Consider the following 57671-nt stretch of genomic DNA (forward strand, 5'->3'; position numbering starts at 1 on the left):
GATAGCTGATAGCTGATAGCAAAAGTATAACGGTTTATCCCATTTACAATCAAGCAGTTAAATAGGCTTGATTGACCTTAGTTAATACTCGCGCGTTGTAGGTGGATATCGGCGTTGTTGAGCACGTAATACGGCAGAGTTTTATTGCTGCTGGCGATAACGCGTTTACTGTTGATATCAATAATACGGGCGTTTACTTCTACGCCGTTGCTGCGATAAATTAGTGTGCCTGATAACACATGGCTGGCAATGTGTTTATCAGCCAGTTGCTCTATATCACGAGAAAACACAAAATCACCGCGGGCGGTCATAGCTATGTGGTCGGTAGTTTTAAAATCGACAATGCCATAACCAAATTTTTGCAGTTGATGAATAAAGCTCTCTGATAACTGGTTGCCTAATTGGCTGCTGTTATTAAGGCTGGCATCTAAATCAACAAATGAGGTAACGGCAATTGATACATCTAGCTCAGTTTGCATGGTATCTACAAGATCTAGCGCCATTTGCTCAACATAATTAACTAAGGTTTTATGGTGTTTATTTGGCGTAAACTGGGCACCATTATCTATCGGTTCAGGATTGCTTGCTTGAGCCTGTTGCAGCATGTGAGTAAGGTCGTACTGGCTGGTGGTGCTTTGCACTGGCTCAACGGCTGTGCTGTCATTAACCGTACTGCATGCACTGAGAGTACTGAAAAGTACCCCTGTCGTTGCGATTAAAAATGCGCGATGTGTTAGCTTACTCATCATTAGCCTCACTTACTCACTTGTTTTAGCATGACGCCATCTGTGCGGTAGCTACTGTCGAGTGCATCCACCACTGATTGAGGAATAAACCCTTGCGCAGAGCCTACTACGGCTTTACTTGCTAAACCAATTATACGGGCATTAACCAACACACCACCTTGGTGGTTTACCATAGTGCCAGCCAGTACGTAGTTAAAGTTTTGATCTTGGCTAAGCTCTAAATAGTCGCGGCTAAAAACAAAATCACCCGTTGGCGTGACACGCATAAAGTCAGTGGTTTTAAAATCAATCACGGGCACACCAAAGCTGTGTAACTCATGCATAAAACTTTCGGCAATTTGATTACCCAGTAAAGTAGCGTCGTTGTAGTTGTCATCTAAAAAAATAAAGCTCGACACGGCAAGTGGCGTTTTACTGTTTACGTATTGCAGATTTTCAGCCATATCTTGCATGATGCCGCGTACGTAGTGATTAATATTTTTACGCGTTGGCACGCTAACTTGGCTGCTGTCATTAATAACGGGGGCATTGCTTTGATACAAAGAATTAGTTTGCCCTGGCGCAGCAACAGCTCGTTGATCATTTACCAATTGTGGGGAGTTATTGGTCAGTTGTGCGCCACTGCTCGGTTCCATCACTTGTGCACACCCAAATCCCAGTGGCAAACATAAAGTTAATATTAAGCGTTTCATGAGAGCTCCTAATTAGTATTCGCTGCGGTAGATGTAACCGTCGCGCTGTTGTATTTTTTCATCACCCCACATAACGTTGATGGGGATCTCGGTGCTAGCGGCAGATACAACGCGGCTGTCCTGGGTATTTACCATGCGGGCATTAACTATATAGGCATGTTGTTGCCGTGTAAGTGTGCCGGTGATCACAAAGTCAATATTCTGACGTTGGCGTAATTTACTAATATCGCGACTTAACATACCGTCAGCGTTACTGGCTAGGTTAAGGTGTTTTTCAAGGCGATATTCAATGGTGTTATAGCCTAGTTGCGTAAACTGGGTTAATAAACTTTCTTGAATTTGTTGACTCAGCCCAGCTCCCTGCCCTTGCGCCAGCTCAGTATCAAGCGCATCGGCTAAGTAAAAGCTAGTGACGGCAATCCGCGCGCTGCTTTTAAATGGCCCATTGACGTGGCTAAGCTGGGTGCTTAAATCGCTCACATACTGATGCACCGTATACGGTGCCATCGTCGCTTTTGGCGCTTCGGTGCTCGGTGCTGGTGGTTTTTCTTGCGTTAAGCTACACGCAGTTAAACTCAGCAATAATAAACATAACAAAAGGCGCATAATTGCCATCCTTACTAAACATGGCAATTACAAAGCAAGTATTATGCCTATTTATAGTTTTACTGGGTTATCTGTGTAGTAACTCACAATACAACTCACTTGCTGCTGTTTTAATTTGTCGCAATCAGCTTGGGCATTTTTTTGATACTGGTAAGCCCCAAGTTTTAAGCGATAGTAAGTTATGCCTTTTACATTTGCCGTTTCAACATTGGCGATAGTCGTTCCCGTCAGTAAACTTGGGGCTTTATGTTGCATGGCTTGCCAACTTGTTGCCAGTTGCGCTTGCTGAGTGACTGAGATAATTTGTAATGCAAATAACGCGGGGGGTGTACGTTGTGGCTGAGCTACAGGTGCCTGTATTGGCGGCTGTGCTTGCGCGGTCATCGCAGTATTACTTTGAGCTGGCTCTTCATTGGCTATTGCTGTTAATTGGGTTATCAATAAATTTAAATCACTCTCAATCAATAACAACCTTTCAATATCAGGTTTTATTGCTTGCCACTGCGCTGAGCTTGTTTGTAGCTGTTGTAACTCTGATTTGGTTATTTGTACGTACTGCTCATTGTTTGTTTGCACTGTTTGCTTGGTGCTGCTGCAGCCAAAAAGTAATAAGCCAGATAATACAAATACGGCGCACTTAATCATGACAAGAGGTGGTGTAATATTCATTGGCATTCCTTTAATGAAGTATTGTTCGTTGTTCAAGCTTACAGTTTAAACCCTGTGCGATCAGCGACTGGCAGATAGTTGCAAACTCAGGTTGCGCCTGCTCAGCATACCCTAAAGCGAGTATATACTTATTTTGCTGTCGATCGTGAATATAGAATACATCCTGCTGCTGTAACCCAAGCCGTGGGCTTATTAAACGTAAATAGGCTTTTAACATCATTAACGATGAGAAGTTGCCCGCATTTACTATTGTGCCAGCCACTTGTTCTAGGGGTTTAAGGGTAAAATCAACACCAAGTAATACATCTCCCTTCGGGGATAAATTAACCTTAACATGTTGCGTATTTTTTAATGCTTTACGTTCTTTAAACTGCCCATCAATCACCGCCTGATATTGCCCTGGCCGCAAATCGGTAAAAAGATAATAACCATCGAAAGCGGCTTGTGTTTGGGCTACTTTTTTACCGTTTTCATCTAGTAACGCTATGTTGGCATACGGTTGTATTTGCGTATGTTCACCTTGTTGGGTGTATATCACCCCTTCAATTTCACTGGCATTGTTTAACGGGTAATCCATATACTCAATAAATCCGGCCCGTGGTGTGATTGAAAAACCATCGTGGGCGGGGATCATAAATGGATCTGCAAAACTATTTCTATCAAGTATGATATCAGTAGTACGGTTAGCGGGCATGCTGGTTAACAGCGCAATGCCTTGCTCATCTGTAATCGCTTGGCGATGATTTTGCACACCTTTGACTTTAATACCCGCGACCCCCTGCTCGTCAGGATCCATTATGCCGTTGTTATTCTGATCTAAAAATACTTTAACCAGTAAACTCCCCGTACTGGTTAAGCTTCGATTTGACATAAAAGCACGGTTATTTTCCCTATCGTAACCAAAACTAAAGCGGCTATATAAGCTAAACAGCCAATTATCATTACTGTCGTAGTTAATAGTACTGCTTAAGTTAAAATCATCATTTTGCCAATTCAAGCCCAGATCTGCAGATTGAACGTTCTCATTTAGGGTATTTCTAAGTGTCAGCTCAGCTTGCAACTTTGCAGTAATACTGCGATTAAATTCGGCTTGGTAACTTAAAATATCACTCTCTGGTGATATTAAATAATCAACACCAAAACGGCTGTATACCCGTCCTATTCGCCCTTGAATGCGTGTTGCGCCATATACTTGGCTCTGTTCATTTACTTTTTGCCATTGCAAAAGGTTGTTTACCGAAAACCCTGAATAGCTATAATTAAATCGGTTATAGGCTTGCTGTAAATCACGACCTGAACTTGAGTGCTGTAATAAAAAGTTATTTTGATAATTAAGCCGACCATAATTATTATCCATCAATTCACCTGACATATCGAATTGATAGCTTTGAAAATCTTGCTGTTGTTCCGAACGGTCCGTTACAGTAAAAAGGAGTGATTGTTCTGCCAGTTGCGTTCTTGCTGTGAGCTCTAATTCATTTTGCTGTTGGTTGTTTTGCTCGTAGTCAACATTAAGCAACAGTCTTTCAAACAAGTTAATGTTGCTGCCAAAAGCGAATTGGTAAAAGTCATCATCTTCGCGCTTTTGCGCCATAGCGCCGGTGTAAATAGCAATATTATCTGTTAAGCCTCGTTCGTAACGCCCCGCAGCCAACCAACCACTTTGCTGTGGATTACTCTCGCTCCCTAATAATTGTTTACCTTGCTCTGAGATTGACACTTCGTATGTCGCTTCACCTTGGCCTAATTGGTTGCCGTCAATAAAGTAATATTCTGTTTTACGTTCAACTTGCCCTTGCGGGCCGTAAAAGATCAATTCAAAGTTATTTTCACCATACAATAAATCAACATCAGCAAAGACATAGCGCCCATCGGCAAGGCTTAACTGTTGTTCAATTAACAAACCATTGCGATAAAGTTCAACATCCCAACCCGGCTGAATAGCACCGGTGAGGTTAATTCGATTATTATCTATATTGCGGTCTAACTGGTAATTAGAAAACTTAACACCACGTCCGTACTGACTATTATAGCGACTCCCGACTTGTGTCGCGGTGATATCACCAAAGCGTATTTCGCTTGCAGCAAAAGCACCGAGTAAGCTGCTATCTAATGCTTGTTTAGAGAATGTGAGTCGTGAGTCTGTTAATAGGTCTTGCTCTCGCCCGGCTAAAAAGTATTCCGCTGAAAGGTATGCAAAATCTTGCGCACCTAATAATGAATAACTAGTGCGGCTACTGTCATTATCTCGGCGGTAATTAAGTTGTAAATCAGCCACTGGGACAGAAATAACTTGATAAGGGCTTGCTTTCCAAGGCTGGGTAGGCTGATTATCCGTATGATGCTGGTTATTAAATTGACGGTTTTTTCTCTGCTGTTGAGCGACAACAGGAAATAACTCATCAGTGGTTACTTCGAGCGTTAAATTCGCGTAATCAGGGATGATCTCCACCATAAAAGCAGATTCTAAAACCGCGGCATCGATATAAATATCATCATCAATCAATAGTTGCTGTGAAAAAAGTACCACCTCTTGATTATTTACAACGAGTTTAGCGGGTTCAGTAGCACTGAGTGAAAATAAATTACCTTGCTCAATAAACCATCCTGCGGCAGAGCCGCTCGCCACATCAACATCAATAGCAAGTTGTAATATTTCAACTAACCCCGACAAACCAAGCAAGACCCCTTGCTCGCTTTTTATTGCAAACGCTTCACCAAGATACATATCGTTGAGCGATAAAGAAAAAAGTAAAAACTCACCAGCCGCAATACGCTGCGCAGCAGGCTGGCTGTGTTCGACTATAGCGGGCGGTGGCGCACTCACTGGTGAGTGAGATTGATTTAATTTAGCTTGAATAGCTTTAAGCGTGCGCAGCGCATCATTGGTCGGCACAGTGCTTGCAAAACAGTGCGCGCTTAACAACATAAGGCCTATGGCCAATACACGGGTCATTTTAATAACTTAATATCGCTTAAAGTTATTTCCCTATAGCCAAAGTGTAAGAGGCAAAATCAACTGCGTTATATTCTTCAGCCCCTTTGTAATCAATGAGTACATCGCCATTTGCAGGTAACTGTTTATCTTTAAATAAACTGAGCGTTGCTGTCACTGTATCAACTTCAGGGTAAACACTTAAATTGCTAATTTCAGCAATTTTCTCTTGCCCACCCGATGCATTTTTAACATAAGCACTGAGCTTGCCATAGCTACTAAAGTTAGTATGTCGTTGCAATTGAACTTGAATTTGTGGCTTGGCTTGATCAGCACTTTTTACAATGCTTGCCTGTGCAATAGTCACCTTGGGCTGCTCTGCTTGCTCACGAAAAATAACGGGAATGCTAAAACTCATAATCATATTGATCTGTATTCCTGACTTTTGCTCTGTATTTTCGTTAGGTAAAGCTTGAAATAATAAGTGCGAGCGATATTCGCCAGGCTGTAAACCTTTCGGTTTGCGAACTGCAATTTTAACCGTTTGTTTTTCGCCCGGTGCTAAAGTCACCTGTTTCGGGGATAAGCGTGTCATTGGCGATAAACTACCTTCACTCACCTGCTCTAGATTTTTATAACCGCCAGTGGGTAAAGCTTGTTTTTCACTCCAAACTACTCGATACGTACGTTGTTCATTCGAATTGTTGATCACCGTGACTTTAGCACTACGTTGACGCTCATCAAAGGTAACACGAGTAGGTGAAATCAATAAGTTTGCCACTGCCACTTGGCTAAAAAATGCTGTTAGCAGCACACACATCACTGTTAATTTATTGAACATGTCAGTCCTTAGTAGTCAATCGAAATTTCTAAATTGGTCGTAGAGGAATAGTCGCCATCTGAGTAATTCTTACTGCTAGGTTTTGTTATTAAAGTACCGCCAATAAACACTTTAGCTTCACCAAAGTCGTCGGTAATGACAGACATATTAGACAAACCATTTAGGCGTACTTCAAACTCGGCACTACTGCTGCCTTGGGTATTGTGCTGAACTTGTACAGGGCGAACCAATGTTATTTTCAACTCGGTATGTGCAGGGTAATCAAGTAGTAAAAGCTCGGCTGGACGCCCTTTTTCAAGCACATAAATATTACCCAATGTATTTATGTCGCCGTCAGCTTTGATGATCACAGAGCTCGTATTTGTATTGCTTGGTATAACCAAAGTGCCAAAATCAAGCGACTGCTGCTCAATACTCTTAGCAAGATAATTAGGGCTGTAAATTAAAGCACTTACAGCCACTGCATACGAAAGTAGGCGCATTAAATATAATTAATACGCAACTTCGATTTGAAAATCACCAGAATAAACCCCATCGGCATAAGCTTTATTAAATGCAGATGAGTTAGGTGTACTTAATGTTGCACCTATATTAAATGAAACAGTTCCATCTGTAGAATCAACCATTAAATTAGGCGATCCTTCTGTATAAGTTGCGTTTTCATTCGGACCGGAAGTAATTACATATGTCCAGTTCCCAATAGTAAAATTTGGTCGTCCATCATCTTTAGTGCCTTCATATTCTAAAGTAGTTTGTGTTGGGCTAATTATTTTTAATTGCGCATTTTTAACCGCTTCAGATACAGTAAAAGAAGCAGGCGTTCCGTCGTCAATAATCGAGATTGAAGCATTAGCCCCCGTTGAACTACTAGTAGAGACGGGACTTGCAGAAGGTAATGCGCTAACAACTATACTAGCAACATGAGCGCCAGATAAATCAGCAACAGCACGGATAGTACCAAAGCTTAAATCATCTCCCGGGGTTAAAACAACTGAGTTCTGCACAGTTACTTCGGCTCGAAAAGTCGATGTTGTAGATATCGCACTAAAAGGCACAGCTAAGATGCTTACAGCAAGTAATGGAAAAGATAATTTCATATTAAGTCCTTATAAGAATTGGGATATTACCGTATTTGGCCCCATCATAATTTTTATCGACACTTAGAACAATTACTTTAAGCTTAATTACTAAAAAATCAGATAAATAACTTATTTTATTACAAAAGCTGACCAACAAATGGGGCACTGATACACTTTTGCCCTAAATTTTGCGCTAAAGAACAAAACAGATTCGCCTCTGTATAATTTTTGAATGGCCCAACACGTAGCCCATATAAAGTAACGCCTTTATTTTGACGCTCAGTCATTACAAAATCTAATTGGCTAAATGCTTGAGGGTATTCACGCTGTAACCTTGCTATTTGTGTTCTTACTATTTCCGGCTTTAGATAAAGTCCGAGCTGAGCTCCAGGTAAAGAATCACTTGAATATGGCTGTTCATTACTTGCAGCTAATTGAGTTTGCTCTTTTGACTTGATATCAGCTCCAGGTGCTATGATATCATCCCGACTGTGCACGGCTGCGGTACTCGTTTGACGCAGTACTACTGGGTTTTCAGCTATTTCGGTGTTAGACGAAAGTGCCATTATTAGTAATTGTAAGTCTGCTTCCATTGCAGCTAAACGCTCGATACTCTCTTGTTGTGAATGCCATTGCTGAACATACTCTTTGACTTGTTGATCTGATATTAATGCTGGTTTTTTTTCAGGCTCGTGCGCTTTGCTACTGCACCCGTTTAGCAAAATAGTTATGGTGATCAATGCAATTGTAGGCCAAGCTTGCTTTTTTAAACACATCATTTTTTGCACATCATGAAATAACAATGCTGTATTGTAAGCAAAGTAAGTGCCAGTTTCAGTATTTTAGATCATAAAAAAAGTGCCATACTGGCACTTTTTAAATTGGATTAGCTAAATGAACTTAAACTAAGGTTTTAATAAAGTCACTAAGCTCATCTTTAAATTCATCACGACGTAATGCAAATTCAATAGTCGCTTTTAAGTAACCTAACTTGCTGCCACAATCATGACTACGGCCTTTAATGGCGTATGCATCAACGGCTTCTTTGTCCATTAACATGGCAATAGCGTCGGTAAGTTGAATTTCATCACCTGCCCCAGCTGGGGTTTTCGCAAGTAATGGCCAAATGTTTTTACTTAAAACATAACGTCCTACAACAGCTAGGTTTGATGGCGCCGAATGCACGGGGGGTTTTTCCACCATATTTTTAATCGGTGCGCTATGCCCTTGTTCTAGCTTAGCTTCACCTAAGTCAACTACACCAAATTTATCAACATGTTGCATTGGTACTGGCTCAACCATAATTTGGCTGTGTGCGGTTTCATTAAAATGCGCGATCATTTCTGCAAGGTTGTCTTTATGCAGATCGCTTTCTACATCATCAATAATCACATCAGGTAAAATAACCACAAATGGCTCATTGCCAATAATAGGGGCCGCGCAGTTAATCGCATGACCTAAGCCTTTTGCTTCACCTTGGCGAACATGGATTATAGTCACGTCCTTAGGGCAAATAGCTTGTACTTCTGCAAGTAATTGGCGTTTTACGCGTTTTTCTAACGTCGCTTCAAGCTCAAAACTGGTATCAAAATGGTTTTCGATCGAGTTTTTACTAGAGTGAGTCACTAAAACGATTTCTTTAATACCTGCAGCAACGGCTTCATTTACCACATACTGGATCAGTGGTTTATCTACAACCGGTAACATTTCTTTTGGGATAGCTTTCGTTGCTGGCAACATGCGGGTACCAAGTCCTGCAACGGGGATCACTGCTTTCATAATATTTTTCCTTAAATAGTAACTATATTTAATGATTATACCGAAAATGGATATTTAATTGCGTCATGGCATTGGTAACCATGTACTTCAAAATCATCACGGGTTACCCAAGTCTCAATGTCTTCAAGTGATTTAATATCTGGGTTGATAGTCAGAGTCGGTGATGCAAATGGTTCGCGCTGTAACTGTACATCACGCATTAATTCAAGCTGATTTTCATAAATATGTGCATTCACAATTTTATGATAGGCCTTGCCCGCTTTATGTCCAGTAATTTGCGCAACCAAAGCAAGTAAAACAAAGCATTGAATTTGGTTGAAATTTAAGCCTAGCGGTACATCACAACTACGCTGATATGACGTTAAGTAAAGTGTATCACCAAGAAGTGAGAATGTATGAGTATGCATGCATGGACGCAAACAGCCTAAATCGAATTCTCCCGGATTATAAAAGGTGATAATTTCACCCCGGTCATCAACCCCATTTTTTAAATTATCAATAACCTTTTTTAACTGATCTAAAGGTGTGCCATCTGGACGCTGCCACTCTCGAGCTTGTACGCCATATACACGCCCCATATCATCCTCACCTTTGCGGTTTGGATTATTTAACCAGGCTTGGTTTTCATTGGCATTAGCATCCCAAGTCATACAGCCAATATCGCGAAATTGCGCGGCACTGCTATAACCACGCAAATAACCTAAAAGCTCAGCAATAGCGGCTTTGTAATAGCTTTTTCGGGTGGTGATCATCGGGAACTTGTTATTGGCTACATCGTATTCAAGCTCCGCATTAATAACCGTTAAGCAACGCGTTCCTGTCCGTTTATTTTCGACCCAGATACCTTCATCAACAATGCGCTGACATAACTCTAAATATTGTTTCATTTTTGACTTCTTTTTATGCTTTGGTTGCAACAGTAGGTTGTGGCTTTTTATACGCCCATATTATCAAACCAAGGCCTGCAATGACCATTGGCAATGACAATATTTGCCCCATAGAAATAAAGCCGCCAAACAAACCTAAATGAGCATCGGGTTCACGCACATATTCAACGCAGAATCTAAATACACCGTAACCGAGCAAAAATAATCCACCAACACTACCAGCTGGGCGCGGTTTTTTGGTAAATACATATAAAATAATAAACAGCACTAAGCCTTCTAAAAACGCTTCATACAATTGTGATGGGTGACGTGCAAGCGGCCCGCCAGTAGGAAACACCATACCCCAAGGTACATCGGTTGTTCTGCCCCACAATTCACCGTTAATAAAATTGCCAATCCGTCCTGCCAATAAACCAACAGGCACGAGTGGTGCAACAAAATCGCCTACTGCTAATAATTGTTTTTTGCGGGTCCAAGCAAAAATACAAATGGCTGTGATAACCCCTAACGTACCGCCATGAAATGACATGCCACCTTGATCGATTCTGAATAAGTAAAGTGGATTTTCTATAAAATAACTAAACTGATAAAACAATACATAACCAACACGTCCACCAAGAATAACCCCCAGCATGCCGTAAAAAAGTAAATCACTGACTTCTTCTTTTGTCCAACCAGAGTTTGGTTTGGCTGCTTGTCTATTTGCCCACCACATTGCAAAGGCAAAACCAATTAAATACATTAAACCGTACCAACGTACGCTTAGAGGACCAACCGAAAAGATGACCGGATCGATCTCTGGGAATTCAAGAGCCATATAAATTAAACCTTAACTAAAAACCATTTGAAGCGCGATAATAACCAATAACACCGCGAACACTTTTTTTATCGTTGAAACGGGTAAATAATGCGTTGCTTTGGCCCCTACTGGCGCCATAAACCACGACGTTATTACTATACCTAATAATGCAGGTAAATACACAAAACCTGCAAAGCCATGTTGTAAATCGGTAACTTGCCAGCCCGCGCTGATGTAGCCAACAGATCCAAATAGCGCGATCACAATGCCGCACGCTGCCGCACAGCCTATGGCTTTTTTAATATCGACCGAAAAATAATGCAGTAACGGTACAATCAATGCGCCACCGCCAATTCCAATTAAGCCCGAGAGGCCCCCCATTAAGGCACTAACAGCGCCAAGAAGAGTGCGGCTTGGCATAGCTTTAGTAGCAACTGCTTTATTACGGGCAGATAACACCATACGGGCTGCGATAAACACGACACTGATAGCAAAGATGATACGTAATAGTTGTTCTGGAATTAAACTGGCTGCAAAACCGCTGATCAAAGCACCGACCCCAACACCCGTCATAACCCAAGGCGCGATGTCCCAGGGCACATTATTGTTTTTATGATGAGCTAATGCAGATGACGTAGACGTGAATAAAATCGATGCGAGCGAGGTGGCAATAGCAGTTATGAGAACATGCTCAACCGCCACAACATCAAAATTCACAAGTAACGCACTGAGCACGGGCACAATAATCAAACCACCACCAATGCCTAATAACCCCGCTAAAAACCCAACCACACAACCTAATAACGCGCAGCTGAGGATCAGTATGATTAAATCATGCATAGCAAACTCTTATATTTAAATTGTTATATGCATATACTAATCGATTATATCTAATCTTTACAGTACTCGTTTAGGTAACTAAGATGCCTGATTAGGGGTATAAAACAGCTCCCCTAATTGATGTTCAATCATAAAGTTACGTGTAAGCCTAAGCACTTGTTTTGCTGTAGATTGTGCTAAACACTCAGCTAGCAATACTTCCATATCACTGGCTTTTAAACGTCTTAACACCCACTTCACTTTACTTAAGGAAGAATAGTTCATACTCAAACGGCGATATCCCATAGCAATGAGTAATATTGCTCCCTCTGGATCACCACCTAATTCTCCACATAAACTAAATGACATTTCATTTTGCTGACACTCGGTAGCTACTTTTTGCAATACTCTTAATACTGCCGGATGATAGGGATTAAATAAGTCAGCTACGCGGGCGTTAGAGCGATCAACGGCGAGTAAATATTGCGTTAAATCGTTACTCCCTACAGAACAAAAATCGACCTTATTAGCCCACTCTGGCAGCATAAATACACTTGATGGCACTTCTAGCATCACGCCAATTTCGGGACGCTCAATCGCTTGCTCTGGGTATTGCTCTGCAAGCTCAAAATAAGCCTGCTCTAATAGTGCTAAAGATTCATCGACTTCTTCTGTACCGCTGATCATAGGCAGCATTATTTTTAAATTGCCCAAACCTATATTGGCTTTTACCATTGCTTTGAGCTGATCTAAAAATAACTCAGGGTGATCTAAGGTAACGCGAATACCACGCCAGCCTAAAAATGGGTTTTCTTCTGTTATATCAAAGTAATCAAGTACTTTGTCTCCCCCAATGTCGAGGGTACGCATTACAACAGGCTCAGGGTGATAACTAGCTAAAACTTCGCGATACCAGTTTTCTTGTTCTATTTGTGACGGGAACTGGCCTTTTTGCATAAACCAAGCTTCGGTTCGGTATAAACCTACGCCATCACACACTTTGGTGTTGGCTTTTTCAGTATTGAGATCCAAACCTGCATTGAGTAATAAACTAATATGTTCACCATCCAATGTCACCGCATCACACTCTTGTTCAGCTATAAATTTATCATTTAATAGACTTTCCTGGTGTTGCAGTTGTAAGTATTCAGCTTGTAACATTTGCGAGGGTGAAATATACAACCGCCCTGCATAGGCATCCAAAATCATTGCTTTGCCATCAAACTGCAACAGGGGTAAGTCTTCAATCCCCCAAATTGCAGGGATCCCCATAGCACGAGTTAAAATTGACGCATGACTATTTGCAGCACCGTTAACACTCACCACGCCAACCAAGTGCCCTTTTGGTACTTCAGCCAACATAGCTGGTGTTAAGGTATTAGCGATAAGTACCGTATCTTTGGGAAAACTTTTTACCGCATGCTCGGTATTAACAAGGTGATGTAATACTCGCAAACCAATGTCTTTCACATCAACAGCACGCTCTTTTATATAAGGGTCCTGCATAGCATTAAATTGCGAAATTAAACGTTCAATAACTATTTTTAGAGCGCTTTTTGCACACCAGCCTTCTTGCAGCTGCGCTTCAACATTCTGCCCCAAACTTCTAGCATCGAGTAGTTGCTGATACACATCAAAAACAGCCAGTGCTTCTTTAGGAATTGAGTCACTTAATGTCATTGATAAGGTATTAAACTCTTTACGAGTTGCAGCAACCGCTTGAGTAAATAAACGACGCTGCTCAGTGCTGTTTTCGTCTTTTTTTAACTCAATGGACTTAAAATCAAGTTTTGGAAGAACAACAAATGCTTGCCCAATCGCAATCCCTGGTGCACTCGAAACTCCTTTAAGAACAGAAGTTTGATGGGAAAATTCATCTTGGCGTAGTACTTCTTTAATTTCCGCATGCGCTAATTGTGAGGCAAGTTGAGCAGATAAAGTAATTAAAAATGACTCTTCGTCTTGGCTAAATACACGGGCAATTTTTTGCTGTACAACAATAACCCCCAGCACTTTTTTCTGATGTACTACAGGCACAGATAAAAATGCATTATAACCTTCTTCATTTACTTCAGGAGAGAGCTTAAAGCGCGGATGGGATTTAGCAAAAGCAATATTTATCGGCTCTTCACGTTGCGCCACTAAACCAACTAAGCCTTCAGTGAAACCGATTCTGAATTTGCCTACAGCATCAGGGTTTAGGCCCCTGGTTGCCATTAAAACGAAATTATCTTGGCTATAATCGGCAAAGTAAATGGAGCAGCACTCAGTCTTCATGGCATCTTTCACCATTTCAACAAAACATGCCAGCGCACTATCCAAATTCGCTTGTTGCGAAACGGATTCAGCGATAGCTCTGAGTGTAGCTAGCATAATACTGCTCCTTATATTATTTACCTTTGTGCCGCCATGTATCTTTTGGCTGTTCACGTTTATTAAAAGGCATCGCGAAAGGTGCAAACTCTTTCATTACACGACGATAAACATCGCGCTTGAACGAGACAACTTGCCTTACCGGATACCAATAACTAACCCATCGCCAATCATCAAACTCAGGATGATGTGTTTTTAGTAAATTTACGTCTTCGTCTTTACAACGAAGTTTAAGTAAAAACCATTTTTGTTTTTGCCCAATACACACCGGACTTGAGTCTCGGCGGATCAATCGCTTGGGTAATTTATAGCGTAACCAATGTTTTGAACTTGCAACAATTTCTACATCTTCAGGGCGTAAGCCAACTTCTTCGTGTAACTCACGAAACATTGTCTGCTCAGCGGTTTCACCGCTATCAACTCCCCCTTGCGGAAACTGCCAAGAGTGTTGACCATAACGTCTGGCCCAAAAGACCTGTCCCTGATTATTGCAAATTACAATTCCGACATTGGCACGAAAACCTTCGGCATCAATCACCTTAGTGCCTCATTTGTAAGTCGATTTTTAATGATTGTTCCACATTACCTGCGATACGGCAATCAATAATGGCAGTTTTACGCATCTTACTCACAGCTTGTGCATAACTTTAGTTTATACAGCTCATTTTGCAAACAAATCCACAATACTAGATCTTATAACTTGCCTTTTCCACAATTTCTGTGGATAACATTGTTCATAGTTGTGTATTTATCCCTGCAAGTTTTCATTCCACTTTTAGCTCCCGTTGCTAAAATAGATTAAAACCTATAAAATTCAACAAATTAACTGCATTCTCTACTGGTTTTAGTTTGCCTAAAAATACAACCAAGTCACTCTGGACAAAAAACGCCCAAACACAAAGATATCCACGGTTAAACTCTTTTGCTATCATAAGTGGTGAATTTATACAATTAAATAACGCCCTATGCGACCGATAAAACCACATTCAATCAATGAACTAATGCAACGTGTTAATAACATTGCAGGCCTCACTTTAGGTCAGTTAGCGAGTCAATATCAGTTTAAAACACCGGAACACTTATTAAAGGAAAAAGGCTGGACGGGGCAATTGATTGAATATGTATTAGGAGCAACGGCTGGCTCAAAACCCACGCCAGATTTTGAAGAACTGGGTATAGAGCTAAAAACCTTACCTATTTCATACAAAGGTAAACCGCTTGAGACTACTTTTGTATCAGTTACCCCACTTTTAAATGTTACAGGCATGGTTTGGCAACAAAGCACTGTTCGCAAAAAACTTAATCATGTTTTGTGGCTGCCAATTTTAAGTGAGCGCGATATTGCTCCTTTTGATAGAACCATTGGCAGCGGCTTTTTATGGCAACCGACCGCTGAACAAGATGCGCAATTACAGCGTGATTGGGAAGAACAAATGGAGCTTATTGCATTAGGGCGTGTTGATGAAATTTCAGGGCACTTAGGAGATGTAATGCAAATTCGCCCAAAAGCTGCCAACAGTCGTATCGTTACCGACGCTATTGGCCCTAATGGGCAAATAATAAAAACCCTTCCCCGCGGCTTTTATTTAAAAACCAGTTTTACTGGCGAGATTTTAAGACAGCAATTTCAGCTTTAACGCCTGAAAATGCACGAGGTAAACAAAACAATCCAACAGATATAAAAAATCCCCGCTGTTGCGAGGATTCTTCTAAAGTTTAAATCAGATTTTATAAAAAATTACTGACCTTTTACTTCTTTAAGACCTTTGTAAGGTGCTTTAGCGCCTAATTGCTCTTCGATACGTAGCAATTGGTTATACTTAGCAACACGGTCAGAACGGCTTAATGAACCCGTCTTAATTTGACCTGCCGCAGTACCTACAGCTAAATCAGCAATCGTTGCGTCTTCTGTTTCACCAGAGCGATGAGAGATAACAGCTGTAAAGCCTGCATCTTTCGCCATTTTGATTGCAGCTAACGTTTCAGTTAGTGAACCAATCTGGTTGAATTTAATTAAGATAGAGTTAGCAATACCGTTGTCGATACCACGCTTTAAGATCTTAGTATTAGTTACGAATAAATCGTCACCTACTAATTGGATCTTGTCGCCAAGTAGTTTTGTTTGGTGTGCAAAACCATCCCAATCAGACTCATCAAGACCATCTTCGATAGATACAATTGGATATTGCTCAGTAAGATCTTTAAGGAAGTAGTTAAACTCTTCTGAGGTGAATTTTTTACCTTCACCTTTAAGATCATAGATATTCGCTTCTTTGTCGTAGAACTCAGATGCAGCACAATCAAGTGCAAGTGTAATATCTTTACCAAGCTCATAACCTGCGTTAGCAACCGCTACTTTAATTGCAGCAAGTGCAGCTTCATTTGACTCAAGGTTTGGTGCAAAACCACCTTCGTCACCCACTGCTGTTGAGTGGCCATCAGCTTTCAATACTTTTGCAAGGCTGTGGAACACTTCAGCACCCATGCGTAGTGCTTCACGGAAGTTAGCAGCGCCAACTGGTTGGATCATAAACTCTTGAATATCAACTGAGTTATCAGCATGCTCACCACCATTGATGATGTTCATCATTGGTAATGGCATAGAGTAAACGCCTGGCGTACCGTTTAGGTCTGCAATGTGCTCATAAAGCTCTACTTTTTTAGATTGAGCAGCGGCTTTTGCAGTTGCAAGTGAAACAGCTAGTATTGCGTTGGCACCTAATTTTTCTTTATTTTCAGTACCATCTAAATCTAACATGATTTGGTCAACCGTGCTTTGCTCTAATGCACTTTGGCCTTCTAGCGCGCTATTGATTTCATTATTAATAAAACCAACCGCTTTTAATACACCTTTACCTAAATAACGTGCTTTATCACCATCACGTAATTCTAGTGCTTCGCGAGTACCTGTTGATGCACCAGAAGGTGCAGCAGCGCGGCCCCATGAACCGTCAGCTAAATGTACATCAGCTTCTACAGTTGGGTTACCACGCGAGTCCATAATTTCGCGACCGATCACTTTTACGATATTTGACATCTTGTTTCCTCTTTTCCCAAAATGGTGAGTTTACCGACTTTATTAATTTTCCTTAATGCCATCGGTTTTAAAAACAAATAAGCCGTGCATAGTGCACGGCTTATTCACATTATGATGACGCTTTTTGATGAGTATGAGCAGCTGCAACAAACCCTTCAAATAACGGGTGACCATCACGTGGTGTTGACGTGAATTCCGGATGGAATTGCGCGGCAATAAACCAAGGGTGATCTTTATTTTCGATAATTTCTACTAGCTTTTTATCTTCAGATAAACCAGTGAAACTCAAACCAGCTTGTTCAAGCTGTTCAACAAAGTTGTTATTTACTTCGTAACGATGACGATGACGTTCAACAATTTCATCACTGCCATAAACTTCGTGTACTTTAGAGCCTGGAGTTAGATGACACTTCTGTGCGCCTAAACGCATCGTGCCACCTAAATCTGATGCTTCATCACGTATTTCAACATTACCGTCAGCATCTAACCATTCAGTAATTAGGCCAACAACTGGTGCAGACGATTTTGCGTTAAACTCAGTTGAGTTTGCATCGCTAAGACCTGCCACGTTACGCGCGTATTCAATTAACGCAACTTGCATCCCTAAACAAATACCAAGGTAAGGAACTTTATTCTCACGAGCATATTGCGCCGCTAAAATCTTACCTTCAACACCACGGCCACCAAAGCCGCCTGGTACTAAAATAGCATCAAGGTGAGCTAGTAGTTCGGTACCTTTGCTTTCAATATCTTGTGAATCAACATATTCAATGTTTACTGTTAAACGATTTTTAAGACCTGCATGTTTAAGTGCTTCGTTTACAGATTTATAAGCATCTGGTAATTCAATGTATTTTCCAACCATACCAATGGTCACTTCACCCGTAGGGTTTGACTCTTGATATAATACTTGCTCCCACTCTACTAAGTCTGCTTCCGGGCATTCTAAGTGGAAACGACGGCATACAAAGTTATCAAGCTCTTGTGACTTTAATAGCGCAGGAATTTTATAAATGCTGTCTACATCTGGTAATGAAATAACCGCTTTTTCTTCAACGTTAGTGAAAAGTGCAATCTTCGCACGTTCGTTGTTTGGCAGTTTACGATCAGAACGACAAATAAGAATATCTGGCTGAATACCAATTGAGCGTAATTCTTTTACAGAATGCTGAGTTGGTTTAGTTTTCACTTCACCCGCAGGGCCTAAGAATGGCACTAAGGTTAAGTGAATAAACAATGCGCGCTCACGGCCGATTTCTGTGCCAAGCTGACGAATTGCTTCTAAGAATGGTTGTGACTCAATATCACCAACCGTGCCACCAATTTCAACGATTGCCACATCGTGGCCTTCAGCACCGTCATATACGCGTTGCTTAATATCGTTGGTAATATGTGGAATGACCTGAATTGTTGCACCAAGGTACTCACCACGACGCTCACGACGTAGCACATCTTCATATACACGACCTTGTGTGAAGTTGTTACGGCTTGTCATTTTGGTACGGATGAAACGCTCATAGTGACCTAAATCAAGGTCGGTTTCAGCACCGTCTTCGGTGACAAATACTTCACCATGTTGAATTGGGCTCATTGTGCCTGGGTCAACGTTGATATAAGGATCCAGCTTTAAAATGGTAACATTTAAACCGCGGGCCTCTAAAATAGCTGCCAACGATGCTGCTGCAATACCTTTACCCAACGAGGAAACAACCCCGCCGGTAACGAAGATAAATTTTGTACTCATGCGAACCCTAGAATATCAGGAATTAAAAGGAAAAATATAGAATCAAGACGGGGCGAAATTATAGCAAAGGCACTGCCATCAATCCAGTGAAAGTTAGCAATTCTCTGCACAAAAAACACACTCAGAGTCCATCCTTATTTACACCTGCTTTTTTATCGCCTCCCATGCATCATCCATTTGTTCTAGGGTGGCCGTGTCAAGAGACAGCCCATGTGCAGCTAAATATGCTTGCACTTTTTCAAACCGCGCCGAGAACTTATCATTAGCGGCACGCAATAATTGCTCAGGATCACGTTTAATATGGCGCGCTACATTAACGGTTGCAAAGAGTAGGTCGCCCACTTCTTCGGCGCTATGTGCCGAGTGCGGATCAACCGCGAGTGCTTCTTTTACTTCATCTACTTCTTCGGCCACTTTAGCTAATGCACCATGATAATTTGGCCAATCAAAGCCTAACCCTGCAACTCGCTGTTGAATTTTTTTAGCTTTAGTTAAACTCGGTAAGTGTAATGGAATATCTTGCCAAAGTGACGAACTAGCAGTTCCTGCTTTCGCTGCTCGCTCTTGCGTTTTAATTGCTTGCCACTGCTCGCTAAGTTGCTGCTCAGTCAATGCGTGTTGTTGCTTAAATACATGTGGATGTCGCCTTACTAGTTTATCATTTAGCCCCGCCATCACATCATTAAAGTCGAATAAGCCTTGCTCTTTTGCCAGTTGCGAATAAAAAATGATTTGAAAAAGTAAGTCACCAAGTTCATTTTTAAGCTCTGTTAAGTCATTTTTCTCAATGCAGTCTGCAACCTCGTACGCCTCTTCTAAGGTATGGGGCACAATTGATTTAAAATCTTGTTTTACATCCCACGGGCAGCCCGTTTCCGGATCACGTAATTTAGCCATAATGGCTAATAACTCAGTCAGCGTATCTGGTGAGATCTCGATTGTTTGACTCATTTACTTACCTACACTCATCTTAATGGCTGCGCTTGGCTTCATGTACGCCTTCGATTTGATCTAACTTTGATAATAATCGGTTAGTACTTGATAAGTCATGCACTTCAACTTGCATAGTAAATAATGCTAGTTGGCGGTCGTCCACAGTTTCCATGTTCATATTTAAAACATTTACTTTTTCATTGGCGAGTACCGAACTGATATCGCGAATAAGACCGGGCCTGTCGCTGGCTTCAATTTTAATTGCTAAAGCATATGAGCCGTTAATTTCATCAGACCAGCTCACCGCAATAACTCGCTCCGGATGCTGTGCTTTTAAATTACTGAACGAATCACAATCAACTCTGTGCACACCAATCCCACGCCCTTGGGTAATATAACCGATGATCTGTTCACCCGGCACTGGACGACAACACTTAGCCACATGGCTCATTAAACTGCCTACTCCATCAACCACAATCCCGTTTTTATCACCACTAGTTTTAGTCGGGTTCTTAAAGCGGATCACCGGCTCATCATCTGAGCGGTCAGTGATAAAGTTCAGTAATTGATTTAAGCGTACATCCCCTGCACCAATCGCAACCATCAAGTCATCGAGCTCTTTAAAGTTATAACGCGAAATGGCTGGTTCTAAATGCTTGTAGGTAAGATCGAGCTTTTGTAATTCGTTATCAAGGATCTCTTTACCGGCACTGAGATTTTTATCACGGTCAAGTTGTTTAAACCAATGATGTATTTTTGCTCTAGCGCGAGATGATTTGATATAACCCAGTGATGGGTTTAACCAGTCACGACTCGGATTAGGTTGCTTTTGAGTTAAAATTTCAACCTGATCACCGGTGTGTAGTTGGTGGGTAAACGGCACAATTTTGCCAAATATCTTTGCTCCAATACACCGGTGACCCACGTTTGAATGAATGTAATAAGCAAAATCCAGCGGTGTAGCGCCAAGCGGTAAATCAAAAATGTCGCCACGGGGAGTAAAAACATATACTCGGTCTTCAACAACTTGATTTTTTAGTTCATCAGCTAAATCGCTGCCATCAACCACTTCTTCTTGCCATTGCAGTAATTTACGTAACCAGCTAATTTTTTGCTCATAGCCTGAGCCTCGCCCTGGTAATGCGCCTTCTTTATACATCCAGTGCGCAGCAACACCAAGCTCTGCATCTTGGTGCATTGCATGAGTACGGATTTGAATTTCAACGGTTTTGCCTTCTGGGCCAAACACCACGGTGTGAATAGATTGATAGCCATTTTGTTTAGGGGTGGCAATATAATCATCAAATTCTTTATTGAGGTGGCGCCAATTAGTATGCACGATACCCAAAGCACCGTAACAATCTTGTAATTCATCTACCACAATACGCATGGCGCGAATATCAAACAGCTGGTCAAACTCATAATTTTTTTGCGCCATTTTTTTATAAATGCTGTAGATATGTTTTGGTCGGCCATAAACTTCACCTTTAATGCCTGCTTGAGCAAGTTTACTTTTAACTTGTTCAACCATATCGACCATATAGGCTTCACGACCTAATCGCTTATCATCTAATTGCTTGGCAATATTTTTGTAAACATCAGGGTGTAAATAGCGAAACGCTAAATCTTCTAACTCCCACTTTAATTGGCCAATCCCTAAACGATTAGCAAGTGGAGCAAAAATATCGGCGGTTTCTTTGGCGGCAATTACACGCTCTTCTTCACTGGCATTCTTAACATCACGTAGATGACACACTTGCTCTGCAAGTTTGATAACAACAGCACGAACATCTTCAACCATGGCTAATAGCATACGGCGGATATTGTCAACTTGAACAGTGCCTGTACCTTGATGTGCCAAAGTACTAATGGTTGCCATTTGTGCCACACCCGTTAATAAGGTTGCTACGTGGTTGCCCATCACATCAGTGACTTTTTCTATATCAATCAGCTCAGCTAAAAAACATGGCGTAATATACGCAGTAGCTAGGGTGTCTGCATCGAGGTTCATTTCTACCAAAATTTCGACCATTTCCATGGCAATATTTTGTTGTTGATGATTATGCAGCTCAGCGCAAAGGGCATTCGCCTTCGTTAAAAGCTCGCGTTTTTCTTGCGTTAAGTTCAGTAAACTAAGCCGTGTACTAAAATCACCCTGCTTGTCGTGTTGGTGTGATTGCCGAGTAGCTACCATAATGCGCTCTACCTCCTTTGAAATAACGCCATTGTTTCAATATGCCCAGTATGCGGAAACATATTCATTAGCCCAATTTTTTCAAGTGAAAATCTAGCTTGCGTAATAATTGCACTGTCACGGGCTAAAGTCACAGGATCGCAAGAGACATATAAAATCGTTTTAAATTGCTCAAGAGGCAGTTGCTCTAAAATAGCGAATGCACCTGTACGTGATGGATCGAGTACTAAAATATCCAACTCTGTACTAAACCACGGTGCTTGCTGCATGTTTTGTGTTAAATCAAAACAATGAAAATGAGCGTTGGCTATATGGTTAGTTTGCGCATTTTGCGTCGCCATTGCAACCGCAGAAGCCACTCCTTCGACCCCAACCACACTTTTTGCGTACTTTGCCAGCGCTAATGAGAAATTACCGATACCGCAAAATAGATCGAGTACTTGCTCCTTTACACTTAAGTTAAGCCAATCAACTGCTTGAGATAACATGGCCTGATTAACCTGCGCATTAACCTGAATAAAGTTTTCTAAACCAAATTCAAACTTTAAACCAAGCTCAGCTAACTGATAAAATGGCATGGGTAAATGTCCATGGTGAATTTGCTGGGTTTCCCCCTGCCATATAATCTGCCATTGATGACTCAACCCAAGTTGCTCAATTGTATTTTTTAATTTATCACTGATGGTTTTAGTATGGCGTATAACTACAAAGTTTTGTTCGTCTGCCTGGCATAATTGAAGATGACTCACACTTCGCAGCTCGCTATGTAGATTTAATACCTCATCAAAAACAGTAAAAATAGCCGAAAAAGCATCGCTTAGTACCGCACAGTGCTGCACACTGACAATTTGCTTGGAGCCTTGCGCCCGATACCCAACACGCATTTTTTTTGCAGTTTTATCGTACATTACCGCCAAACGTGCACTGCGGCGGTAATGTGTTGACTCGCTCAATAACGGATCTTGCCAGTTCAATGTATTAAGTTTTGCGAACTTGGCAAACAATTGGCTCACTGCCAATTGCTTTTCTACTAATTGTTGATCAAGACGCAAATGCTGCAGTTGGCAGCCTCCACATTGTTGGTAGTACTCACAAAATGGTTTTACTCTCGCATCACTAGCTTGTTCAACTTTTACTGTTTTAGCAGCACTATAACGGGCTTTATCTTCAATTAATTTGGCTTTCACCGTTTCGCCTGTAAGTGCCCCATTCACAAAACACACTTTATTATTGTGTTTAGCAATGCCCCGACCTTGATGATCCATGCCGGTAACGGCCAACGTTAACGACTGCCCTGAAAGGGTTTTCTTTTTTGCTTGGAAAAACTGCGCCATCGGGCAACACCTTAAATATTGATTCTACGAGGGTGATTGATTACTAGCTTATAAGTATATACTCTTTAACTAACTAATAATGATAACAACGTTCACTTATGACTAAACTTGGTTTGCGCGACTCAGTTTTAACGCTAACACTCATTCCCACAGTGATTATTGGATTACTCCTTGGCGGCTATTTTACAATAAATCGTTACATTGAGCTTGATGAAATTTTATATCAGCAAGGCACGACAATTTCCGAGCCACTTTCAATCGCCATTGAACAACCACTCTTAGCAAAAAATAAACAGCTACTAAACCGTTTGATCAGTCATGCCCATAATAAGCACTCCCCGGCAATTAAAACGATCGCTATTTTTGACGAGCACAATGAACTGGTATTAACCAGTAACTATCATCGTGACTTTGATGATCTAATGCATACCGAACAGTTACAAATGGGCAAAAGCACTAAAGTTGTCACCAGCAATCACCTTATTACTTTTTTCACACCAATCATCAACCACTCAACCCCAGATGCACAGTGGAACAACGCCGCCTTTCAGACATCTTTGGGGACTGTGGTAATTCAGCTCAATAAAGATCAAGCTATAATAGGCCAGCAGCAAGCATTGTTGATCAGCGGCATCGTGATCATTTTAGCCTTAGTATTAGCAGCTATTCTTGCCATTAGGCTTAGCCACATGTTTATGCACCCTTTAAATAAGTTAGTACTTGCTACCGACAAATTAATTGAAGGAAAAAGAGATACCGGGCTCACAGTGCCGATGATGGGAGAGTTTGAGTTATTGCGCCAAGGTCTCAACACTATTTCAGACACAATGGTGATGCAAAAAGATGAAATGCAAAAGCACATTGATCAAGCTACCAGCGATTTACGTGAATCATTAGAACTGTACGAAACACAAAACATTCAGCTTAGTATTGCGAAAACCGATGCTCAAGATGCGAACCGAGTAAAGTCTGACTTTTTAGCAAAAATGAGTCACGAACTGCGTACGCCACTCAATGGCGTTATCGGTTTCACCCGACAACTTCATAAAACTCCCTTGAATAAACATCAAAAAGACTACCTTGATACCATTGAGCTCTCAGCAAATAGTTTAATGACTATCATTAGTGATATTTTAGATTTTTCTAAGCTTGAAGCAGGCGCCATGGAACTTGAATCTATTCAGTTTCAGCTGCGCGATACTATAAATGAAGTACTCACTTTACTTGCGCCAAGTGCACATGAAAAACAACTTGAGCTATCAATTTATATCAATGCGCAAGTGCCAGATAACATTACTGGCGATCCTACTCGATTTAAACAAGTACTGATCAACCTGATCAGTAATGCCATAAAATTCACTGAAAAAGGCGCTATAAAAATTGATGTTGGTCACCGCTTACTTGATGAAGAGCGCACATCTATTTTGGTGTCTGTCACTGACACAGGTGTCGGTATCCCAATGGATAAACAAGATGCCTTGTTCACTCCATTTGGCCAAGCTGATTCTAGTATTACCCGTAAGTTCGGTGGCACAGGGTTAGGTCTTATCATTACTAAACACATTGTTGAAAACATGGGCGGCCGTATTACCCTAAATTCGGCGCCAGGCAGTGGCACCTGTTTTACTTTTAATAGCGTATTTAGATTACCAAGTCATACTTACACCAGTGATCTACCAAGTAAATCGCTTGCTAATAAACGTATTTTATATCTAGAGCCCCATGAGCATACTCACCATGCCGTGCTTTCATTACTGAATGAGTGGCAAACTCAAGTTACAGCCTGCTTTGATCAAGAAAGCTTTTTACAAGAGCTCAATAAAGAGTTTAATTACGATATTTGTATTATTGGTCACGTCGCTGCTGTTGATGAAATGCAGCGATTAAAAAGCTATATCAAAGCGGTGCGCGAATCAACTGACTACCTGTATTTAATGCTCAACTCAGTGTCGCATAATATGCGTGAAGCTTATATTGGCTGTGGCGCAGATGCGTGTTTAAGTAAGCCGCTCAATCACCGTAAACTCTGTGAAGTGTTAGCTGCACCATATCGACTTGATCACCCAGTGCATAATATTGAAGAGAGTGACGAGAAACTATTGCCACTAAAAGTATTAGTTGTTGATGATAACGATGCCAATTTAAAGCTAATCTGTACTTTACTCGAAGAGCAAATTGAAATTATTGATACTGCTCACAATGGTTCGCAAGCCTATAGCTTAAGTAAGAGCCATAAATACGACATTATTTTTATGGATATTCAGATGCCAATTATGGACGGTATTACCGCCTGTAAATTGATTAGAGAATCATCATTAAACGAAGATACCCCCATTATTGCAGTTACCGCCCATGCCTTAGCTGGTGAAAAAGAACAGCTCATTAAAGATGGTTTTAAAGGTTACTTAACCAAGCCGATTGATGAGGATATGCTGAAACAAATTATTAGTGATTACAGCCCACAGTCTCCCCTCAGACGTGACAAAAGTCGTAATGATTTAGTAACTCAAGAGCCGCCATTTACAAGCAGCTCATTAGATTGGTCTTTAGCGCTACAACGCGCCGGTGGCAAAAACGAGCTGGCACTAGAAATGCTAAATATGCTGCTGCTGAGCGTGCCTGAAACCTTACGCCTACTTGATGAAGCGATTAATAACCAAGATTGTGAACACTTATTGAGTATTATTCATAAGTTTCATGGTGCCTGCTGCTACACAGGTGTTCCTAAATTAAAAACACTTGCTGAAGCATTAGAAACCGCATTAAAAGGTGATTGTGATTTAAGCTATATTGAGCCTGAATTATTTGAGCTGCAAGACGAGCTTAATAACCTAATGACCGATGCGGGCTTAGCTGAGCCTTAACGGCATTGTATTTCAAGCGGTTTACCTGTTCTTAAACTGCTGATCTGCCAAGTTACAGTTGCATCTTGTTGCGCCAACGTAACCTTAGCAATATCACTGACCATATAGTCACCAGGCACATTAAGCCTCGTTAAGTTGTTTGATAAGCGTTGCTGACAATACGGACCTGTGTCACCGTGGATCACTAAAACAGGCTTTTTTACCGTGCTTGCAAACTCTCTTAATGCATCTCGGTAAACTTTAAAACCATCGCACGCTTGCTGTACCTTTGCGCTACATTGCGGTTGCTCAGTTTGATGTGTATAAATATCAGCTTGAAAAGCAATAATATAGCCTTTCGCTGTTGGGGTTGCTTGCGCCAGCCATTGAAGATTATTAGCATCTCTTGCATCGGCTTGTTGATAAGCAAGTTGCTTATCACTTTTCAGTATCTGCCTACGGCCATTATGTGTGCCAGCAATATGTAGCGTCATAAACTCTACATCTGCAAACTGCCAACGGGCATTTTCAACCATGTTTGCTTGGTGGTTAAATTTCTCCAGTTGCTGGGCTTTTTTAAAGTAGGCACTGTCATACATCAACCCCTTTAAGTAGGCCAAACGCGCTAATTCATCATAGCGCGGCGATAAATTATCACGGTCGCAGTCTGTCCATTCATTATCACCGGGAGTATAAATGAATGGTTGAGCTGTTAACATGCTCAGTAACTGTTTGTTTTTTGTTAGTCGCTCATCAGTACAAGGTTCTGAACCCGATTTCATATCACCTACATGCAGTAAAAAAGCATGCTCCGTAGTATTTATTTTACGACCTAGAACGCCCTCTGGCGCTAAATTGAGCTCATCTATTGGCGTATATGGCATATCCCCCATTACCAAAAATGTATTGCTAGACAACGCCCAAGTTAACCCTATTAAACTCAACATCATCACCCCCAAATTACCAATAAAACAACAAGCTTACATTCGCATAGTAACAAATAAATGAATACTTAAAAAAACGGCTTTTTTTAGGCAAGCTTGCTAAAATGGCAACATAGTTACAGCAGAATTAATCAGCCATGTCATTTACGACCACTTATACATTAGATAAACCTTACTTTTATGAATGCTTTGATGAGTCGCTACCTTATAGCGCTCAAGCAAAACCTAAATATATTTTTTTAGTCTTACTTGTGAGCCTAGGACTCACTGCTATTTATGCCTTGGAGCAACACTACCTAGGCAACTTTTTAATTATGGCAGCAGTACTTGAATGTGTGGCATTTTATTATCGCAGGCCTTGGTGGGTCACGCGGCAAATGCTCAGTCGTGCATCGGGATCAGAAGCTACTTTAACAATTGATGATGAAGGCTTTAAAAGTGTAAATCCGCATAAAAGCTATCAGCTAGCGTGGCAAGATATTGACGAGGTAATTTATACCTCACGCGGTATTATTTTAAAAAGCCGTCGCGGTATGCAGTACATTTCAAACAGTGTACTTAATGATGAGGTTATTGAATTCATAAAAAAAAGAGCCACTAAATAGTGGCTCTTTTATATCAATTGAATTGATTAAGTTAATTAAGCATTGCCCGGGTTCGGGTTAGACTTTTCAGCTTGAATACGCATGTAAATTTCTTCACGGTGCACTGAAACGTCTTTAGGTGCATTAACACCAATACGTACTTGATTTCCTTTAACACCTAGCACAGTGACAGTTACTTCATCACCAATCATTAGGGTTTCACCGACTCGACGAGTTAGTATTAGCATTCTCTTGCTCCCGTATTCCAATAAATTAAAAGATTCCGCGTTTGTATCTTAAAGAAAATAAAGCGTAAAAGTAAGTAAAAACTCTAAATCGATTCATTTTCTGTTAAAAAAACTGTTTGTAATGCGCCTATTGCCAAGTTTAAGTCTATTTCATCTATTCAAACTCATATTTTAATATTAGATATTAACTTAGTAAGTAAATAGGTTGACCTATGAACACACACTTAATGCACTAGGGTGTGATCCCGTACTCACTGCTAGATAAAGTTTTAGCAACTAAGTAACCACCAGAAATCTCTTTACACTTAATATAATGGTGATTATTGCTCAATACTTCAAGTCGCTACTAAAAATCTTTATCCGCACTACATAGCATAGTCTATTTTCAAAGTTATGATTAATCATAACTATTTTGACGCTCTGGGCAGCAAAAAGTTTCAAATTTAAAGGAAAGGTAATAAAAAGCCGAGAATGTGGGGAGCAAGCACCAGAGAAAACTCAATTGAGTCTTCTCTGGTGCTCCAGCAAAAGCACGATATGCGCTTTTAGGTACGTTCGGTTAACCAAGCCGCTACACTATCCAGTGCTGAGCTTAAATTTTGCGGCTGAGAACCACCAGCTTGAGCCATATCAGGACGACCGCCGCCTTTACCACCTACTTGCGAGGCCATGTGATTAACAAGCTCACCGGCTTTTACTTTGCCAGTTAAGTCTTTAGTTACACCAGCAATTAAGCTTACTTTGTCGCCATCAGCTACACCAAGTGCAATTACACCAGAGCCAATTTTGTTTTTCAGATCATCAACCATACCGCGTAACGCTTTTGATTCAGTCCCTTCAACGTTCGCAACCAATAGCTTAACACCATTAATTTCAACCACTGAATCTAACAGTGACGCACCCGCAGCGCTTGCAAGTTTATCGTTAAGCTGAGCAATTTGTTTCTCAAGGCCTTTTGATTTTTCAAGCAAAGCCGTTACTTTTTCAAGAACCGATGCACTGTCACCTTTAACCAATGCCGCAACATCATTTAAGTGTTGTTCTTGCTCGCTAACGTAGGCAATCGCATCGGCACCCGTTACGGCTTCAATACGGCGCACACCAGCTGCAATACCGCTCTCTGATACGATTTTAAATAAACCAATATCACCAGCACGGTTTACGTGAGTACCACCACATAACTCGATAGAGTAATCACCAATAGTGACTACGCGCACTTCGTCATCGTACTTCTCACCAAATAACGCCATAGCGCCTTTTTCTTTGGCTTCATCGATTGCCATCAATTCAGTGTTAAGAGCAAAGTTACGACGAATTTCATTATTAACAACACGCTCAATTTCACGTAGCTCGGCTTTTGTCACAGCTTCAAAGTGTGAAAAGTCAAAACGTAAACGCTCTGGATCAACCAATGAACCTTTTTGCGATACGTGCTCACCTAATAACTGACGCAATGCTTCGTGAAGAATATGCGTTGCTGTGTGGTTCTTTTTAACGCGATCGCGGCGCGCATCATCAATGGTCGCTTCAACTCTATCATTAACGCCAATACGACCCATCACAGTACCATGATGAGCGAATGCATTACCGAGTTTGGTCGTGTTAGTAACGCTGAACTCACCACCGGCTACAGTTAATGTGCCGGTATCGCCAACTTGACCACCCGATTCAGCGTAGAACGGTGTACGGTCAAGTACCACAATACCTTGTTGGCCATCTTCAAGCACTGATACCGCTTTACCTTCTGCAAACATTTCTATCACTGTGCCGCTGTAATGTGTTGCATCATAGCCTTTAAAGTCTGTGTGTTTATCAGACTTTAATTGTTGGTTATAGTCGGCGCCAAACTTACCTGCTTGCTGAGCCGTTTTGCGCTGTACGTCCATGCACTCTTGGAAGCCTTTCTCGTCAATGGTCATAAAGCGTTCACGAGCAACGTCTGCGGTTAAATCGGCAGGGAAACCATAAGTATCATAAAGTTTAAAGACGAGCTCACCTGGGATAACATCACCGCTTAAGTTCGTTAAGCTGTCTTCTAAAATAGCTAAACCACGCTCAAGGGTTTTGCCAAACTGTTCTTCTTCGATACGTAGAACTTTTTCGATAATTTCTTGCTGCTTAGCTAGTTCAGGGTATGCTTGTCCCATTTGCTCAATTAACGCAGCCACTAATTTATAGAAAAACGCGCCCTGTGCGCCAAGCTTGTTACCATGGCGAACCGCACGGCGAATAATACGACGCAGTACATAACCACGGCCTTCATTTGACGGCATAACGCCATCAGAAATCAAAAATGCACATGAGCGAATATGATCAGCAACTACGCGCAGTGATTTATCATCCATATCTTGAGCATTGGTAACGTCTGCCGCGGCTTTAATTAAGCCTTGGAATAAATCGATTTCGTAGTTTGAATGCACGCCTTGTAAAATAGCAGCAATACGTTCTAGACCCATACCTGTATCAACAGACTGTTTAGGAAGCGGCTCCATAGTACCGTCGCTTTGACGGTTGTATTGCATAAATACTAGATTCCAAATCTCAATGAAACGGTCACCATCTTCTTCAGGAGAGCCTGGAGGCCCCCCCCAAATTTCTTCACCGTGATCATAAAAAATTTCAGAGCATGGACCACATGGACCGGTATCACCCATCGACCAAAAGTTATCACTGGTTGCAATACGAATAATGCGATCTTCAGGTAAACCAATTTCGTTAGACCAATAGCCAAACGCTTCTTCATCATCGTGATAGATAGTAACCAGCAGTTTTTCTTTAGGTAGCTTAACTACGTCAGTTAAAAACTCCCACGCAAACTTAATTGCATCTTGCTTAAAGTAATCACCAAAGCTGAAGTTACCTAACATTTCAAAAAAAGTGTGGTGGCGGGCTGTGTAGCCGACATTTTCTAAATCGTTATGCTTACCACCGGCACGCACACAACGTTGTGAGCTAGTTGCGCGGTTATAAGGACGGCTTTCTGCGCCTAAAAATACATCTTTAAATTGCACCATACCGGCATTATTAAATAATAACGTCGCATCGTTACCCGGAATAAGCGAGCTTGATGGAACAATTTGGTGTTGTTTAGAGGCAAAAAAGTCTAAAAACTGTTGCCTGATCTGTGCGGTAGTCATGTGCTGCATTTGAAAGTCTCACCCATTTTTACTGTGCTTGCATTGCAAAATCAATTTGTTCGTAACTGAACCCTCGATACATTAAGTAGCGCACGCGCTTAGCTTTTTCTTTGTGATCGAAGTCGTCCTGTGAATTTGAATATTTCTTTAAATACGCATCCTGCGCTAACTCAAACCAATCGATTTCGAATGATTCTATAACACTCTCTAGTAGTGTTCGGTCAATCCTTTTGCCCATGGCTTCACTTTGTATACGCTTTAAGCCATGCTTTTTAGCAATATGGCGACGCACAAACCCTTCAACATACCGTTGTTCATTAATAAAATTGTGTTCTTCACACCAATCTAATAAGGCTTCGATAAATTCAGGCGTCGCCTCTTTTTGCTGTAACTTTTGAGTTAACTCACGGCGCGAATATTCTTGGCGACCAAGTAACCAAAGTACGTAATTCTTTAATTTTTTTTGTAGCGCTTCATCCATTTCACCAGCCATTATGCGTCAAAGCGACCGCTGTCGTCATTCTGCTGCGGTGCTATAGGCTTGGCATCAGCGGGCGGTACAATCGGCATAAAAATAGCTTGATAAGAAACAAAAAAGCTAATGTAGCAAATTGGCATTAAAACCAACAGAGGTAAGAACGATAAGAACATTGAAACCATCATCAAACCTGCTGCAATCGCGCCATATACACTCAGTGGTGCCATATTATGATAAAACACCATAAGTGAGCTTTTAAGTACCTCAAAAATTCGTCGTTGTTGATTAAAATAAACCAGCGGCACTGCATACGAAAAAGCAGTTAAATAAACCGATAAGGCAATTAAAAACAACGCCACATTTGCCATGGAAATACTATCTATCACTTGCTGTAGAGCAATATTCGGGTCAACATTTGGATTACTCATAATTTCAATGGCTTCGGAAAATAAGCCACCTGCCAATAACGCCATCAACACACCCGCAGCCATTTGATAGAGTGCTAAGCGAAGTAATCCCATACGATTACCTTTGTTAGTAAACGGCTTTAGGATATCGGCGAGCATTATTTTTCCACCTTGCTGCTTGGTGATCACCGCTTGATAAAAACCGGCGGTTAAAAAGGGGGTAGCTAATGCAGCAATAATTTGTAAAAAAGGTAGAAATAACGATAACAGACCAATAATACCGATAAATAAATGCATAAAAATAAAGGTAAAAGGCTGAGTTTTAAAAATAAGCCAGCCTGCTTTAAACCATTTCAACCCAGCATCGGCTTTAAATACTCGTAATTCAATTGACATACTTGCTCTTAAATTAACAACAAAACACGCCGAGTATAACTCGGCGTTGGATCGGATAACATAGACGACAGCGTAAAATTAAGGTTTTTTAATCTTCTTTATGTCTAACATATGCGCGCCGTGCTTAATTTTTGTTTCTAGGTAGGACTGGTTGCCCGCCACACCCGCTTTGATATGTGCATGGGTGCCGATAACAGAATCAACCGCAATGCCGCCATCTTTTAACGCATTAAGCTTTTTAGGGTTATTCGTCATTAATTTAACGTGCTTTAATCCCAACGCTTCTAACATCAGTACTGCGTCTGAAAAATCACGTAAATCATCAGCAAAACCTAAATGGTTATTCGCTTCATAAGTATTCATACCTTGTGATTGCAATACATAGGCATCAATTTTATTGTATAAACCTATTCCTCGCCCTTCTTGGCGTAAATAAAGCAAAATACCGCCTTGTTCGTGCATCATTTCAATACACTCATTAAGCTGCTCACCACAATCACAACGAGATGAATGAAATACATCACCGGTTAAACACTCCGAATGCATACGAATAAGTGGTACAGACTGCTCACTATCGGCACGATTAAATACCAAAGCAACGTGCTCTTGGCCATCTTTCAAATCGCGAAATGACACGATTTCTGCGGGAATATCACTGTTTTTGCCAACATTTAGCTGGACTCTAGCTCTTACTTGCGCCACGACACATCCAAATTATAAAGTAATGCGATACTTAAATTGTGATAATATCACAAAGACAAACTGCATTAAAAATAATACAACACCGCAATGAGTAGTAACTATATTGAGGCAGTTACTTGCAATTCAAGCATTATAACTCAGTTTAGCGTCGTGCTGAATCCACTGTAAGTGTTTTATAGTGTATTTCCTTTTTCAGAATGAAATTTAACTTTGCTTCCCTTAGTCGTAATGATCAATTAGGATGAATTGTTCGTAATAACACCTATACCTTGATTTAAGTAACCAACGTTTGAGGAGTTTTGATGAGTAACAACGAAAACTATACCCCACCAGCCGTGTGGCAATGGGATGCAGAAAATGGCGGTGAATGGGCCAAGACCAATCGACCCATTGCCGGCGCAACTCACCCTCAAGACCTGCCAGTTGGCGAACATGCTTTACAACTATACTCTTTAGCAACCCCGAACGGTCAAAAAGTCACTATCATGCTTGAAGAGCTATTAGAGTTAGGCATCTCTGCAGCTGAGTATGATGCATTTTTAATTAAAATTGCTGATGGCGATCAATTTGGCTCAGGTTTTGTGAGTGTTAACCCTAATTCGAAAATTCCAGCGTTAATGGATCACAGTACCAATCCTGTAACTCGAGTATTTGAATCTGGCGCTATTTTACAATACTTAGCTGAAAAGTTTGAGGTACTCGTACCAAGCGATCACACCAGTAAAACAGAGTGCCGTAACTGGCTGTTCTGGCAAATGGGCTCTGCACCTTATTTAGGTGGAGGCTTTGGTCATTTTTACGCTTATGCCCCCTTTAAAATGCAATACCCTATCGATCGTTTTACCATGGAAGTTAAACGGCAGCTAGACGTGTTAAATCGTCATTTAAGCGACCATGATTATATGGCAGGCAGTGAGTATTCAATTGCCGATATCGCTATTTGGCCTTGGTATGGCTCATTGGTTTTAGGCAACCTGTATGATGCAGCAGAGTTTTTAGATGTCGAGTCGTATACTCATGTATTACGCTGGGCAAAACAGATTGAACGCCGCCCTGCGGTAAAACGTGGTCGTCGCGTAAACCGTGTTTGGGGCCCTGAAGAAGAGCAACTCGCTGAACGACATAGTAAAAACGATTTTTAAACACTAACTAAAATTAACAAAAACGCGGTGAACGAAGGATCACCAAACATTGTGCCACCGCGTTTTGGTTTATGGTTTTAGTTAACTGTAAATTTAGCGAATTACCTCTCAGCTGTGAGTGTATAAAGCTGTTGCCAAAAATACACCTCAAGACATTTCAGATAAAATACTCAAACCTGCTCACCTTGCTTATTGTATGTGCTCACTAAGGCAGTGCATTTTCACTCGAACTTAAGTTATCATAATGTTTTATAACAAAGGACTATCCATGAGAAAGCTCATTATTTTAGCAGCAACTGCCGCTGCATTATCAGGTTGTAGCACGTTAGTACAAATGCGTAATTTTGATGATAACTTAGTGCCACAAAATGCAAATAGAACACATACGCAAGAAAGTGTTGGGGAAGCAATTTTGCTCGCATGTAAACAACTTACTTGGAAATGCCGCATACAAGAAACAGGTAAAATATTAGGGGTGTTAGATATTCGTAAACATCAGCTGCGAGTTAATATTGACTATAATGAAGCGCAGTATGATATTGATTATAAAGACTCGATAAATCTAGACTATAACGGTGAAAAAATACATCGCCAATACGTAAATTGGGTAACTAACCTAACCCGCCACATCGATTCTGAATTAGCAAATTAATAAAGTTCTTAATAACTAAAAAATGCTCACTGATGACCGTTTTTTAGTTATTTAACCTCAGCTCAGGTTTTTATCCTTTATAAGCAAAACTCATTAGTCCCATTTAGCTTACACTCTGTATATATTTGGCTTTTATATTGCAACTGCTACAGTAACTAGCCTATTTCACGTTAAAAATGTGAAGGCTTTTCACAATCAGCGAAATTATTACAAAGGAGATGAATATGACGATTAAGAAATCAGCACTCTCACATTGGTCTGGTGATATAAAATCAGGTAAAGGCCAAATAAACACTGAAAGCGGAGCGTTAACAAACCAACCGTATGGCTTCAACACTCGCTTTGAAGATAAACAAGGGACTAACCCTGAAGAGCTTATCGCTGCTGCGCACAGTGCCTGTTTTAGTATGGCGCTTTCACTTGCACTAACAGAAGCTAATTATGTCGCCGATGATATCACCACGAGTGCGGTGGTTAGTTTAGATGAAGTAGATGACGGCTTTGAGGTGACTCATATTGCGTTACATGTTGAGGCAAAAATCGCCGGTATTTCTGAGCAGGAGTTTAATAAGCTTTGTGATCAAACCAAACAAGGCTGCCCTATTTCCAAATTAATGAATGCAGAGATCTCACTTTCTACGGCACTCAATTAAATTCAAGATGCATATACTCAAGCTACCGTGAGGTAGTTTGAGTATAAATTAACTTACGTGTGCTCATGAGTTAAAAGTTAATATCTAACTTCAAATAGCCACGTCTGCCGAGTAAATCGTAGGTCATTACATCGGTATTTGCGTCATTCCATGAGGTTAAAAAGGGCGCTTTTTTATCAAAGATATTATCGATCCCTATCGCTAGTGATGTATTTTGCGTAATAAAGTAACTACCTTGAATATCGTTATAAACAATACTCGGTACTGCACTGCCAATGGGCCCGCCGCCATTTACATCATCAGCGGTACCAATATAACGCATGGCATAATGTGCCGACCACGTAGCTGCTTTGACACTCACGCCTAAATTTGCGCGCCACTTGGTGTAACTTCCCTGAACTTCGGTTATATAACCTAATAAACTTTGTGTGGCTTGACCGGCAAAAGGAGTGTTTTCATGTTTTAGTAAACGTGTCGCATCCAGTTCAAATTGACTACTTAAACCAAATAAATCGGTATTGTAGCGGGTGTTAAAATCTATTCCACTGACTTTCTCAAAGGCTGCATTTACTGGCCGCTGGCTTAGGGAGTTAACTTGACCTGTCACAGGATGACGGGTAAATGTATCGCAGTAAGCACTATAAACATCAGGATCGGTATAACATAATTTGAGCGCATCTGAGCCATTTACTGAAGTAATTGCATCTTCCACTTCAATATCAAAATAATCAACGGTAGTAGATAAACCTTCAATAAAATTAGATTGCCATACCATGCCTAAAGTTAGTGTGTCTGCAGATTCTGGATTTACATCAGGATTGCCGCCAACAAAGGTGCGAATTGTAGTACCGTCTTGCACAAAATCAGCGGGTAAACCAGCCGCTAAGCAATTTGCTGCTATCTCACCTGTTGCGTTTTCACAGGGGTCAATAGTGCGAAGATTTTCAGCATTTGTACCACCAAAAAGCTCGGTTATCATCGGTGTTCTAAAGGCTGTTGATTTAACCCCACGCAGCATTAAACTATCAACAACTTGCCATGTTAGGCCTACTTTATAAGTCATCTTACTGCCAAACGTACTGTAATCTGAATACCGAGTCGCAACCTGCGCCTCAACGCTCTCAAGTACAGGGATAGCAAGCTCTATAAAACCTTCGGTTACTGAATAGCTGCCATCAATGGCATCTTCACCGCCATTTGCAAGTACCGTTGAATCAGGATTACGCCAGCCACTTTCATCTCGTTTTTCAAGCCCTGCAGCAAAGGCAAGTTCCCCTGCTGGCAACTCTAGTAAATCACCAGATAAATTAAAGGTCAGTGAACGTAATTCATTACCTCCATTACCTTCGCGACGATATTTTACGTAATCAATCACCTCAGGGGTTAATTCATCAACGCCAAACCAGTCGCCACATGGGATCGCGGCAGCACTTTCATAGCTACAAATAGTGTCATCAAGGGTATTTGCTACTTTGCTAATATCTTGATCAAACGTCCAGCCATCAGTACCGGTGTTGCGACCATAGTTATAAGCTAACTGCCAAGTCCAATTATTATTTAAAACCCCATCAAGGCCAACCACAATGCGCGCGGTATTGGTCTCTTGGAAAAAATACGGTGCACCTAGCTCAACATTACGTCGCCTTGTTAGTTCTAAGTCTTGCCCGGTAGGATTATAAGCAAAGTCTTTTGATACCATAATGCCACTGATACTACGCGGTGTTACAATCTGCTCTGATTGACGATTGCTGTACTGCGCTTCGGTAAATAAATTTAAGTTATCACTTAGCTCATAGGTAAAGTTGGTCGATACATTTATCCGCTCACTTGGGTTAACGGCATTTAAGTAACTGATATAATTAAAGCCATGTTTAGCTGAGTCATAAGCTTCATAGCTATTACCATCACCATTTGGGTCTTGATTAAACTGAACACTGCTACCATCCGCCAATAAAGCACGCCCACCTGCCGTTGTTGCGCTGCCAAAGCATGTTAACTGGCTACTGCCATCTTCATTAACCGTTTCACTTTTAGCGCAATCGATTCTATCTGACTGCCTGACTGCTTCGGTATTTATATAGCCTGCACTAAACACAAAATGGCCTCGTTCAAACTCCCCCCCAACATTAAAACTAAATTCTTGGCTTTGCCCTTCACCATCGTCAGCTGCGCCTATTTGAGCGCTAAACTCTGCGCCATCTAGTTGTGTTTTAGTGATGATATTAACCACCCCTGCAACCGCATCAGCGCCATAAATAGCCGATGCACCATCTTTAAGTACTTCCACTCGCTCAATAATAGATGTGGGGATCATATTTAAATCAACTGAACTATTAGCTCCCGTACCACCATTGACAATACGGCGGCCATTGAGTAGCACAAGCGTGCGTTTAATCCCCATCCCTCTCAAATTGACTTGTGCTGTGCCATAACCCCCACTGGTCCAATAGGCATTAGTGGCATTACCTGCAACCCCAGCAGAAAACGACATACGCTGCAGCAAGTCTTCTACATTTACTATGCCCGTTTGGGCGATTTGTGCGGCATCAATAACCGTTACAGGGCTGGCACTTTCAAAATCAGTGCGCTTAATATGAGAGCCGGTGACATTAATGTGCTCGATATTATCGCCGCCGTCATTAGCAACAGCGTGTAAACTTGTTAGTGCAAGGGAAATGGCTGAAAATGCCAGGAGATTATTCATAAATACGGCCTATTAATGATTTTTATTGTAGAAATAGGCGCTTATGATAATGATTTATGTGTCACTGAGAATGTGACAAATTGTCGCAGGAGCAGGTTAACCTATGGAAACTGGCCACAGGTTAACCTATCGATTGTTTATGCTTTTACAGAAAGTAATGAGTCACTTTGTGATAGACCAAACTTCTCTTGCACGGATGCTAAAATAGACGCTTTATCTTCATCATTTAATTGATCTGAATAGTTGGTAAGCAACTCATCTAAGTAACTGACCATCTCTTGGGTGTTAACCTGCTCAGCACCACCTTGTGGTGGAGGGCCAGGCGGGCGACCACCTTCAGGGCGACCCATTTCTCCCACTTGCGCGGCATCAAAGCCTGCCTCAGCCATCAGCTCTTGCATTTCTTGACCAGGTTGAATACCCGCTTCTTGAAAAGCAGCAACAATAGATTGTGCGTCTGCTGTTGTTAAATTTTCTGGGTCAAATTGAGATAAGGTTTCGCTCATTAACTCTGTTTGTTCACTCGTTAGAGGCTGAGCTTTTGGGCGCTGCATTGGCTCAAAACTGGCGCCAGATGAAATACTATTGATCATGGTTGTTCCTTATCTTTGACGGTGCGGTGGTTTATGAGAGGTAAATTCTTCTTCGCTGATCTCACCATTTTGATTGGTATCTATCTGATTAAAAACTTCTTCGATATCATCTACGCCTGGTGGTAGCTCTTGAGCACTGAATTCTGATAGATCTATAATGCCATTACCATCTACATCAATGGTTGAAAAATCAGGGCGTGGTGGTCGGTTTTCTCGGTTTTTAGCATCTACATGGGCTGTAAAGCCAACACATAATGTAGTTAATAAGGCGATTGCTGTTAACGATTTCATAATTCAACCTCTTGCAGGTATTAAGTAACTACCGACAAGAGTAAGTGTTAAAAGCGCAAACAATGTGCAAAAAATAAGGAAGTTTAAGGTTTTACAAAGCGATAACCAACGCCATAAACCGATTGAATAACACTGTCTTGTTCACACACTTCATCGAGTTTTTTACGTAATTTTTTAATATGACTATCAATAGTACGAAAGCTCACAATACGTTGATCAGTATACATATTAGCCATTAGGCTTTCACGGTTAAAAATGCGGTTAGGTTTTTCAAATAATGGTTTAAATAACTGAAATTCAACACTGGTAAGTTCTACTGAGCGCCCTTTATATTGCACACTAAAAGTATTTTCATCTAGATACATATCCGTATTTTGCTGTGGCTTTGCCAATTCACTACGCCTTAATAAGGATTTTACACGGGCAACAACTTCGGCATAACTAAACGGTTTACAAACATAGTCGTCCGCGCCGAGCTCCAAACCTAATAGGCGATCTATTTCTTCAACTTTGGCTGAAACCATTATGATTGGCACTGTTGAAAACTGTCTGATCTGTTTGCACAACTCAATACCACTTGTTCCTGGCAGCATCACATCAAGTAAAATGACATTAGGGTGATTTTCTTTGAGCCACGGCAGTACTTCATCACCATGATGGATTTGATGAGTAGCAAAATGTTGATTTAATAAAAAATCGCTCATTAAATTAGCAAGTTTAACTTCGTCTTCGACTATAAGTACTTTCGCTGGGGCTGTCATTTTAATACTCCATGGGTAATTTTATCATAATACCTAAACCGCCCAATGGGGCTCTCATCGCAGCGATTTCACCTTGATGGGCATGCACTATATGTTGGCAAAGAGACAAGCCAAGTCCCGAACCACCTTGCTGGCGGTTGCGCGCATCATCTACGCGATATAAATACTCGAATAAATGCGCTAAATGTTCATCTTCAACTCCTATGCCGTTGTCTTCAATGTTGATAACAACATAGTTTTGGCTTATTGACGTGACTTTAGTGACTGCTATTTGTAATTTTGAACACTGAGCATAATGCACCGCGTTCATTAAAATATTACCAAATAACTGCATCAAACGGGTATTGTCAGCACTAATTGTTATTTCTTCGCTGAATTCAGTGATATTTAATTCAATTGCGTTATTTTTAAAAATAGTGGTGTATTTTTGTTTAACTGTAAGCAGTAACTCAGCAATTGATAATGGCTGCATCGTAAAATGCATACCGCCTAACTCTGCACTATTGAGCAAATGTAAGTCTTCAATCAAACGCTTTAAATGATGAGCTTCATCATTTGCAGAACGAATATTCTCAACAGATAAAGGGCGGACGCCAAGTTGCATTGCTTCAAGCTCCCCCATTAAAATCGCAATTGGAGTGCGTAGTTCATGCGATGTATTAGCAAGCCAACGTTTACGTACTTGCTCATTGTGGGCGAGTGTCAATGCTAGCGTGTTATAGTCTTCACTTAATTGACCAATTTCATCATGACGTTTGAGTTTTAGTTGATGCTCAAAGTTTCCTTGACTAAGCTGGTGCATACCTTTGGCTATTTGTTTAACTGGGCCGACTAAATTCCGTGCTAACAAAAATGTAATGAGTAAGGTACACGAAAGTGCGATTAAGCCAATCAACCATAGGTAACTGGTTTGTTGCTCTAAAAAGTCTAATTCGTAACCATCAACTAAACCTTTGCGTTTAGACACTGCAAGGTAACCTATTACTTTGTCATTGAGTTCAATAGGGATGTCAGTATACTTTAAATCACTTTTATAGTGCCCTACTATCACTTTTTTATGACTATCAAGTAGCGCATAATCTGCTGCGTGCCCGGGGGGTAATCTGTGCTCGGGGGGGACTGGTCTGTCTAAGGTCATAGAACGCTCAAGCCTTTGCCTATGAGGCTCTCTTTTACGAGGCGGTATATCTGGTACAAATTGGCTATCTACTAGTTGCTGTATTACTAACCTGAAAAACTGTCGTTCATCACCTTCGAAGCTTCGCCACGATGAATCCCTTTGATAACGCTGTGCAAATTGACTCACTAACGGTTGTAACGCTTTGACTTCTTTTGCATTGACATAGTCAATCATGCCTTGGCCTATGCTCCATTGCATCAGCAATACAAGGCTTGTGATCAGTAAAAAGCTGAAACTAAAGAGGATCAAAAATAATTTATTGTGTATTTTCATTTCTACCGCTTATAAAAAAGGTATCCCTACCTTTTGGGAAATATTAATCGTCGCTTGATGTTATCAAGTTACTTGTTTTTAGCTAACTTAGATAGCACTGGAAAGCTTTCAAATCGGTAAGTGATTAGCTCATCTACTTGATCGTTAATGTATAAAGTAGCAACAATTTTTTTATCTTGCGCACTCCAATACATATGACCATGATTATTCAGTGTCACCGAAATGGTATTAATACCCGCACTAAACAACGTTGTAGGTAAATGGACATACTGTCCATAAACACGCTGAATTTTAACCCCATTAATATATAAATGAGCATGGCCTGCCAACATGCCTGTTTTTGGGTCTTGCTGTGCAGACATGAGAGCGTTCATACTGATACCCGCAGGTGGCGGTGTCAGTACATAATTTTGGGTATTAATTGTCAGGTTATACCCTGACATCGCATCTTGCTCAAGCGCTAAGCTCAAAGCAGGCACAGGGATCTCAGCGGGCACAGCAATTGGCAGATGTGAGTGATCCATTGCCATAGTTTGCACCTGAGCCACGCCAACACTCAACCTCAGCAAAAGCGTTAAACACACAGTAAAAATTATTACTTTCATCATAACCTCCTACGAACGTGGTGGCGGACCCATGGAATCACCCGTACTACAACGGCCAATTGAATTATCTGGTAGCTGACCTTTAAAACGCGGCCCTATTTGGTATGGAAATGACGGTTGCAATTTGCCATTATTATCAAGAGCAAGTGTAATATGGTAGTGATAGCCTTTACCATCATTGGTATCATGGCCGTTATGTTCATCAAGCTGAGCACCTGCTACAGCTTTTTGTGCATAGTAATAATCTTCAAAATAATAACCCGCATCTGCAGCTAATCTATTACCAGAAAGCGTAGTCACCAACTCGCCAATAGCAGGGCCTATCTCGGCACTTTCAACCCCTTGGCTAATATCGTATTGATCGATTAACACACAACTACGTTGACCTTCTGTAGCGCAACCAGCCTCACTTGTTGGCGCGCCATAATCACGTATTTGCCAACCACTGAGTGCTAATTCATCTTTGCTTTCATAAGGTCCATAAAGCGGATATCCATCCGCAGCAAAACCATAAATAGGCGAATGCGCTGAGCCATCATCATTTAACATGTCAGCTAAACAACGGGTATAAAAGTGATGATGATATTCACCATTAGCAGCATGGCCACCGCATACATCGACATCGTACTGCTCAGCAATGGGAGCAAGTGTGTACCAGACATTTTGGCCATAACTCATGCCATCACCCCAGTTAAAAATACTGGTGCCATTAACCATCAAACCAACCGTGCCTAAGCCCGTCTCACACACGTCTTCGTTGTCTGTGGGTTCAAGGGTAAAATAAGCATCAACAGCTTGCTCTGTTGGACAACCAGGACCTGGAGGCCAATAACCGGCCCCCCCGGTATCATTACAGTTTTCAGTACTGCTGTTATAACCGATATCTTCACCAAACAAGACCATTTGCCCCACTTGAGCCGAGGTAACACCATTGGCAAAATCTGTCGCAGCACGAGGACGGTTATTCAACCAGTCTATTTGCTCTTCACTCATAGTGACATCATAACGAGGCACCCCAGTAGCGTTAATATGCATATAATCAACATCAGCAATATTAACCACCTCAGCTAATTGCACATTTTCAGTGACGCCGGTGCTGCTATTTTGAATATAGGTTGAGTTAGTATCATTATTGATAATCCAACTCGATACTAAGCTGCTATCGTTGTTTTGCGCTACAGTGACTAAAACCTCTACGGTATCGCTTACGGCTGCATTTACGCCATCATTTACCGTTAAAGTAAATACTAAGGTTTCATTGTCTGATAAGGTCGGTGCTATAAATTGTGTCGCCGTAGAGCTACCATCACTGAAGGTAACCTCTGTACCTGATTGCTGTGACCACAATATAGATACATAGGCATCATCGTCATCAACACTGCCCATCAAATAAACTGTATCGCCACTGCTGACTTGTTGATCAACACCCGCATTTACCACTGGCGAGCTATTGGCTACGTCGGTTGATGTATCTGAATCACTGTTACAAGCCGCTAAACAAACACATAATGTGCTGAGCGTAAATAAACTTGAAACTGATTTAAATGTAGACATTGCAAGACCCTTAGATTGAACTTTTAGTAAAAGTACCGTCAAAAAGTGCAAACAATGTGCAAAAATTAAGAAACAGCCAACAGCGCTTGTTATTACTTTACTATTGGTCGTGCAAGACTGAATAAATCGTTTGTTTGTACAAAATAATCACCGCCCATTTTACCCACAGTACTTAACGCTTGAGGGTCAATATAACCATCACGTAATACACTGTCAGCAACATAAATTCCAATAACATTAAGCAGCATTATTTGCCCACCAGCAGGCAATTCACTAATAGTAATAACCTCGCGCAGGGTGCATTCATAGCGTACTTTTGATGCTTTGACACTTAAAGGCTTTACTCGTTTACTCGCGGTTGATTCAATATTGGCAGCCTCAAATTCACTTACCGAATGTGAGTAATTTGCGCAACTTTGATTCATTTGTTCAACCTGCTGATGGCTGACAATATTGATCACGCATTCTTTGGTTGCGAGTAAATTGTTTAATGTGTCTTTGTTTTTATGATCAGCTGGGTTTACCTGAGTCACACTCAATACTGGCGGGTTTACACTGGCCACAGTAAAAAATGAGTAAGGCGCGATATTGTCAATGCCATCGGCACTTAAAGTACTTACCCAAGCAATCGGCCTTGGGGTAATACCACCAACTAGCTGACTATACACAGTTGGTTTATCCTCGGTCGTCAAATCAATATACATATATTTCACTATTTTAAGTTAATTTTAAAATGCAGCTGCACCTTACCCTCAGCCAACAAAGCAACAGAAAATGGCGAGTGCACCGAGTAGCATAAAGTTAGGGCTTTTTTATGACCAACTATCGCCAAGACAATAAATCAAGCTCACAGGATAAACTTACTCTAATTCTTTAAATTATAGATAACTATGCCTTTGAAACGCGCTTTTCTATCTGTTCAATAACATTTGGATCAATAAATATTTCTAATGTTATTGATGCTGTTTTTACCGCGATAGCAACCAATAAACCAGTAAGAAGGATCCCCGTCCAAGCGATAATAACGGCCAATACCTTTGATGGTTTCTTTAACGGTCGAATATCGCCATAGCCTACCGTCAGCGCCGTAATAAACGCCCAATAAATTGAATCAAACCGGCTCCAGGATTCTAATCGGCCGACAACCAAACCAAGCCCTATGATCACAAAGCACAATACGGCCAAAAGAGGTAAACCAAGATACACTCCAATAAAAAATAATTGAAAAAACGTAATCGAAAATTCCATACAACACAACCAACTTATTTTTAATTTTTCTTACCACTTATAGCGTGATTTTCTAAGCCTTTAACAAAGCGAGGCGTTTATAGAGCTCGCATACATCACTTAGCACTCCACGCAGTAATCAGTTTTTCAAACTGAGTATGCATATTGTTACTATTGATGCTCTTCGTTTGCTGATTAATTGCATTCACAAGCTCAGTAAATGATGCTTGGTTGTTATTACTACTGACCACTGCGGTCAACGCATTCACAGCCTCTTTGTTATCTAGTGATTGCACTATACTCTGAATTGCTTGTTTATTATCTAAGCTTTGTATATTCACACCAAGGCTTTGCAGTAACTGGCTATAATCGTGATTTAGATTGTTTTTAGTGAGTTTACCAGCAATCTCTTCCAGTGATTGGTGCAAATAACCCATTTGCTCAACCGCCATCATCACAGGACTGCCGGCTCCATCGAGTTTATTTAAACGTACAAAGTCACCTTTAATTTGACTAAAGCGCTGTTGCTCTGATTCGCTTAAGGTACCACGCAGTTCCCCAAGTTTTAGTAAGTTCTCTTCAGAGCCTTTACTGAGTGTTTGCGCTTCACCACGATAATGATCGCAAATCAGGTTTTCTAGTTCTTCGTCATTCATGGCGGCGACGACTTTCTCCGCCATTTTATTCATATTACGGTAACTGCCTTGTAGTTTAAATGGCGGCTCAGTGCGGTAATTATTATCTTGCGCAGCTGAGGCAATATACTGGGCGTTCACTTTTAATACCGTATTACGAATCGTGATTAATCGTGTGAGGACCGCTTTGATTTCGTTAACTTCCGCTTGAGAATAGCCGTGCTCAAGCTCATTTAATGAAATATCTTCGCCTTGGCACATCCGCACTAATTTATATAGATCCTCCATATTGCGATTAGCCAATGGCGCTAATACTGCATTAGAGGTTAGCGCATTTTCTATAAAGCTCATGGCAAACTCTTGCTCACACCCGGCTAAGGTATCACCAAGATTATAAATATCGGCGCGGTTTGCCAACATATCAGGAATTTTAAAACTCTCGCCCGATTCCGTATACGGGTTACCTGCCATCACTACAGCAAATTTTTTACCACGTAAGTCATAAGTTTTACTTTTGCCATTCCATACTCCGTCTATTCGACGTGAGCCATCACACAATGAAATAAACTTTTGTAAAAATTCAGGATTAGTATGCTGAATATCATCCAAATAGAGCATCACATTATTGCCCATTTCAAAACTTTGGTTGATTTTTGCAATCTCTTTTTCTGCAGTGGCGTTAATAGCTTGAGTAGGATCCAATGAGACTTGATCGTGCCCTATAGACGGGCAGTTTACTTTTACAAAGGTCAATCCTAAACGGTTAGCAACGTATTCTACTAAGGTAGTTTTACCGTAACCCGGTGGCGAGATCAGTAATAACATGCCCATTAAGTCAGTGCGTTTGTTTTTACCTGCTGAACCAATTTGCTTAGCTAGGTTATCGCCAATAATTGGAAAGTACACTTTATTGATCAGCTGATTACGCACAAACGAGCTCAGTGGCCTAGCTTTAAATTCATCAAGCTGCAGGCGCTCTTTTTGCTCTGTCAAAATGTCACTACGCAATGCATGATATTGCTCAAAAGCTGGGACTTGCTCTGTGATGTATTTACGAGTTCTGGCATAAAACTCTGCATAATCAAGATTTAAAACTTGCTCTTGCACTCGCTTATGCTGTCCCATTAAACGCTCAACCTGGGTATTTGGGGTGACGTCTAGCACTGCGTATTTTAATGTTGTGGTGGCACTAAGATGCAAATAGTTAGCCGCTTCCGCTTGCACCATTGCTGGCACTTTAGGGCTTTGCGAGCAATACGCATTAAGCCAACTTAAAAATAGCAATGCTCGCTCATCAGTTTGCTTTACATTTTCGCACGCCTGAGTCAGCTCGTTAATATAGCCTTTTGCTTTGGCGTCACTATTAAACTGCTCAGCTAAATTTTTAGCTTGTTGAGAAACAATAAATAGCTGTTGATCCGCCGCTTTTTGTTGTGCTAATTGTTGTACTAAATAAGCAGCGGCCAAATCAGTGGATAAATCAGCAAAGCGTGCTGATAATTTACTAATTTGTAGCAAAAAGTCGTTGATCTGTTCACTTAACTGCACGGTTAGCGTGGTGATAAAACTAGTCGCAGCAAAGTGTTTATCCATCAAAATAGCATTGCTCGCTTGATGGAAATATTCGTTCAGTTGTGTGGTTGACAATTGTGCACTAAATAACTGCGCAACAATACGACAACTAGGGGGATAAATAAGTAAGTCCAAACTACTTTTTTGCGTTAATAAGGTATCAATAATCGCACTGGCATCATGATCATGAATGCCTTTTTCATAACCTTCTTGGTAACGCGGTTCGGCAAATTTTTGCACCAGCTGTAATAACTGTTTATCTCGTTGCGCTTGCTCTAACTGTGTAAAAGTCAGCGAGTGCTCACTGTTTTCACATGCAAGTATTATTTGTGCTGCTAAATATTCAGCGCGATAAACGTAATCGTTTTCTGATACTAATGTTTGCTGCCACAAATGACGGCTTTGCTGTAACGTTGCAAGGTCTTGTTTATCAATTATCGGCTCAAAATAATCTGTGCCGGTTAAGTGCAACATTAGCTGCTCATCACGCGGTAATAAGGTTAAATCGAGTAATTGCTTATTTACACTAAAGGCATGCTTACCAATGCTGACCGTATTGCCGCCGTCAGTGAAAATATCTTGCTTATCACGTAACGAGCGGATGCCCTGATCTTTACTGGCTTTGAGTTTTGATTGAATATCATCGGCACGAATTTCGTCGCCTAACTCTTTAAGTTCAGTGGTAAGAGCACGCAATTTACTGATCATAGGATCGGCAGCAAAATAAGTGTTTAACGCATCCAACTCAGTAAAACTTTGCGCACGACGGTTAACGCCTTGCAGTATTCGCTCAGCGGCATTGGCTAAATTCAATGCACGGCGCTGGCGGGTGTCAATTAAGCTTTGTTTATGTGCTTCAAAGCTTTCATATACGTCATCACGCTTGGCAATGATCTCTGTCAGGTACTCGTCAAAATCACTAAATTGTGATTCCAATTCTTCAAGCTGAATAAGCAAACGTGAAAGTTGATCATCACATGCTTCAGGCGTTTTGGCATTATTTAATGCATTGGTGATACTTTGTGAAAAGAGCTTAAAGCGTGCGGCAAATTCAGCTTTCGCTTCAACACTACCGAGGCTCTTTTGACGAATTTCAATACTGGCCTTTGCACGATTCACCAATGCATACACAGCGCTGATATCTTCGAGTATCTGTGTGCGCACACGGCTATCGTCTATGTCCAGGTCAAGCATAGTGTGGTTAAGTAAATCCAGCTCTACACTTTGCGCATCTAACTGCGCAATATAGGTTTTAAGCTCGCTCACGCTTTCACTTTTACTGCTGAGATCTTCAAGCTGTTTGAGTTTTTCGTGATACGGCGTCAGCGCGCTGTCTTGTTGTAAAAACGCTGCGGTTGCTTGGCTTACTTCCACCAGCCGCTCATCAATTTCACTTTGTAAGTTATTCAGTGCCGTAATATCAATATATTTAATGTCTTCAAGGCTTATTACTTGGCCTTTGAGTACTTTTAAAGCATCAAGACCTTGCACAAACTCTGGGGCGGTTTTAAAGTTATCTGGGCGCACTTCACGGGTTACGTCCGTGTAGTGCTTATTAATATCCACCAGCGCTTGCTTGGCTTTGTTTTGAATTTCGGTGACTTTTTCAAATTCATCAAGCACTTGCTCAGCGGTTTCATTAATGCTGTGCAAGTTTTGCGCGATTTCTGTAAATTCACTTTCGTTAAGCCAATGATAACGGTCAAAAATATTTCGGCTGAGGGCAATTAAATCTTCGTAATGAAATAAGCTCGGGCTTTGCTCGCTAATGGCTTTACTGACACTGTATAAATCAGAAATACCACGCACTAAATCAGGGTTACCAATTTTGCCAAAAAAGCTGGTAAGTGGTGGCGCATTAGCGGCAAACTCGGCCGAGACAAACGGGCTTTGCCAAATTTGAATGGGGTGTACTCGCTCCGCTTGGTCTTTATCAGCCTTAAAGGTGAGTGTTACACCATCGTTATAAATTGCGTAGCCGTGGCAATAAATCGGATTTTGTAGGTTTTTATCAATAATATTATAGGCAAAAAGTGCGTAACGGCCTTCGCTTGGCTCATAAAACACATATAACACATCTTCGCCATTGGGTGACTTTATATGCCGGTGAAATTCTAAATCATCTATTTGCTCTTCAAATGAACGAGCTTGTCCTGACTGTAAATAATAACCACCAGGGAAAATAATACCGTGATCTTCAGGCAAGGTAACACAGGCACTACCAATTGCATCTTGACGCATCACCAGCTGAGAACGGGTGTTATAAATAAAATAACGCCATGCTTTTTCACGGTATGGAAGAATTTTTAGCAGCACTAAGTCGCCTACTAAGGCGTACTCAACTTCGCCATCAGCAAGGGATTGGTTTTTATCATCAACCGTTTCTTGATAAATCCCTTCACCAGTGTCTGTGCTGTTTTCTATTTTAATGGTCAGTGAGCCACCAATGGTTTCGACAAACACTTGATCGGCAATGTTAATATGAGCGTGACGCCCTTCTACATGGTTACTTCTGTCAGTTTTGAGCCATTCAAAATCATAGTCATGGGCGTGTTGAATATCACGCTCACCGCGATTATCGATATAGTTAATGGTGTTATCTGGGTGAATTTCCCAGCGAAAAACCCGCACATCCGATAATTTGTCACCGATTTGGAATAACGCAAACAGCTTGCCGTTTTGTTGATATAAATGCTGTAAGCTGGTTTGTTTGTAATAAGTATACAATTCTTCAAAGTCACGGATAAAACGACTATCCGTTAAAAAGCGTGTTGTATCAGGGTACGGCTCTATTTCATAATGGTTGTCTTGCGCGACTAGTTTTTGTACACTAAATACGTCACTGATTGCCGTTTCTTTTTTTAAGCCCAAGAACACGTTGTAAGCAAAAATAACTTTGTCGCCAACGATCACGATATCACGCGGGGTACAATTTTGCTCTGTACGAACGCGAACACGTCCTTTAACTTGTAGTTCAGTACTGCCAAACTCGTTTATACGCTGTTTATTAATATCGTCTATTTGCGCTTTTAAATCAGCACCAAAATTATTTAAACGACGTTTAATTAAATCGTACGAGCCTTGCTCTAGCGCTTGTTGAGTTACGTCCGTCATGAAACCTATCCTGAAATTTAATAAAAGTTAGCCGCAATAATCAACTATTGCGGCTAAAACGATAGAACTTAGAAGCTAAACTAGTCTTTTGGATCTAGTTGAATTTTTTCATCTAATCCACCGCCTAAATTACCGCCTAACATGCTTAGTAATTGGCTTTTTTCAGCCGCAGACGTATTACTCAACTGCTTTAATAACTTACTCATGTTGAAGTTTTTAAGTGTTTCTGCGGAGCCATTTGCTCCAGCTAACACCCCTTTTAGGTCTTCGATTAAATTACGATCACCGTTTAAATGATCTTTAAACACGGTTTGTACAGTTTTACTTTCATCAACTAAGCCATCGATTGATTTACCTAAACTAATTGCACTCATAAATTGATTAAAGAACTGGCCATCACCGCCCATAATATTGATATCAGCATCACCTAAGGCTTTAGCCATAATATGTGCTTGGTGCTCGGCAATATCTCTGCTGGCGGAAATTTTTGCCAATACCAGCTCTTTTTGCTGATTAAGTTGTAGCGTAAAGCTTTCGTAATCGCGAGCATCTTGGTCCATCGCATTTAAGGCTTGTAGTTTCTCCTCTAGGCCTTTTGCTTCTGCACGCATTTTACGCTCAAGGTTAATCGCTTCTACTTCACCTTGTTTTTCATTCGCATCAGCCATCGCTGTTTGTACTTGTGCTTGAGATAAGCCAATTTCACGGTTACCTTGTGCTTCAGCTTCAAGTTTTTGACGCATTACCTTGGCATCAATCTCACCCTGAATTGCATTTGCCTCGGCTTTTGCTTTAATAACATCCGCTTCAGCAAGTCCTTTAGCAGCTGTTTCAACTTGTTGCGCATGCGCCAAAATTTTCTTCGACTCTGCTTGTTGATTAGCAATTCTAAGTTCAGCATTAGCCATTGTTTCAAGCTCACGGGCTTTATATTCTGCGGCTTGCTCTTGCGCTTTTGCAGCTTCGATGTCTTTTACTAATGACTCTTCAGCTTCAGCTTTAGCACGAATGATGATTGCATTTTTCTCACGCTCTGCGCCTGCGAGTACTTTCACATCTTTAATACGCTCTTCTTCTTCGGCTACTGATTTTTCAACAATGACGCGATCACGCACTACATCGGCAATTTCTTTACGCTCTACTTCCAGCGCTTTTTCTTTATTGATACGCAGGATTTCAGTTTCTCTTTCACGTTCTATCACTTCAATTTCACGTGAGCGGGCAACTTTCTCTTCTTCAATACCCAAAACGCGTAATCGGTTTTGCTCTGCAATATCCAGTTCGCGTTGCTTATTTTGCTCGCTAATGCCAATGGCTTCTTCGGTTTGAATGCGGGCTTGCTCTGATTTTAAGCGCTCTTCTTGACGTACTTTTTCAGCTTCTGCATATTCGCGGGCTTTCACGGTTTCAATTTCACGTACTTGACGAGACATGGCATCTTGTTTTTGACGCTCAATTTCTAGTGACTTTTCAGTGGCTTCTTGATTTTGGATCTCAATTTTAGCGCGCTCATCACACTTTAATTGATTGGTAGACACATTTTGTAATGCTGTCATTTCTGTGATGCGGCGAATACCTTCAGCGTCAAGAATATTCTGCGGATCGAGCTTATCAATTGCCGTTTGTTCAAGGTAATCAATGGCAACATCTTCAAGGGTATAACCCGATAAATCTTGGCCTATTACCTCTTTGATATTATCGCGAAATTCATTTCGATGAGTAAATAACTCAACAAAATCCATACGCTTACCAACAGTTTTAAGCGCTTCTGAAAATTTCGCTTCAAATAACTCTTGCAGTGTGTCGTGCTCTGACGCACGGGCGCAGCCGACTTGCTTGGCAACACGTAAAATATCTTCTTTGTTTTCATTAACACGAATGTAAAAAGTAATAGCGATATCAGCGCGTATATTATCTTTACAGATCAAACCGCCTTTATCTTTGCGCTCAAGCACCATACGCTTAGTTGAGATATCCATTACTTCCATTTTATGGATCACAGGATAAACAATGCCACCTGTTGTGGTGACGTCCGGCTCGCTTTTCATTTTATTTATGATCAGTGCTTGGCCTTGCTCTACCTTGCGATAAAACTTGCCTATGATCAGCAAAATAGCAAAAATAACAGCGATTGCTATACCTACAAATGTCAATATAGGTATGAGGTTATCTAAAAATTCCATGTTATGTCCTAACGTGATTATCGATTTTATTATGTGTTACTTATCCCTCAATAAACGCGGGTATTACCAAGGCTTACTAGTAATAATGTAACAGTGTTGCTCTTTGAGATGTTCAAGCAACACTGCGGTGTCGCCTGATGTAAATAATTCGTCATTCTCAGCCCTGACTTCAATTAACTGCTCAGTGCCTTGAAATAGAACCCGTGCTTGGCCGAATTTGTTGGTTACCTTGCCAGTGACAATAATGCATTCTAAGCCTAGTAAATCTGAACTTTGCGAGGTTTCTGCACTACTAAAAAAGCGCTGTAAGGGGCGTGAAATAATAGCGGCAACGGGTATGGCTATTAATAAGCAAGTCAGTAGCATTAACACGCCAAAAATATAAAACCAGATACCGTCACCTAACAGGTTGGCAAAAAACTTATGGGCATAGATACTGATCAACCAGCTACTCATGACCACTAAGCTTATGGAGACAGTAATGGGAATGCCACCAAAACCCGTGCTAAACCATGAACTCAATCCTGAGCTTTGCGATGCATCGGCTTCAATGTCGAGATCAGACTCAAACATATCAATATCAGCAAAGCCAATTAGAGTTATTAGCCAAAACAACATCACAACTAACAACAGAGCTGAAAAGATAACGGTGGGGAAAGTAAGCGCTAAGTTTAAAAATTCCATCATTACAACTATCCATTTATTTTAAACGCAGTAGGCGATAAAACTTTTTATCATTTAGTGGCTATGATGTTAAGCGTTTTAATGGAAAATTAACGTTTAAATATAAAACATTGTAAATGAACTACTACTTTTTTATGTTTGCTTTGTTTAATTAAAGACTTAGTGGTTAAATTTTTAGCATGCGGTAGCTATTAATCCCCCCTAAAAACTTATAGTATTCGCTCCTAGTTTTGTACCCCCGAAAAGTAAATTATATTAAAATCATTAAGAAAGGACACTTATGCGTTATTTATTACCAATCTCACTACTTGCATTATCTTGCTCGGCGACTGTAAGTGCGCAGCAATCAGAGACTCGTCAATGGTTCAATAGCATTGAATATAACACGTTAGAAAATGCAGACTTGGATTACGATTCAACTCAACTTTCAAGCCATTATTATTTTGCACCACAACAAAATACCGGCGTGTGGGATGATTATGGTTACCTAGATACTGATTCTAACATTGCTTTTCATTACTACGAGAGTAATGGTTATGATAATTTTTCTTTTAACGGTGAAGGCTTTTATGGCAACTGGTTTGTTAGCGCTGAATTATCTGATTTAAGTAATTTAGATAACTACTCTATTGGTGCAGGCTACTTATTCAACGATTCACTTAAAGCCTCAGTGCGGATGCAGGAGTTTGAATATGGAGATGAAATATTCTGGTTTAAAGCACAGTATAACCATCAATTGAATGACACTGACTATATAGGTTTTACTATAGAAGCTGATGATAGCCTAGATAATTGGAATACATCTTCGCGTTACTTTAGCCACCTTGGTAACGACCGTTATTTTAGCTTAGACGTAGATTATCAAGACCCCACCAATGCAGTATCAGCAATGGCTAATTACTACTTTAATCGAAATGTCGCGATTGGTGCAGGCGCTAGCGATTCTGACCTGCAACTTGAAGCTAAGTACTTTATTGATAGCCAATATTACTTCATTGCTAAGTTTACTGACTATGACCATGGTGATTTATATACTGTGAAATTTGTCGCCCAGTTTTAATAAGTGAAAAATGAAACGCCGCTATTTAGCGGCGTTTTACTGCATAGCTAAATTACATATTACCCAATTCAATCATCATTGCTGTATACATTTTAAGATTTAACTTAAGCTGTTCTACGGTAATAAATTCATGCTCTGAGTGGCCAGTATATTTTTTACCTGGCATTGAAGGGCCAAATGATACGGCGTTATCAAATAACTTGGCATTCGTGCCACCACCAATTGAGACAAACCCAGCCTCTTGATCACCAGTAAAATGTTTAAAAATATCAAGCAAAGCTTGCGCATGCGGTGCGCCATCAAGCAACATTGGTGTGCCAATAATCACCTGCGTATTTTTTAGCTTAACCTGATTATTAGCCTGCCAATTAGCCAATGCCGTGTCGATTTGTTGCTTTAGCACGGCTTCATCTTTGCCAACTGGACGGCGCATATTTACCGATAAGGTAATATCATTACCATCACGTTTTAATAACGTTGGCGAAACCGTCATCGGCCCCATAAAGTCATGTGCGTAAGCGATATCACCAAACTGCTTGCCATATAAATCAAGACCAATAAGCTGATTGATAAACTCAATGGCTTGGCCGTCGCTGTTATTTTCAAGTTCGATACCTTTAAATAATTCAGCCAGATGCGCTATCGCATTATGCCCTGCTTCAGGCTCTGATGAATGCGCAGACATACCCTTTACTGAAACTTCAATACCAGAGGTAAGCTCTGTGATAGCGACTTTAACATCACTAAGTTGTGCTACATTGCTATTCAATGTGGCAATGTCTGCAGGCGTTGCATTATGCAATATGGCACTTGCGTCTTCAGGTATTTGGCTGACAAATGCGCCACCTTTTAAATTACTTACATACACACCGGTTTTTGCTGAACTGCCTACAAAGGTTGGCGCAATTAAACTCCAGCCTTTTTCAGCCACGACAACGGGATATGAAGCATCAATTGTCACCGCATACTTTGGTTGTTGGTAAGTTTTCATAAATTCTTCAAGTGGGCCCCAATCAGACTCTTCCGCTAAATAAATCATCAACTCAATGCGATTATTCAACGTGATGTTTTGATCTTTAATGGCTTTCATTGCATAAAGCGCGGTGGCAATTGCGCCTTTGTCGTCTTCTGTACCACGCGCAATCAGCTTACCTGGCTCTGAGGTGCTATCGATTTCAAATGGACTATTTTTCCACTTACTGGCATCCGCAGGTTGCACGTCGCCATGAGTCACAATGGTGACTTTTTCAGTTTGTTGACCCATGCCTATCAAAATGGTGTAACCTAAATCTTGATAATCAAACCCCAGCTCAGCCGCTTTCATTTTTAATAGCGCTTTAAAGCCCATAAAGTCGGGGTTATCTGGTGTATTGATCCCCTCTTTATTTACGGTTGGGTATGAGACTAAATTAGCTAAAGTATGAATTTGTGCATCTTGATACGTTTTTACTGCATAGTCTGCAGCAGCATCACTGCGACTATTGATATTGGCGTTGGCGTTAAGTGCTAATAATGCCAAACTGGCTAAAACGAACTGTTTCAAAGCAAATTCCTATTTTTAAAAGACGAAGGGGTGGAAACACACGCTAATTGTAACGCTGTTGACCTTTACTAAGCCAGCACTGTACCTGCTACGTTCTGATTTTATAGCAGAATATTTAATTAGCTTATAGCTTCAATAACGCTGTATACTATGCCACCAATTTTAAGCGCGTGAAGATAAACCATGAACCGCAGAAAAAAGATCATTACAAAATTTAATCAAAAAGATAAACGCGCTAACGCTAAATTACACAAAAGTAATAAGCCCGCTTATGTATCAAAGGCTGAACGTGAAAAGCGAGCATTAGAAGCAGAGCAAGCTGCTGTGCAAGAGCAATTAAGCGCTGAATAATCACTTAAGCAATTTGGGCTAGGGTAAAATGAGCGATACCATTTATTATTTATATCGCCAGCGGTTACCAAATAGGGGTGAGGATATTAGAGACTTTCCGTGTTTTTTCATTACTTCAACCTTATTCATGAAGTTGTTGATGAATGTGCTTTAATTACCGATATCTCCCTTCCAATCAAATAACTAAAACCGTGATAGCAAGGCTATCACGGTTGTTGTTTACTAAAAGCTGTAGCTCATACCAATATTAACTGAACGCCCCTGCCCTGCAAGCTGGCTAAAGCCTTGACTCATATCAGCTTTAAACTCAGCAATACTCACTCCACCCAGTGGCTGCTGATAATATTCATCTAATAAGTTAGTAACGGCTAATTGCACTGTTAACTTATCCCAGGTTGCTTTAGTTTGCAGGTTAAGCACACTATAACTTTGCGTTGAATTTTCAAGACGTCGTGGATCAACACGGGTTTTACTATCAACCCACTCCCAACTAAGTGAGTTTTGCCATTTACCAAGTTGCTGGTCTATAGCAATTTTACTGTGCAATGGCATTATTTGATAAAGAGGCTCATCGCTGTCGTCGCGTTCACCATGGGTTGCAGTAATAGCTGCGGTTAAATCCCAAGTACCAGCCTTTTTACTATCAACAACGCGAACAATGCTTTCTAGCTTGCCGCCATAGAGTGTGGCATCTAAATTAGTAAATTTTAATGTATTACGTTGTGTTAATGGCATATCAGTACGGTTTGTACTGCCAACAACTGCGCCATCAATATAATCATTCACCTGTGTATACCACGTATTAGCAGTTACTTGCCAAGTCCCATCTGTTGCTGATTTAGTATAACTGGCACTCACCGTATGCGCGGTTTCAGCGGCTAAATCTGGATCACCTATATAGCCATTACCATCGCCAAACCAGCCAATCATGCTGGTTGACATGGTACTCACTCCCCAACTGTAGCGTTCATATAAATTAGGGGCTCGATTTTTACGTGCTAAGCCAAATTCTAGCTCATCTTCATTTGTTATTTGATAGCGCACGAGTAGGCTTGCATCAACTAATGTATCGCTGCGTTCTCTATCCATAGCATTAAATGCCATTGCTGCATCTTGATTTGGATCATCCATCATCATGGCTGACATGTCGCCCATACCCGACATATCACCCATTGAATCCATACCTGACATATCATCCATGCCGCCATCCATGGTCATATCGCTATAAGGTTGTACTTCGCCAGCATCCGTGTGCACATATTCAATTCGTGCGCCCGCTGATACCCACCACTTTTTATCTAGCTGCTTTTGTAACTCGGCAAAAGCAGTGTAGCGATCGCGTTCACCATCATTTATATTTACGTAATCATTCGGTCCCATCATCATTGAACCTTCAATCGCAGGCCACCAATCATCAATGCGATAACCAAAGTATTCTTGTCCTAATAATAATGTGGTGTCTTTGTCGAGTTCTAAACGCCAATTAAGTTGATAACTGATATCTTGGGCGTCGGTATTCATCGGCATCATGCCGGTTTTTTCAGCCGTGAAAAAACCCATTTCGTGCTTCACATCGTTGTAGTTAATTTGTGCTTGGAACTCACCGCTTTCAAGAGTGCGTTTATATTGGCTGATCAACCCATAACTGGTGTTATCGGTCATATCCATGTATTGATTAGGAAAACCTT

48 protein-coding genes (1 of these 48 running past the window's edge) are annotated in these 57671 nt (G+C 40.9%); 8 read left to right on the plus strand and 40 right to left on the minus strand.

Annotation, left to right across the window (positions count from 1 at the left end; genetic code table 11):
- Positions 1 to 77: 77 nt before the first annotated feature.
- From CWB85_RS00300 to rppH, 15 genes are all read right to left on the minus strand, one after another.
- Positions 78 to 749 carry a FlgO family outer membrane protein gene (locus tag CWB85_RS00300; protein WP_138553760.1) on the minus strand — a complete coding sequence of 224 codons (672 nt, stop codon included), beginning with the start codon at positions 747 to 749 and terminating at the stop codon, positions 78 to 80.
- Between the two features lie 5 nt (positions 750 to 754).
- On the minus strand, positions 755 to 1438 hold the full coding sequence (locus CWB85_RS00305; protein WP_016709763.1) for a FlgO family outer membrane protein: 684 nt from the start codon (positions 1436 to 1438) through the stop codon (positions 755 to 757).
- A gap of 12 nt (positions 1439 to 1450) precedes the next feature.
- Entirely contained in the window at positions 1451 to 2044 is a 594-nt protein-coding gene (locus CWB85_RS00310) for a FlgO family outer membrane protein (protein ID WP_016709764.1), read from the minus strand.
- 51 nt (positions 2045 to 2095) lie between these two features.
- Complete coding sequence (locus tag CWB85_RS00315) at positions 2096 to 2713, minus strand: SPOR domain-containing protein (protein WP_138553761.1); 618 nt, start codon at positions 2711 to 2713, stop codon at positions 2096 to 2098.
- Between the two features lie 10 nt (positions 2714 to 2723).
- Complete coding sequence (locus CWB85_RS00320; RefSeq protein ID WP_138553762.1) at positions 2724 to 5669, minus strand: hypothetical protein; 2946 nt, start codon at positions 5667 to 5669, stop codon at positions 2724 to 2726.
- Between the two features lie 25 nt (positions 5670 to 5694).
- Positions 5695 to 6489 (minus strand): fimbrial biogenesis chaperone, encoded by a 795-nt coding sequence (locus tag CWB85_RS00325; protein ID WP_138553763.1) that lies wholly within the window; start codon positions 6487 to 6489, stop codon positions 5695 to 5697.
- A gap of 8 nt (positions 6490 to 6497) precedes the next feature.
- Entirely contained in the window at positions 6498 to 6971 is a 474-nt protein-coding gene (locus CWB85_RS00330; protein WP_016709768.1) for a DUF4402 domain-containing protein, read from the minus strand.
- Positions 6972 to 6980: 9 nt separating this feature from the next.
- Positions 6981 to 7586: a DUF4402 domain-containing protein gene (locus tag CWB85_RS00335; protein ID WP_138553764.1), complete on the minus strand. Its 606-nt coding sequence runs from the start codon at positions 7584 to 7586 to the stop codon at positions 6981 to 6983.
- A 119-nt stretch (positions 7587 to 7705) separates the two neighbouring features.
- Positions 7706 to 8347: an SPOR domain-containing protein gene (locus tag CWB85_RS00340; RefSeq protein ID WP_138553765.1), complete on the minus strand. Its 642-nt coding sequence runs from the start codon at positions 8345 to 8347 to the stop codon at positions 7706 to 7708.
- A gap of 121 nt (positions 8348 to 8468) precedes the next feature.
- Positions 8469 to 9347, minus strand: a complete 879-nt coding sequence (gene galU, locus CWB85_RS00345; protein ID WP_138553766.1) for a UTP--glucose-1-phosphate uridylyltransferase GalU — start codon at positions 9345 to 9347, stop codon at positions 8469 to 8471.
- Between the two features lie 35 nt (positions 9348 to 9382).
- Positions 9383 to 10234, minus strand: a complete 852-nt coding sequence (locus CWB85_RS00350; RefSeq protein WP_016709772.1) for a thymidylate synthase — start codon at positions 10232 to 10234, stop codon at positions 9383 to 9385.
- Positions 10235 to 10247: 13 nt separating this feature from the next.
- Positions 10248 to 11051, minus strand: coding sequence for a prolipoprotein diacylglyceryl transferase (lgt, locus tag CWB85_RS00355; protein WP_016709773.1), 804 nt, complete (start codon positions 11049 to 11051; stop codon positions 10248 to 10250).
- Between the two features lie 12 nt (positions 11052 to 11063).
- Complete coding sequence (locus CWB85_RS00360) at positions 11064 to 11873, minus strand: sulfite exporter TauE/SafE family protein (RefSeq protein WP_138553767.1); 810 nt, start codon at positions 11871 to 11873, stop codon at positions 11064 to 11066.
- A gap of 78 nt (positions 11874 to 11951) precedes the next feature.
- On the minus strand, positions 11952 to 14225 hold the full coding sequence (gene ptsP / locus CWB85_RS00365; protein WP_016709775.1) for a phosphoenolpyruvate--protein phosphotransferase: 2274 nt from the start codon (positions 14223 to 14225) through the stop codon (positions 11952 to 11954).
- 16 nt (positions 14226 to 14241) lie between these two features.
- On the minus strand, positions 14242 to 14763 hold the full coding sequence (rppH, locus tag CWB85_RS00370; RefSeq protein ID WP_016709776.1) for an RNA pyrophosphohydrolase: 522 nt from the start codon (positions 14761 to 14763) through the stop codon (positions 14242 to 14244).
- A 427-nt stretch (positions 14764 to 15190) separates the two neighbouring features.
- Here rppH and mutH point away from each other — a divergent pair, with 427 nt between their 5' ends.
- Positions 15191 to 15862, plus strand: a complete 672-nt coding sequence (mutH, locus tag CWB85_RS00375) for a DNA mismatch repair endonuclease MutH (protein WP_016709777.1) — start codon at positions 15191 to 15193, stop codon at positions 15860 to 15862.
- Between the two features lie 101 nt (positions 15863 to 15963).
- Here the strand turns inward: mutH and eno are convergent, their stop codons facing one another.
- From eno to rlmD, 5 genes are all read right to left on the minus strand, one after another.
- Complete coding sequence (eno, locus tag CWB85_RS00380) at positions 15964 to 17262, minus strand: phosphopyruvate hydratase (RefSeq protein ID WP_138553768.1); 1299 nt, start codon at positions 17260 to 17262, stop codon at positions 15964 to 15966.
- A 109-nt stretch (positions 17263 to 17371) separates the two neighbouring features.
- Positions 17372 to 19006, minus strand: a complete 1635-nt coding sequence (gene pyrG, locus CWB85_RS00385; protein ID WP_138553769.1) for a CTP synthase — start codon at positions 19004 to 19006, stop codon at positions 17372 to 17374.
- Between the two features lie 138 nt (positions 19007 to 19144).
- Complete coding sequence (gene mazG / locus CWB85_RS00390) at positions 19145 to 19957, minus strand: nucleoside triphosphate pyrophosphohydrolase (RefSeq protein ID WP_138553770.1); 813 nt, start codon at positions 19955 to 19957, stop codon at positions 19145 to 19147.
- A gap of 19 nt (positions 19958 to 19976) precedes the next feature.
- A complete protein-coding gene (gene relA, locus CWB85_RS00395) occupies positions 19977 to 22133 on the minus strand; it encodes a GTP diphosphokinase (RefSeq protein WP_016709781.1) in 2157 nt (718 codons plus the stop codon).
- Positions 22134 to 22141: 8 nt separating this feature from the next.
- Positions 22142 to 23467, minus strand: coding sequence for a 23S rRNA (uracil(1939)-C(5))-methyltransferase RlmD (gene rlmD / locus CWB85_RS00400; RefSeq protein ID WP_016709782.1), 1326 nt, complete (start codon positions 23465 to 23467; stop codon positions 22142 to 22144).
- Positions 23468 to 23565: 98 nt separating this feature from the next.
- Here rlmD and barA point away from each other — a divergent pair, with 98 nt between their 5' ends.
- Positions 23566 to 26331: a two-component sensor histidine kinase BarA gene (gene barA / locus CWB85_RS00405; protein ID WP_138553771.1), complete on the plus strand. Its 2766-nt coding sequence runs from the start codon at positions 23566 to 23568 to the stop codon at positions 26329 to 26331.
- Here barA and CWB85_RS00410 read toward each other — a convergent pair.
- Positions 26328 to 27257 carry a hypothetical protein gene (locus CWB85_RS00410; RefSeq protein WP_016709784.1) on the minus strand — a complete coding sequence of 310 codons (930 nt, stop codon included), beginning with the start codon at positions 27255 to 27257 and terminating at the stop codon, positions 26328 to 26330. The two genes, barA and CWB85_RS00410, sit on opposite strands and share 4 nt — an antisense overlap.
- 134 nt (positions 27258 to 27391) lie before the next feature.
- Here CWB85_RS00410 and CWB85_RS00415 point away from each other — a divergent pair, with 134 nt between their 5' ends.
- On the plus strand, positions 27392 to 27859 hold the full coding sequence (locus CWB85_RS00415; RefSeq protein ID WP_138553772.1) for a YcxB family protein: 468 nt from the start codon (positions 27392 to 27394) through the stop codon (positions 27857 to 27859).
- 35 nt (positions 27860 to 27894) lie between these two features.
- On the opposite strand, the gene csrA is transcribed toward CWB85_RS00415, so the two are convergent.
- The 5 genes from csrA to CWB85_RS00440 all read right to left on the minus strand — a co-directional run bounded on the left by csrA (position 27895) and on the right by CWB85_RS00440 (position 33206).
- Positions 27895 to 28086: a carbon storage regulator CsrA gene (gene csrA / locus CWB85_RS00420; protein WP_004587515.1), complete on the minus strand. Its 192-nt coding sequence runs from the start codon at positions 28084 to 28086 to the stop codon at positions 27895 to 27897.
- A gap of 545 nt (positions 28087 to 28631) precedes the next feature.
- Complete coding sequence (gene alaS / locus CWB85_RS00425; protein ID WP_138553773.1) at positions 28632 to 31232, minus strand: alanine--tRNA ligase; 2601 nt, start codon at positions 31230 to 31232, stop codon at positions 28632 to 28634.
- A 19-nt stretch (positions 31233 to 31251) separates the two neighbouring features.
- Positions 31252 to 31704, minus strand: coding sequence for a regulatory protein RecX (locus CWB85_RS00430; protein WP_029216225.1), 453 nt, complete (start codon positions 31702 to 31704; stop codon positions 31252 to 31254).
- 11 nt (positions 31705 to 31715) lie between these two features.
- Complete coding sequence (locus CWB85_RS00435) at positions 31716 to 32504, minus strand: BPSS1780 family membrane protein (protein WP_016709788.1); 789 nt, start codon at positions 32502 to 32504, stop codon at positions 31716 to 31718.
- 78 nt (positions 32505 to 32582) lie between these two features.
- Positions 32583 to 33206 carry a GTP cyclohydrolase II gene (locus CWB85_RS00440; RefSeq protein ID WP_016709789.1) on the minus strand — a complete coding sequence of 208 codons (624 nt, stop codon included), beginning with the start codon at positions 33204 to 33206 and terminating at the stop codon, positions 32583 to 32585.
- 302 nt (positions 33207 to 33508) lie between these two features.
- Between CWB85_RS00440 and yghU the strand changes: the two genes are divergently transcribed.
- The 3 genes from yghU to CWB85_RS00455 all read left to right on the plus strand — a co-directional run bounded on the left by yghU (position 33509) and on the right by CWB85_RS00455 (position 35653).
- Positions 33509 to 34348 (plus strand): glutathione-dependent disulfide-bond oxidoreductase, encoded by an 840-nt coding sequence (gene yghU / locus CWB85_RS00445; protein ID WP_016709790.1) that lies wholly within the window; start codon positions 33509 to 33511, stop codon positions 34346 to 34348.
- Between the two features lie 268 nt (positions 34349 to 34616).
- Positions 34617 to 35000: a hypothetical protein gene (locus CWB85_RS00450; protein ID WP_016709791.1), complete on the plus strand. Its 384-nt coding sequence runs from the start codon at positions 34617 to 34619 to the stop codon at positions 34998 to 35000.
- A 224-nt stretch (positions 35001 to 35224) separates the two neighbouring features.
- Complete coding sequence (locus CWB85_RS00455) at positions 35225 to 35653, plus strand: OsmC family protein (RefSeq protein ID WP_016709792.1); 429 nt, start codon at positions 35225 to 35227, stop codon at positions 35651 to 35653.
- 70 nt (positions 35654 to 35723) lie between these two features.
- Here the strand turns inward: CWB85_RS00455 and CWB85_RS00460 are convergent, their stop codons facing one another.
- From CWB85_RS00460 to CWB85_RS00515, 12 genes are all read right to left on the minus strand, one after another.
- Complete coding sequence (locus tag CWB85_RS00460) at positions 35724 to 38357, minus strand: TonB-dependent receptor (RefSeq protein WP_138553774.1); 2634 nt, start codon at positions 38355 to 38357, stop codon at positions 35724 to 35726.
- Positions 38358 to 38494: 137 nt separating this feature from the next.
- Complete coding sequence (locus tag CWB85_RS00465; RefSeq protein WP_016709794.1) at positions 38495 to 38950, minus strand: hypothetical protein; 456 nt, start codon at positions 38948 to 38950, stop codon at positions 38495 to 38497.
- Between the two features lie 9 nt (positions 38951 to 38959).
- On the minus strand, positions 38960 to 39241 hold the full coding sequence (locus tag CWB85_RS00470; RefSeq protein ID WP_138553775.1) for an EF-hand domain-containing protein: 282 nt from the start codon (positions 39239 to 39241) through the stop codon (positions 38960 to 38962).
- 83 nt (positions 39242 to 39324) lie between these two features.
- On the minus strand, positions 39325 to 40002 hold the full coding sequence (locus CWB85_RS00475) for a response regulator (protein ID WP_138553776.1): 678 nt from the start codon (positions 40000 to 40002) through the stop codon (positions 39325 to 39327).
- Position 40003: 1 nt separating this feature from the next.
- Positions 40004 to 41455, minus strand: a complete 1452-nt coding sequence (locus CWB85_RS00480) for an ATP-binding protein (protein WP_138553777.1) — start codon at positions 41453 to 41455, stop codon at positions 40004 to 40006.
- Between the two features lie 68 nt (positions 41456 to 41523).
- Positions 41524 to 42063, minus strand: coding sequence for a hypothetical protein (locus CWB85_RS00485; RefSeq protein WP_244389636.1), 540 nt, complete (start codon positions 42061 to 42063; stop codon positions 41524 to 41526).
- A gap of 6 nt (positions 42064 to 42069) precedes the next feature.
- Positions 42070 to 43614: a YHYH protein gene (locus tag CWB85_RS00490; protein WP_138553778.1), complete on the minus strand. Its 1545-nt coding sequence runs from the start codon at positions 43612 to 43614 to the stop codon at positions 42070 to 42072.
- A 92-nt stretch (positions 43615 to 43706) separates the two neighbouring features.
- Positions 43707 to 44318 carry a flavin reductase family protein gene (locus CWB85_RS00495; RefSeq protein WP_138553779.1) on the minus strand — a complete coding sequence of 204 codons (612 nt, stop codon included), beginning with the start codon at positions 44316 to 44318 and terminating at the stop codon, positions 43707 to 43709.
- Between the two features lie 184 nt (positions 44319 to 44502).
- Positions 44503 to 44862 (minus strand): potassium channel family protein, encoded by a 360-nt coding sequence (locus tag CWB85_RS00500; protein WP_138553780.1) that lies wholly within the window; start codon positions 44860 to 44862, stop codon positions 44503 to 44505.
- Positions 44863 to 44957: 95 nt separating this feature from the next.
- Positions 44958 to 50162 (minus strand): DNA repair ATPase, encoded by a 5205-nt coding sequence (locus CWB85_RS00505; protein ID WP_138553781.1) that lies wholly within the window; start codon positions 50160 to 50162, stop codon positions 44958 to 44960.
- An 80-nt stretch (positions 50163 to 50242) separates the two neighbouring features.
- Positions 50243 to 52345: an SPFH domain-containing protein gene (locus CWB85_RS00510; protein ID WP_016709804.1), complete on the minus strand. Its 2103-nt coding sequence runs from the start codon at positions 52343 to 52345 to the stop codon at positions 50243 to 50245.
- Positions 52346 to 52408: 63 nt separating this feature from the next.
- The gene (locus CWB85_RS00515) at positions 52409 to 53032 is read right to left on the minus strand and encodes an OB-fold-containig protein (protein ID WP_016709805.1); all 624 of its coding nucleotides are present in this window, start codon (positions 53030 to 53032) and stop codon (positions 52409 to 52411) included.
- A 277-nt stretch (positions 53033 to 53309) separates the two neighbouring features.
- On the opposite strand from CWB85_RS00515, the gene CWB85_RS00520 reads away from it, so the two are divergent.
- Entirely contained in the window at positions 53310 to 54089 is a 780-nt protein-coding gene (locus CWB85_RS00520; protein WP_016709806.1) for a putative porin, read from the plus strand.
- A gap of 52 nt (positions 54090 to 54141) precedes the next feature.
- On the opposite strand, the gene CWB85_RS00525 is transcribed toward CWB85_RS00520, so the two are convergent.
- Positions 54142 to 55632, minus strand: a complete 1491-nt coding sequence (locus CWB85_RS00525; RefSeq protein ID WP_016709807.1) for a dipeptidase — start codon at positions 55630 to 55632, stop codon at positions 54142 to 54144.
- Positions 55633 to 55815: 183 nt separating this feature from the next.
- Here CWB85_RS00525 and CWB85_RS00530 point away from each other — a divergent pair, with 183 nt between their 5' ends.
- Complete coding sequence (locus CWB85_RS00530; protein WP_138553782.1) at positions 55816 to 55983, plus strand: DUF2986 domain-containing protein; 168 nt, start codon at positions 55816 to 55818, stop codon at positions 55981 to 55983.
- Between the two features lie 222 nt (positions 55984 to 56205).
- Here the strand turns inward: CWB85_RS00530 and CWB85_RS00540 are convergent, their stop codons facing one another.
- Positions 56206 to 57671: the 3' portion of a TonB-dependent receptor gene (locus CWB85_RS00540; protein WP_138553783.1), read on the minus strand. 718 nt of this gene lie beyond the right edge of the window; the window shows 1466 of its 2184 coding nt (coding positions 719–2184); its start codon lies beyond the right edge, outside the window — the gene reads right to left on this strand; its stop codon occupies positions 56206 to 56208.

Origin of the sequence: Pseudoalteromonas sp. S1727 (genome assembly GCF_005886375.1) — a bacterium.
In the GTDB taxonomy this organism is placed as follows: domain Bacteria; phylum Pseudomonadota; class Gammaproteobacteria; order Enterobacterales; family Alteromonadaceae; genus Pseudoalteromonas; species Pseudoalteromonas haloplanktis.

What these genes read in the sequence shown, in the direction of transcription:
- CWB85_RS00480 (WP_138553777.1), bottom strand. Translation starts at nt 41,455, where the DNA reads ATGAAAATACACAATAAATTATTTTTGATCCTCTTTAGTTTCAGCTTT.
- CWB85_RS00340 (WP_138553765.1), bottom strand. Translation starts at nt 8,347, where the DNA reads ATGATGTGTTTAAAAAAGCAAGCTTGGCCTACAATTGCATTGATCACC.
- CWB85_RS00330 (WP_016709768.1), bottom strand. Translation starts at nt 6,971, where the DNA reads ATGCGCCTACTTTCGTATGCAGTGGCTGTAAGTGCTTTAATTTACAGC.
- CWB85_RS00300 (WP_138553760.1), bottom strand. Translation starts at nt 749, where the DNA reads ATGATGAGTAAGCTAACACATCGCGCATTTTTAATCGCAACGACAGGG.
- CWB85_RS00510 (WP_016709804.1), bottom strand. Translation starts at nt 52,345, where the DNA reads ATGGAATTTTTAGATAACCTCATACCTATATTGACATTTGTAGGTATA.
- CWB85_RS00490 (WP_138553778.1), bottom strand. Translation starts at nt 43,614, where the DNA reads ATGTCTACATTTAAATCAGTTTCAAGTTTATTTACGCTCAGCACATTA.
- CWB85_RS00485 (WP_244389636.1), bottom strand. Translation starts at nt 42,063, where the DNA reads ATGATGAAAGTAATAATTTTTACTGTGTGTTTAACGCTTTTGCTGAGG.
- CWB85_RS00305 (WP_016709763.1), bottom strand. Translation starts at nt 1,438, where the DNA reads ATGAAACGCTTAATATTAACTTTATGTTTGCCACTGGGATTTGGGTGT.
- CWB85_RS00465 (WP_016709794.1), bottom strand. Translation starts at nt 38,950, where the DNA reads ATGATCAATAGTATTTCATCTGGCGCCAGTTTTGAGCCAATGCAGCGC.
- CWB85_RS00325 (WP_138553763.1), bottom strand. Translation starts at nt 6,489, where the DNA reads ATGTTCAATAAATTAACAGTGATGTGTGTGCTGCTAACAGCATTTTTT.
- CWB85_RS00315 (WP_138553761.1), bottom strand. Translation starts at nt 2,713, where the DNA reads ATGAATATTACACCACCTCTTGTCATGATTAAGTGCGCCGTATTTGTA.
- ptsP (WP_016709775.1), bottom strand. Translation starts at nt 14,225, where the DNA reads ATGCTAGCTACACTCAGAGCTATCGCTGAATCCGTTTCGCAACAAGCG.
- CWB85_RS00410 (WP_016709784.1), bottom strand. Translation starts at nt 27,257, where the DNA reads ATGTTGAGTTTAATAGGGTTAACTTGGGCGTTGTCTAGCAATACATTT.
- CWB85_RS00470 (WP_138553775.1), bottom strand. Translation starts at nt 39,241, where the DNA reads ATGAAATCGTTAACAGCAATCGCCTTATTAACTACATTATGTGTTGGC.
- CWB85_RS00415 (WP_138553772.1), top strand. Translation starts at nt 27,392, where the DNA reads ATGTCATTTACGACCACTTATACATTAGATAAACCTTACTTTTATGAA.
- csrA (WP_004587515.1), bottom strand. Translation starts at nt 28,086, where the DNA reads ATGCTAATACTAACTCGTCGAGTCGGTGAAACCCTAATGATTGGTGAT.
- yghU (WP_016709790.1), top strand. Translation starts at nt 33,509, where the DNA reads ATGAGTAACAACGAAAACTATACCCCACCAGCCGTGTGGCAATGGGAT.
- lgt (WP_016709773.1), bottom strand. Translation starts at nt 11,051, where the DNA reads ATGGCTCTTGAATTCCCAGAGATCGATCCGGTCATCTTTTCGGTTGGT.
- CWB85_RS00500 (WP_138553780.1), bottom strand. Translation starts at nt 44,862, where the DNA reads ATGGAATTTTCGATTACGTTTTTTCAATTATTTTTTATTGGAGTGTAT.
- CWB85_RS00495 (WP_138553779.1), bottom strand. Translation starts at nt 44,318, where the DNA reads ATGTATATTGATTTGACGACCGAGGATAAACCAACTGTGTATAGTCAG.
- rlmD (WP_016709782.1), bottom strand. Translation starts at nt 23,467, where the DNA reads ATGGCGCAGTTTTTCCAAGCAAAAAAGAAAACCCTTTCAGGGCAGTCG.
- mutH (WP_016709777.1), top strand. Translation starts at nt 15,191, where the DNA reads ATGCGACCGATAAAACCACATTCAATCAATGAACTAATGCAACGTGTT.
- CWB85_RS00335 (WP_138553764.1), bottom strand. Translation starts at nt 7,586, where the DNA reads ATGAAATTATCTTTTCCATTACTTGCTGTAAGCATCTTAGCTGTGCCT.
- pyrG (WP_138553769.1), bottom strand. Translation starts at nt 19,006, where the DNA reads ATGAGTACAAAATTTATCTTCGTTACCGGCGGGGTTGTTTCCTCGTTG.
- CWB85_RS00430 (WP_029216225.1), bottom strand. Translation starts at nt 31,704, where the DNA reads ATGGATGAAGCGCTACAAAAAAAATTAAAGAATTACGTACTTTGGTTA.
- CWB85_RS00320 (WP_138553762.1), bottom strand. Translation starts at nt 5,669, where the DNA reads ATGACCCGTGTATTGGCCATAGGCCTTATGTTGTTAAGCGCGCACTGT.
- barA (WP_138553771.1), top strand. Translation starts at nt 23,566, where the DNA reads ATGACTAAACTTGGTTTGCGCGACTCAGTTTTAACGCTAACACTCATT.
- CWB85_RS00435 (WP_016709788.1), bottom strand. Translation starts at nt 32,504, where the DNA reads ATGTCAATTGAATTACGAGTATTTAAAGCCGATGCTGGGTTGAAATGG.
- CWB85_RS00350 (WP_016709772.1), bottom strand. Translation starts at nt 10,234, where the DNA reads ATGAAACAATATTTAGAGTTATGTCAGCGCATTGTTGATGAAGGTATC.
- relA (WP_016709781.1), bottom strand. Translation starts at nt 22,133, where the DNA reads ATGGTAGCTACTCGGCAATCACACCAACACGACAAGCAGGGTGATTTT.
- CWB85_RS00455 (WP_016709792.1), top strand. Translation starts at nt 35,225, where the DNA reads ATGACGATTAAGAAATCAGCACTCTCACATTGGTCTGGTGATATAAAA.
- CWB85_RS00450 (WP_016709791.1), top strand. Translation starts at nt 34,617, where the DNA reads ATGAGAAAGCTCATTATTTTAGCAGCAACTGCCGCTGCATTATCAGGT.
- CWB85_RS00475 (WP_138553776.1), bottom strand. Translation starts at nt 40,002, where the DNA reads ATGACAGCCCCAGCGAAAGTACTTATAGTCGAAGACGAAGTTAAACTT.
- eno (WP_138553768.1), bottom strand. Translation starts at nt 17,262, where the DNA reads ATGTCAAATATCGTAAAAGTGATCGGTCGCGAAATTATGGACTCGCGT.
- CWB85_RS00520 (WP_016709806.1), top strand. Translation starts at nt 53,310, where the DNA reads ATGCGTTATTTATTACCAATCTCACTACTTGCATTATCTTGCTCGGCG.
- CWB85_RS00360 (WP_138553767.1), bottom strand. Translation starts at nt 11,873, where the DNA reads ATGCATGATTTAATCATACTGATCCTCAGCTGCGCGTTATTAGGTTGT.
- CWB85_RS00515 (WP_016709805.1), bottom strand. Translation starts at nt 53,032, where the DNA reads ATGATGGAATTTTTAAACTTAGCGCTTACTTTCCCCACCGTTATCTTT.
- CWB85_RS00530 (WP_138553782.1), top strand. Translation starts at nt 55,816, where the DNA reads ATGAACCGCAGAAAAAAGATCATTACAAAATTTAATCAAAAAGATAAA.
- CWB85_RS00460 (WP_138553774.1), bottom strand. Translation starts at nt 38,357, where the DNA reads ATGAATAATCTCCTGGCATTTTCAGCCATTTCCCTTGCACTAACAAGT.
- CWB85_RS00310 (WP_016709764.1), bottom strand. Translation starts at nt 2,044, where the DNA reads ATGCGCCTTTTGTTATGTTTATTATTGCTGAGTTTAACTGCGTGTAGC.
- galU (WP_138553766.1), bottom strand. Translation starts at nt 9,347, where the DNA reads ATGAAAGCAGTGATCCCCGTTGCAGGACTTGGTACCCGCATGTTGCCA.
- mazG (WP_138553770.1), bottom strand. Translation starts at nt 19,957, where the DNA reads ATGAGTCAAACAATCGAGATCTCACCAGATACGCTGACTGAGTTATTA.
- CWB85_RS00505 (WP_138553781.1), bottom strand. Translation starts at nt 50,162, where the DNA reads ATGACGGACGTAACTCAACAAGCGCTAGAGCAAGGCTCGTACGATTTA.
- alaS (WP_138553773.1), bottom strand. Translation starts at nt 31,232, where the DNA reads ATGCAGCACATGACTACCGCACAGATCAGGCAACAGTTTTTAGACTTT.